This window comes from Francisella-like endosymbiont, assembly GCF_003069505.1.
In the GTDB taxonomy this organism is placed as follows: domain Bacteria; phylum Pseudomonadota; class Gammaproteobacteria; order Francisellales; family Francisellaceae; genus Francisella.
Genome location: NZ_QAPC01000001.1, coordinates 1 through 57,671 on the forward strand (window position 1 = coordinate 1; position 57,671 = coordinate 57,671).

The window sequence follows — 57,671 nt, forward strand, 5'->3', positions numbered from 1 at the left end:
TTGGCATTTATAAACTTATACATATTGCTAATTTTTCTTCCTATGTAACTTTAAGAATTTTGTATCAATATTTTAGGTTATCGATATAATTGGATTATCGAAAGAGTATGAGAGATGTTTTGTCACAAAGAGATGTGATTATATGTTAGAGAATGCTAAGTACTTTGAATATATAAGCTGCGAATATTAAAATGCTGACTATCTTAAGCCCAGTATTTTGTGAATAACCAGCAGCAGACTATTTGTACCTTGAATTTGAGTAGTCGACTTCAAACAAATTATCAAGATACATCTCCAGTATGCTTAGTTAGTTTTATAAACTTAAAAAAATCAATTGTGTAGTTATTTATGAGATAAGTAGTAGGATTATCTGGACACTCATGTAAACCACACTCAAAGAATGTGGAAGCTACATTAGCAAAGATAACTAAAAGAAAAATTATAAATATAACTTTATTGAAAATACGTATAATGTTGTTTTTTGCTTGGGATATTTCTTGAGGCCGTGTACGTAATTCATATTGTCTAGAGTATGACGTAACTATAGCAATATAAATTATAGCGATCATTGAGGTTACAAATATCCAGCTGTACATATGCATACCTAAAATTCTTGAACCGAATCCAACTGGATCTGTAACATGTAAGGCAATTTGTCTAAGAGAAACAAAAGATGTAAATACTGCAGCTAGTAGTGATAATGCATAATGGCTAGGACGTATATTAAAACGAATGTTAAGTAAAAAACCAAATCCAATTGCTAATAGCCCTAATCGCTGTAATAAGCATAAAGGACAAGGAAGTTCATCCATTGCAAACTGGAAATAGAAAGCAGCAATTATAATTACAGTTATTCCCATTAGTTCTATAGCACTTAAAGCTTTAATTAGGTCATTTTCAATAAACTTTTTCATAAGCAGTTCCTTTATAATTATAAGTAGATGGGTAAGTGATTTGTTGTGTGATGTAAAAATACAAGTCCAGCTACAATTAGGAAAATGCTGAATGTGATGACTCCCCAACGTCTATTGAACCAAGCAGTTAATATTGAAATGAAAAGTAACGTAAAACTTATTAGTATACCTGGCATATTTATTTACTCCTACATTTAACAATTACAATTAAATAATAGCAGTAAATATAAAATGTTGTACATAAAATTTTTTAATTATGTTATTCAAAAGTATATTTCATACCACTATCTAATACCATTATAAGGATGTTATAACTTTGATGTTGTGGTAATTTTTCAATTAGTTTTTTGGCAACAAAATAGTTAGCACCGCTACTATGTCCAGCATAAATACCTTGTTCATTAGCTAAATAATGACATCCTTGTATCGCTTGGTCATCAGTAAATTGTATTATTTCGTCAATATATGAAAGATCCATTGAATTGCAAAAAACTGGATTACCTGGACCTTCTACTTTATAGCTGTGGATGTTTTCTTGAATTGGAGCTCCATGATGAAAAATATCATAGTAAACCGAACCTTTAGGGTCTGGCATAATAACCTTAGTTTGAGGATAGATCTCTTTTATTCTTTTTGCGCATCCGGTAATTGTACCACCAGATCCACCAACAGTTATAAAGTAATCAATATTAAATAACTGAGTTAGAAAATAATTAACTATTTCTTGCCCTGTAGTTTTGTAATGGCATTCAGTATTTAGTTGATTATCATACTGGTTAATTAATATACCACTTATATCTTTAGCTATTTGTTTAGCTTTATTGACATAAAAATCTTTATCCTTATAATCAGCAGTATTTTTACAAATAGTCAAATTGGCACCAAAACTTCTTATCATTGTTCTTTTAATTTTCCCAGTTTTGGCAGGGCAAGTTATATATACTGGATGGTCATATAATTTACCGATCGCAGCAAGAGAGGTGCCCATGTTACCAGAACTAGCTTCAACAATAGCTTGTTTCGATGATATTTTTTTATTGATAATTAAATCTTCTAAAATATATTTTGCAACACGGTCTTTGATACTACCAGTAGGGTTTAACCATTCACATTTAGCATAAAGATTATGATTGTTTATTGTGTTTTTAAGTTTTATTATAGGAGTTTTTCCTATTAGAGATAGCATTAGTTTAGTCTGTGTGTTTTAAAACTTAGAGTATTTTAACAAAATGTTTGCTATAGAAATTGATTTAAGAGTTTATTATACTAATAAGATGATAAATAACCATCGAGTAAGAATAAGCTTGATGTATTATTGCTGCTTAAGAAGCAATTACTATAGTGTATAATATTAATATTATTTTCTTATTGGATTTTTCCTAGTTTTAAGTTTTAACTTATTCTGTATCTTTTATAGGGATCATATCATTAGTGATATCTCCAGTTAAGCTATCATTCATTAGCGAGATCGTCCTAACAGCTTGACCTTTGTCTAGGTTTAATTCATTTAAATCAACATACACTCTACTACCTATTAGAGTATCTACTACATATAATTTATTTTGTGATAATGATGTTATTGATTTCCATTATGTTGACCATTTATCTTCTAAAAGCTTGGATTATTTAGACTTTCATTCCTATAGCCATTTTATAAATGGTACGGAAACTGAGTCAGCACCGGAAAACATAATAATTAAAAGCTTAATCCATAGATTTTGCCTCTGGCTCTGGAATGTTTTCACTTATAAAAGTTATTCTGACAAATCTATAGGCAGAATTTGCTCCACCAGGTAGTTTATCAACATTATAAAAACCAAGTTCTTTAGCTTATTTAAGAATTTTTTGTTGTTGATCGTAACTTGGCTCATTACTGATTGCTTTAACATTGTGATGTACAGTTAATTTACAATTTATATACTCTATTAGTACGTTATCTCCTGTTTTATCTTCAACCATATAATGAACAGGAATGTTACTCTCTTCACCATTAATTTTAGCGGAGGGTTGTATATTTGATAATTATCAAGGTTATTAAGAACTTCCTCAACGGTAGCAAAATTACTTAATACATATTTACCCAATATAGTCCATTTACGCTGTTAGTATATTTATAGTAGTATTAATTTGTCTATAGCAAGAAATGCATAACTATTATGCGTAAATGGAGGGGTCTATGAATTTTGATGATATTTTTCTTTTTGTTAAGCTTATTAATATAGTAACATTTACTGAGTTAGCAAAACAGTTAAATGTTTCTCAGAGTGCAGTTTCACGTAGAGTTCAAAGTTTAGAGGAATCTATTAATACTAATCTACTAAAGAGGAATTCAAGAGATGTTATCGAAATGACAGCAGAAGGTGAGTGTCCACTATATAAACAACTTTAGTTAAATCGAAGAACAAGCTTATGATACTTCAAAAATGGGTTAATAATTCTAAACAAGTTAATGGTATTTTAAGAGTGGAGATACCAAAACTATTTTTTGATAATATTCTTGCTCCTAAGCTTGATACATTTTATACACGCTACTCTTACCCTTATGTGCAGCTAATATTTAGTTATACAGCAGTAGCTGTTGAATTTAGTAAAAGATAATATAGATATAGCAATTACGACAGAAAACCGACAGCCAATAATTGTACGCTAGGAATAAGCTTTATGTCTCTAAAAAATATATTCAAGAAAAGGGAATTCCTCAGATAATAAGGGAATTGGAAAACCATATTATTGTGGGCTTTATAGATAAAGATAAGTGTCAGAATATTTTGGTGGGTTTCTCAGAACAAGATAATATTCTAGTCAAGAAGTTAATATTAATGCTGATTTATTTCTTAATAATGCTATTTATAATATTAACTTAGCAACTAAATGTAACAGAATTATTAATGTTTTATATATTTTTGCTGATAGTAAAGCAAATATAGAACTAGTTTAAGTGAATATTATTTTGGTAAAACAAGTTTTTACTTGATATGTGCTACTGGTGTGCGTAGTAATTATATAAAGGGAGTTTGTTAAGTTTGTCGATGTATGCTTACAAGATAAATTGTTTTAAATAATTTGTAATATTTATAATAGTTTTCAAAAAATCATTACTAAGGAAATATTCTTTTAACCAATTAAATTTAATGTAATAATAAAAATCTAAACAACAACGAGTAACTAACTGCTATGAGAAAGGTATTAATAATTTTAGTTGTTATAATTATTTAACAAATTCCTATGCAATTGTAGCTGGATATTCATTTAATACTAGAGGAAATAAGTTTGTTAATAACAACTCAGTAGTTAATGGCAAAAACATGCAACAACAAGAACCATCTAGAGTTCAACAATTAGAGGATGAATAGCTATTACTAGTAAATAGCATAATAGATAAGTTACTTACCAATACAAAAACTTGAGAATATTTCGCCTAATAAATCATCTGAACTAAACTCACCAGTAATCGAATTAAGGTACTCTTGGACAATTAACAACTCTTCAGCTAAAAGCTCGCCATTACCAAGTTCTAATTGTTCTTTGGCAAGCTTAATATGTTCAAAAGCATTGTTTATCGCTGTAACATGTCTTTCGCGTGCGGTATAAATACTTTCATTTTGATTTGTATAGCCAATTTTATTTAGAATGTGTTGTTTTAATTTATCAATGCCAATGTTATTTTCAGCTGATATATATATATGATTGTCATGGTTTTGTGGAATTTCTTTGAGAAGATCTATCTTATTATGTACATATGTAATATCAATATATTTAGGAATTTGATCATAAAATTCAGGAATTATTTGTTTTATATCACTAAATTTAACTTGACTACTTGTATAGTCATCAGTTACAAATAGCACTTGATCAGCTTCTTGAATTTTATTGATAGCTCTTTTAATCCCTTCATTTTCAATGATATCATCACTGTTGCGTAACCCTGCAGTATCAATTATATGCATAGGGACGCCATTTATTTGAATATGTTCTTTGACAATATCTCTAGTTGTACCTGCGATTGATGTTACAATTGCTGATTCTTTGCCTGCAAGAGCATTTAATATGCTTGACTTACCTGCATTTGGTTTTCCAACTAATATTAATGTAACTCCTTCAGCAAGGATAACACCTTGTTTACAGCTATTTTTTACCGCTAAAATAACCTTGTATATTTCTTCTAGACTAGTGTGAATTTTCTGATCTTCTAAAAAGTTTATTTCTTCCTCTGGAAAATCAATAGATGACTCTACATACATTCTTAAGTAGATAAGTTTTTCTAGAAGATTGTTTATTTCTTTAGAAAAATCTCCTTGAAGTGATTTAGCTGCAGACTTAGCTGCTATTTCTGATGATGCATTAATAATATCAGCAACAGCTTCTGCTTGAGCCAGATCAACTTTATTATTGAGAAATGCTCTTTCAGTAAACTCTCCAGCCTTTGCCATCCTAGCACCACAATTAAGAGCCGCTTTGATAATCAAATTTAATATAAATGGATTACCATGAGACTGTATTTCTACAACATCTTCACCTGTATATGAAAAAGGCGCATTAAAGAATATTACTATACCATGGTCTATCATTTCACTATCATGATAAATATTACAGAATGTTGCATAACGAGGCTTTAGCTGTTTTTTAGTAAGTTTCTCAGCTATCGCTAGAGCATCTATCCCTGATATGCGAACTATACCTATACCACCATTACCTTGAGGAGTTGCTAATGCAACTATAGTATCCTTTGTATACATATTTATCTTAACTTTTGACTTGAATTATCAAAATTAACATCATCTTCTTGATCAAGAATTCTACCTTTTTTGCTTTTATATTGTCTGAAAAATTCCGGATTTTCTTTAATTATTTTTCTACGTATAAAAAACAAAGAAATCATCAGAAAGATTATTAAAAAAATAAATAAAGGGGCAAAAAGGATAAATGATAATACTGTAATTGCGATAAGAGTTAGTGAAGTTAAAATTTGTTTTACATTATTGTTCATTACTTTGCTTTATAATATTTAGCTTGTATAATATGATTACAAATATATCACTTAGGTGGTTATTAAAATAGAGCTCTATAAAGTTCTACAGGCTCGGTATTCAAATTCGGAGGTTTATATGAATATTCAAATTACTGGTAGAAATGTGGAAGTTACTGATTCAATTAAAAGCTATGTTAATGAAAAAGTAGGTAAAGTTGGACACTATTTTGATAATATTACTTCAACTAAAGTTATATTAGATGTTGAGAAAGATCAACAAGTAGCAGAAGCTATAGTTACAGTTCCTGGCAGTGAATTTGTTGCAAAAGCAGAAGACAAAGATTTATATGCAGCTATAGATATGCTTGAAGATAAGTTAGCGCGTCAGCTAAAAAAACACAAAGATAAAATGAGATGTAATCACGGCGAATAATATTTCTTCTTTACGCAAATCTATCAAATTTTTACCTATGAATTTAGAAGCTATTATTGATAAAAAGAATATCATATTAAATTTGAATATTGAGTCTAAAAAACGCTTAATTGAGTTTTTTGCAAATAGAATTGCAGATACTTACCCTAATGTAAGTGAAGATCTTGTACTTAGAAATATTTATAAGCGCGAAAGAATAGGTAATACTTATATTGGTAAAAATATTTATATTCCTCATTGTCGAGTTGAGAATCTTATGACTACTAGGTTAATTATTGTCACATTAAAAAATAGTTATTATGATAATTCTGTCAATGATAATATAAAAATAGCAGTAGGTGTTTTTCCCCCTGATAATATATCTCCAATTCATATGGAGCTGTTAAAACAATTAGCTTTATATCTAAAAGAAGATAAAACACAGCAGTATTTTCAGCAGGCAGAGAATTCCGAAGATTTGTATAATTTAATTATTAATACTAGTAATGAATAATCTATTTAATAATATACGTATAGTTCTAATTGAGCCATCTCATAGTGGTAATGTTGGCTCTACTGCTAGAGCAATGTTAAGTATGGGGCTGAAAACTTATGGCTTGTAAATCCTAAAAAAGGCATTGATAATGAAGCAATAGCACTATCTTGTCATGCTTATTGAGGTAGTAAAATGCAACTATAGTAACTAGCCTAGCAGATGCTCTTGAGGATATTGATTATATTGTTGGTACAAAGTGCCAGAGTACGCAGAGTATCTTTGCCTATAGAGCCTATCACTAAAGTTGCGACAAATATCCTTGCTAAAATTCAAAAGTCTAACCAAAAGATTGTGATATTATTTGGGAGTGATAGAATAGGATTGCTAAATGAAGAACTTTTGATGAGTAATGTCCATGCTTATATACCTCCAAATGAAGGCTATACTTCATTAAACCTAGCTCAAAATTAGTAGCCTATGAATTTATGAGCAAGCAAGTTGAGATTAGTAACCTAAAAGAAGTTCCTGAATATAATTATTTGCACAAAAAAGCTTCTGTCAAAGAGCTACAAGGTCTATATCAGCACTTTGAAGATAGTATGATAAAGGAGGGGTTTTTAGATAAAGATAAACTAGGACAGGACATGTGATGGACAAAATACGAAGACTTTTTCAAAGATCTGAGCTTGAGAGTCAAGAAGTGAATATTTTGAGAGGTTTTTTAACATCATTAGATAATTATAGGATAGGTAATATGATTATTACTAGATATAGATGAAGCAGGGCATGGATTATTATCAGGACCTGTAGTCGCTGCAGGTGTTATCTTAGATCTAATGTAAGTATAGATGGTCTTGCTGCTTCAAAAAAATAACTGAGAAAAAACGCGAATATCTATATCAGCAAATAATCACTCAAGTAAAGGCATATACGATAGTAGAAATTAGTCTATAGCAAATTGATGAGCTAAATTATTCTACAGGTAACACTCAAAGCTATGTATCAAGTTGCAGATAATATTAAAAGGGCAATTTGATAAAGTGCTAGTTGACGGTAATAAATTACCAAATTGGGATTATAATTCAGAAGCTATAGTAAAAGGTGACTCAAAAGTTATAGAAATATCAGTAGCTTCAATATTGGCAAAGTTACATAGAGATAGAATATGTCTTGAGCATGATAGATTATATCCAGAGTATAGCTTTGCTAAACATAAGGGCTATCCGACAAAAGAGCATTTAGAAAATATAGAAAAATATAGCATATTAGATATTCATAGAAAAAGCTATAAGTTAATACAGCCACTACTTTGAAATGAGTAAATCAGAAGATTATTATGCCGTTGGTAAAAGCTTAGGAATTTTTGCTCTGACAGAGACATTAGTGATGACAGAATTAAATATATCTACTTTAATAGCTTTTTTAAGCTTAGGTTATCTTTATGGTTTTTCGGCATTATCTTTAGGGATGATTTTTTTAATTAGTCTATTATTTTACTCTTTTGCTGCCGCGAAAAAATGGAAAAATTTTGATGTTATCTGTTTTTTCAGCGCTATAATACTGCATTTGGTCTATTAGTAGCGTTATGTTTGCTAATAGCAATGGGGTGGGTTTTTGGTGCTAATTTTATATATTCTACTACGATTTTTATTTAGAAGAACTTTTACCTAGCTATAATCATTGGCTAATAAGTGCTGTAGTGTGTGGTTTAATGCTATCATTACTATTATTTGTATACTTGGCATATTTGATTTATCAAACTGATACTTCGTCACTTAAAAATATTGATCGAACTCATATAACGAATTTGCCAATTTCTTTTTCAATTACTCTAACAATTCTTACTGCCTTTACATGTATTCTATCACCTTGGTACGGTCAAAAGATATAAAACTTTTTAGAACCTGTGTTGGTAATATTTTATATTGTGATATTTTAAATAGCACTGACAACTATCGCAGACCTTTGAAATACTATGTCATCAATTTATTTTGTCCATTTTCATAAGCATAAAACTGATAAAAATAACATCATTACTGTAGTGGTTATAATTATTTTAAGTTATATGGTTGCTAATACTTTTATTGATCGTGTTCTTGATAAGATGTTACTTTTTAATATTCCTAATAGCAGCATTAGCATTTAGTTTATTATATTGTTTTTATAGCAGTAAACCTAATTTATTAGGAGCTATCTTAAGCACAATAGTGGGAGTAGTAAGCGCTTTATACTGTTATTTGATTTTTAATCAAGAAGACTTTATTTTTTATTGGGCTTTTATATGTATACCTTTGAGTTTTGTAGTAGTTTATTTGCCTATAATTATAAAAATTACTTCGAAGAATTAAGAGTAAAAAACTAATCTAGCGAAAGAACATTTCCTGAATTTGTCTGACTTATTTTGTTGGGATTAGCAGTTTCGTCATCTTCACCTTCATTAATATTAATACCATAACCAAATTCACGAGCATACATTCCTTGTTCTGTTTCTTTAGAAAATACTTCTAAGACAGCTTCCATAGGAATGTTTATAGACATTGGCTCACCATCAAATGTTGCATCAAAACTAATATGGTTATCATCAATAGCTAAATCTTGTATTGCTTGAGGAGATAAATCTAAAAGTATTTTTTTATCCTCATCAATATACTTTGTAGGTACTACAACACCTTCATATTCAGTATCAACTAAAACATAAGGTGTAAATCCATGATCAACTAGCCAGTTGTATGTAGCTTTAACTACATATGCTCTAAGCATAGACATACTGAACTCCTTTTGCTTTGATGGTTTTTATAAAGTTAGGTTCACTAAGTAATTCTTTAATCTCTTTGATAATATTCTTATCTTTTGTAGGTATCGAGATCTTTAGCTTAATGAAATAATAAAAAACAAAAGTTATTATCAGAGTCAATACATTTATATTTTGCGCATCAGGATTACTTTCTGCGTTTATTTCTCTTTCGCTAACTATTGTTTTGTAGGTGCTAATTATATCCCTTTGCATCATCATTTTTATTTCGACGGCTTGTTTTTCATCAAAATCAGGGTTTTCTAACTTGAAAATGTTTTGTAGAAATGTTTTATTAACATATTCTAACAATATTCTTGCATTAGCACGCTGTTTTGGAAATACCGGAAACATTGGAGGAAACGGATATAAATCTTCTATAGCTTCTATAATCACACTAAGTCTATATACAGCAAAATCATCAGTACTAAGCGTAGGGATATTGCCATTAGGTGTGATGATATTTAGCTCCTCTAGATGTTTTGAATTTTCTTCTTTAGAAACATCTATAATTTTTGCATTAGCTCCTTTAATAAGAAGGATCACGCGGACTATATCGCTATAGATATCATCTTTTTTTGTGTATAAAAGCAAGACTGTATCCTCCTAGTAATAAAATAAAAAGAATAATATAAAGGTAATATAATAGATTAACGCTTAGAGAACTGTCTTCTTCTACGAGCTTTTCTAAGACCAAATTTCTTACGCTCAACTTTACGTGGGTCACGAGTAACAAAACCTGCTTCACGAAGAGCTGGTTTAAGAGTCTCATCATACTCAATTAAAGCTCTAGTGACACCAAGGCGGATAGCACCCGCTTGACCAGTAGTTCCACCACCTTTAACTGTTACTTTGAAATCAAAGTTATCAGTGTTGTTAGTTAGTTCTAAAGGTTGCTTTACAACCATGCAGTCTGTTTCACGACATAGGTATTGCTCTAATGGAAGACCATTAACAATAAACTGACCAGTACCTTTTTTCATAAATACACGAGCTACAGAACTTTTACGACGACCTGTACCATAATTATATTCTGACATTTTACTATCCTTTATTAAATATTGTGAGCTTTAGGTTGTTGAGCTGTATGTGGGTGAGTTTCACCTGCATAAACTTTTAACTTTTTAAACATAGTACGACCTAGTGGAGTTCTAGGAAGCATCCCTCTAACAGCTTTTTCAATAGCTCTTTCTGGATGAGTTGCTATTAGCTTCTCGAAAGATACTGATTTGATACCGCCAATATAACCAGTATGATGGTAATAAGTTTTTGCTTTTCTTTTGTTACCAGTTATAGCTATTTTTTCAGCATTTACGATAACAACATAATCACCAGTATCCATGTGAGGAGTATATTCTGGTTTGTTTTTTCCTCTTAGGATCATTGCTACTTCAGTAGCTAGACGACCTAAAGTTTTATCTGTAGCATCAATCAAAAGCCATTCTCTTTTGGTATTTGATGGTTTTGCAGTAAACGTTTTCATCTTTTTTCCTTTATTTATTGTTGTCAATTACTCAGTTTTTGCAAAAAATTCTTGACTTGCAAGCTAGTTTTAGCTTATTTGACTTTAAAATTTTAAGCAGACTACATGATACATTTTTCACGCGAAATAATCAAATCATTAAGGCTTTTTATTTTGAATAATTTTATCTGCTTGATTATTTGACCTTAGAATACAGTTCTCAATTGCTAATCTGTCAAAAAAGTTACCACTTATAAAAAGATTAGGGTGTTTTTGTAACTCTTTATCTAGATCTTCTAGAAATTGGCTATGATTGTGGTGATAGCATGGCAGGGCGTTATTTTTGATATATGTATACAGAATCTCTTCTTTTTTTATGTTTAACAGTTTTGTGATTTTATCTAATAACTCATTTTCAGAAAAATAATTACAACAATGGAAAACAATTGCTCTATAGTTTGGATTATCGACAACATCTCGTGAAACTGCAGAATAAAAGAATTGTTGTTTACCAATTAAGCCGGCTAAGTTTTTAATATGTTTTAAACTTGTTTTACTAGTAACAATTCCTACACTTATTAGTTTCGATATTGTAGGCCTGTATTGATGTTTTGTTAAGTTTGGTAATATCTTTTCTAATAAAGATTCGGTCACATCCCATGGTGTTGCAAAACAGAGATTTTCACAAGTATATTCGGCATGGTTTGTGTGTATATGCCATTTTTGGTGTTTTGTTACACTTATGACAGCTTCTTTTATAACATTTTGGTTATGTTTTTTAAAAAGCTCAGCTAAACCATTCTTTAGAGTAAAACTTCGCGGTAATGTCGTATCTCTATCATATTTTTTAAATAAATATTCCATTGGGAAGTTTTCACTATTTTGAGATAATACAGCATCAAAACAATACTTCAAAGTTTGATTATAATTTCTTTTACCAAATAGCTTTGTAGCATATTCACTAACAGTCTTATTTTCTTTTGAGGCTTTTCTATTTCTTAAAAAACTAAGAGCTGCTGTAAACGGATTAATATTTGTAAAAATACTTTGAATTTTATTACTTGGTTGAACTAATAAGAATGGTGCTTTTTTTCTTGATTGGATATCTTTTTCAAGAGAGTTATTGCGAATATATTCTATAGTTTCATTGTAAGAGTTGTATATGGTATGAGCTCCCATCTCAAACCAAAAATCATTGTATGAAATTGAGTCAATACAACCACCGACCTTATTAGCCTCAAATATACAGTTTTTTATTAATGCATCAGTTAATCGTTTGGCTAAAGAGATACCAGAGATTCCGGCACCAATTATTATAGTGTCAAAATATTTTGTATCAGTCATTTGGCAAAAGTATCCATAGTTTGCCGCGGTTATTCATGTGACCGGCGTTAAATTCTGCTTGTTTACCATGTCCCCAAAATACATCACCCCTAATTGCACCTTTTATAGCTCCACCTGTATCTTGAGCTATCATTAGCCTATCAAGAGGCTTAGTATTATGCTGATTATCAGCAAAGTAATCTGTCTCTAACCATAAAGGTACACCATACAGGTAGTATTTATTATCAACGGCAAGAGAATATCCAGGTGTTAGTTCAACTTCTTGTGCGCCTACAGCATTTTTACGATCAATATATCTAAAAAATACAAAAGAAGGATCATAATTTAGAACATCATCAATCTTATCTTTATTATCATCAAGCCATGCTTTTATAGCTTGCATAGATATTTGCTCAGCATTCATATAACCATGGTCAATCAAATATCTACCGATAGGTCTATACTCATGGCCATTTTGGCTATCATAACCTATAAGAATATCACCACTGTCAGTTTGGATGCGACCAGAGCCCTGAATTTGTAAAAATGTCCGGTCAACTTTTGATTCTACCCATACTAAAACATCTTTTTTCGGAAGTAGATCACCCTTTGATATTTCTTCACGTGAGTAATAAGGAACAAATTTACCATTTTGATACATCCCGAAAGAAAAGCCATCATTGCCTTTAGGTTTTTTTACTAAATTATCAGGAGTACAATAGATAGGTACAGTATATTGTAGAGTTTTAACTAAACTACCTTTCATCAAAGGCTCATAATAGCCTGTAAATAAACCAGTATCTTTTCCTTTGTATATTATTTGATATGGAGTGAAATTCAGCTCAAAAAATATTTTAGCTTGTTGTTTAGTGTTTAAATCTGTAGTTACTACCTTATGGCAGATATTTATCCAGTTTGAATATTCGGGTTTATTTTCCTCTAATATCTTTTCACATGATCTTTTAAAAGTATTAAAAGATTCAAGTTGATCAGAACTATCCCAGTTGCTTAAATCTTCGAAGCTCGATTTTTTATAATCTATGTTTTTTGAGTATTTTTTTGTTAAGTAGTGCTGAGCAGTAAGATTATTACACCCAGTTATAAGTATAAAACTAACTATAATAATTACTTTTTTTAAAGTTTCCTTTACTTTTTTAATATTCATATAAAATAAATACCAATAATTTCTTGAAAATATAGAGTTAACCACTATCTAACAAAGTATCTAACAAATTGTAGTATTAACATAACTAAAATAAAAGGTTATTTTATGAGTAAGCAAGAAAAAAGTAAAGTAGAAGATAAAAGTCTTGATATTGAAACAGAAGCACAAGTAGGAACTGAGCGAGGATGTGCTAATAGAGCTATAGAAGAATTATCTGTAGAAGAACAACTAGAAAGAACAAAGGATACTATAAAAGAGCTCGAAGAGAGTTGTGATCGATTTAAAGATGATGCTTTAAGAGCGAATGCTGAAATGGAAAACATTCGTAAAAGAGCTGAAAGAGATGTATCTAATGCTCGTAAATTTGGCATAGAGAAGTTTGCCAAAGAACTTTTACCTGTAATTGATAGTATTGAACAAGCATTAAAGCATGAGGTTAAGTTTGAAGAAACTATTGCAATGAAAGATGGTATTGAGTTAACAGCAAAAATGCTAGTTGATATACTCAAGAAAAATGGTGTAGAAGAGCTAGATCCAAAGGGTGAGAAATTTGACCCTAATCTACATGAAGCTATGGCGATGATTCCTAATCCTGAATTTGAAGATAATACTATCTTTGATGTGTTTCAAAAGGGTTATATGTTAAATGGTCGTGTTGTTAGAGCTGCAAAAGTTGTCATAGTAAAAAATTAAAAAACCACTTGAAAAGATTATAAAATATGCCCATCTAATGGCTAGATGGATTTGAAATTTAAAAAATTACATAATAAAAACAGGAGAATCAAATGGGAAAAATAATAGGTATAGATTTAGGAACTACTAACTCTTGTCTTGCTATTATGGACGGCAAGACTGCTAAAGTTATTGAAAACGCTGAAGGACATAGAACAACTCCTTCAGTAGTTGCATATACTGATAATGGTGAAATACTAGTAGGTCAAGCTGCTAAAAGACAAGCAGTGACAAACCCTGATAACACATTCTTTGCTATCAAGAGACTTATAGGTCGTAAGTATGACGATAAGGCTGTACAAGAAGATATTAAAAAGAAAGTACCTTATGCAGTAGTTAAAGCTGATAATGGTGATGCTTGGGTTGCTACTAAAGATGGCAAAAAAATGGCTCCTCCACAAGTTTCGGCTGAAGTTTTAAGAAAAATGAAAAAAACAGCAGAAGATTATTTAGGTGAGAAAGTTACAGAGGCTGTAATTACAGTACCTGCATACTTTAACGATAGCCAAAGACAAGCAACAAAAGACGCTGGTAAAATTGCAGGTCTTGATGTTAAAAGAATCATTAATGAGCCTACAGCAGCAGCTCTAGCTTATGGTGTTGACTCTAAAAAAGGTGAGCAAACCATAGCTGTATATGATTTAGGGGGCGGTACTTTTGATATCTCAATTATTGAAATTGCTGATGTTGATGGCGACAACCAGATCGAAGTATTATCAACAAATGGTGATACTTTCTTAGGTGGTGAAGATTTTGACTTAGCTTTGATGAATTATCTAATCGATGAGTTCAAAAAAGAGCAAGGTGTAGATCTGCATAATGACAAACTAGCTTTACAAAGAGTTAGAGAAGCTGCTGAAAAAGCAAAAGTAGAGTTATCATCAGCACAACAAACTGATGTTAACCTGCCATATATTACAGCTGATGCAACAGGACCTAAGCACTTAAATATCAAAGTAACTAGAGCTAAATTTGAATCTTTAGTTTCTGACTTGGTAATGAGATCTCTTGATCCTTGTAAGAAAGCTTTAGAAGATGCTGGTTTAAGCAAGTCTGATATTACAGAAGTATTACTAGTAGGTGGGCAAACTCGTATGCCTCTAGTACAAGAGAAAGTAAAAGAGTTCTTTGGTAAGGAGCCGCGTAAAGATGTCAACCCTGATGAAGCTGTAGCAGTCGGTGCGGCTATTCAAGGTGGTGTATTAGCTGGTGATGTTAAAGATGTACTTTTACTAGATGTAACTCCACTTTCTCTAGGTATTGAGACTATGGGCGGTGTTATGACTAAGCTTATCGAGAGAAATACTACTATCCCTACTAAAAAGTCACAAGTTTTCTCTACAGCTGAAGATAACCAATCTGCAGTAACAATTCATGTACTTCAAGGTGAGCGTGAGATGGCATCTGCAAACAAATCTCTAGGTAGATTTGATTTAGCAGATATCCCACCAGCACCACGTGGTATGCCACAAATTGAAGTAACTTTTGATATAGATGCTAACGGTATATTAAATGTATCTGCAAAAGATAAAGCTACTGGTAAAGAGCAAAATATAGTAATTAAATCTTCAAGTGGTTTATCTGAAGAAGATATCGAAAAAATGGTACAAGATGCTGAGGCTAACGCTGAAGCAGATAAGAAATTCCATGATCTTGTAACTGTTAGAAATACTGCTGATAATCTAATCCATAGCTCAAGAAAAGCAATTCAAGAGCTAGGTGATAAAGTAACAGCAGAAGAAAAAGATAAGATCGAAGAAGCTTGTAAAGAGCTTGAAGCATCAACTAAAGGTGATGATAAACAAGCAATTGAAGCTAAAACTAAAGCTCTAGAAGAAACATTTGCACCTATAGCTCAGAAAGCTTATGCTGAGCAAGCTCAAGCTGCTGGTGCTCAAGGTGGTGCTAAAGCTGAAGAATCTAAAAAAGATGAAGATGTTGTTGATGCTGACTTTGAGGATGTTGAAGACGAAAAAAATAAGTAATCTTTTAATAATCAATAAAGTGTGATTTATCCAAACTTTTCTTTTTATTATAATAATCTGTCCAAAATTTTTAGGTTAAGTAAAATGCAACAGAAATGCTACTATGAAATTCTAAATGTATCAAAAACTGCCTCAAGTGTTGAAATCAAAAGAGCTTATAGAAAGCTTGCGATGAAATATCATCCAGATCGTAATCCTGGTGATAAAGAGTCAGAGATTAAATTTAAAGAAATATCTGAAGCCTATGAAATCTTAAGTGATGATGGTAAAAAAGCTCGATATGATCAATTCGGCCATGCTGGGGTAAATCAACAAGCAAGTGCTGGAGCTGGTGGATTTGGTGGTTTTGAAGATATTTTTGATACTTTCTTTGGTGGAGGAGCTTCGCGTGGTTCTGCTAAGTCTAGAGCATCTCGAGGTAGCGATTTAGAGTACACTTTAGAAATAACTTTAGAAGAAGCTTTCTTTGGTGTTGAGAAAAATATAACTATACCTAGGATGGAGTCGTGTGATAGTTGTGATGGTATAAGTTCTAAATCTAGAACAAAAACTACTTGCCATGCTTGTCATGGTCATGGGAATATCCGTAGACAACAAGGTTTCTTCGCTTTTGAACAAACATGTCCAGTATGTAATGGTACTGGCTATAGTATTACTGATCCTTGTGATGCTTGTTATGGTAGCGGTAAAGTCAAGAAGCAAAAGACTCTTAAAATTAAAATACCAGAGGGCGTTGATAGTGGTGATAGAGTCAGGCTTCAAGGCGAGGGTGATTCTGGTTTGAATGGTGCTATGAACGGTGATCTGTATGTTCAAATCATAATTAAAGAGCATAAGATTTTTGAAAGAAGAGATATTAATCTTTATTGTGAAATGCCGATTAGCTTTACCAAAGCTTGTCTAGGTGGCGATATCAAAGTTCCGACACTTGATGGCGAAGTTAGCTTAAAAGTTGTTCCTGAAACTCAAACAGGCAAAGTTTTTCGTCTACGTGAAAAAGGTATGAAATCTTTGAGAGGGCACAGAAGAGGTGACTTATTATGTAAGATTGTAGTAGAGACACCGGTAAACTTAAATGCTGAGCAAAAGGAATTATTGGAAAAATTTGCTGATAGCTTAGGAGAAGATTATCAAAACAAACATGCTCCAAAGAGTAAAACATGGTTTGATAATGTTAAAGACTACGCTAAGAAATTTTTTGAGTAATATTTACAGTAAAATAATCTTTTATAATTCAATTTTTGGTAAATTTTTTTCTATATAATCGCTTTAATAACCTAACTTCTAGGAAAAGGTTATGATAAAAACTATAAAATACGCTGATTTAGGTATAAGTTCATTTTATTGGTTAGATACTAAGCATCATTTTAGTTTTGATGGTTATTATGATCCAGAATAGGTTTTGGTATTTGAAAGTGATAAATTATGACATTGTAATGCCTCACTATGGATTTGTTACCCATCCACATAGAAATATAGAAATAATAATTTATGTTACTAAGGGGTTATTACATATAGAGACTCATATGGAAACTATGGCAAAATTACACCTGGTAATATTCAAGTAATGTGGCAGGTAAGAGGATATTTCATTCTGAATATAATTTAGAAAATGAAGTACTTTTGTTTTATCAAATATGGATTGAGCCAAGACAAAAATATTATCAGACAACTTTTACCACAGTAGTGTCTAGTCAAATAAAAATAGGATTAAATATCGCTAAAACTGGAGATGCAATGAAGGTAGTTAATGAAAATGAGATAATTATAGAGTTTATAGAGGATTCTGAAGTTATATTAATTAGATGTTGCAAAAAAGTAAAATAGGAGATAATTATGAAAAAATTAGCAAAAGTTTATTATAGTGTTTATGGACATACAAAAGTTTTAGCTGAAGAGATTAAAAGAGTTCATGGAGAAAAGCTCTAGAAAATGGTACGAGCAAAAGTGGAAAAATAAAATTACTGCTGGCTTTACAAACTCTCATAACCTCAGTGGTGATAAGTTAAATTATTTGATGCAGTTAGTAGTTTTTGCTGCACAGCATGGGATGATTTGGGTTGGTTAAGCAGAGCATAATCAATCATCTGAAGGTTCTGCGGGTAAAGAAGATGTTGTTAATGGAATCGGCTTCTATCTTGGTGTGATGGCTCAATCTGAGAATAATACTCCGGATATTAATCCACCTTCTGGAGATAGAATGATAGCATTAAAATTTGGACAAAGAATTGTTGAAGTTACTAAGACATTTCCTTTCTAGAATAGAATATCCTTTTCTACTTATAATTCTTTAGCTAGAGGTACTTTAGCTTTTCTATCGTAAAACCTTAATCAAAACCAAATTACTTGTTTAATCTTATCCATGTTCTACTTCTGTTTTTGTATGATAAGTTTTCTCATTAGAAAATACTTTAATTTCTAAATCATGTTTTTCACCATTTTTTCCATTGTCTATACCTTGACGACAATCTATTCTAACAATATCCCAGTCACGTGAAAATCGCCAATAAATATTTTATTCATTCCTGAGCGTTTGATTTTAACGTCACCATAGTCGATTACATCACAATTTTCTAGTGCTGATCCAGAAACTTCAACATTGTAATATTTTTGATTTTTTATATCTTTGGGTAATTCTCCTTTTTTATTAAAGTTTACATTTTTGGTATGAGGAGATGTGATATTGATATATAGCTCTTCTTGTGGCTTACTTATAATCTTCAATATAAGCACAAAAAGTAAGTGTTGAAAATATAGGTAATACTAAGAGTAATTTTTTCATTTTTAGATTCTAATAGGTGGTTATTTTTGATTATTTTACTGCAAAAAATAAGAGCTAACCAATATCTATGTTTCGTTTTGTAGAAGAAAATTAGTTAAGTATATTTAGAAATTAGCAGTAAAAGCTGGTTTTCTCTTATGATGACTACGATTATGCCAGAAATTTATTCTTTCTAGAGGTTTTGCTGAAATTGCTTACCATCTAAGAAATCGTTGATTTCTTGATAAGTTACTCCCATTTCATCTTCATCAGTTTGTCCTTGCCATAGTCCAGCAGATGGAGCTTTATCAAGTATATTTTTAGGAACATCTAAGTATTTACCTAATTCAAAAATGTGAGATTTTTTGAGATTAACTAGTGGAAGAATATCAGTAGCTTCATTACCAAACTTTATAAAATATCTCATATACCATTCACAAGCATTATCAGTACCAATAACCACTCTATTATATTGTTTAGCACAGGCATATAAATACATCATCCTCAAACGAGCTTGAGTATTTCCTTTAATTATAAGTTATCTATCATGTTTGGTATTGGTAAATTTTTGTGTTGACGCAAGAAAAGTTTCGTATGCTGTTTGAATTGCAATAATATGATGTTCAATATTAATTTTCTCTGCAAGTTCTAGAACATCTTGTATATATTGGTGTTGATTGTTTTTTGATGGTAGTATTAAAGCTGTAGTTAATAATTCAGTTTTGACAGCTAAAGAAGCTGCAACTGCTGAATCTATACCAACCGGGCTAAGACCAATGACAAATCCTTCAGCAAGCTAATTCATACAAGTATCACTTAGCCAATCAATTAACTTTTGTGAATATTCTTTGATGTTGAAATCTTTAACTATTTTCATTTTGAACCTTATTAATAGAATTAATATGAGTTTAAACCAATCTTAGTTAGCTGATTTTATCATAATCATATAGCTTATTTTAGAGTAATTTTTTAGAGCTTTTACTAAAGAAGATTAATTGTTTTAAACTATTTATCAAAAGCTGGGTTATCATAATGATGGTCAGAGTAGTTATCAACATTATAACCACTGCCTAGAGCTTGATATAAGTTAACTACACTATTAAGAGATTTCAATTTAGCTTGATTAACTTACATTTGTTGGTATAGAACATTCAAGGTAATACCTGTATATTATGCTTTACTTATAGCTCCAGAACTGTACTTTTAAAAGAATATTTTATCTTGTCTTTGAGTTTACTCTAAAGATATAGTTTGTTTTTTGAGATTTTTGCATTAGCAGCTCTTTTAGAAAGGCTATCATCAACATCTTGGAAGGCTTGTTGTAGGGTGTTAATATAATCATAATATGCTTAGTAAAACTCTCTGTGCCTTACTTAGCCTTGTCACTATAAGCTAGAATACTTAAATTAAATACTAGTACAGCAAGCAACAGCTTTAGCATCCCAAGCCAAAGCATTCATCGTAGCAAGTTCTCCAAGTGCAATTATAGCATTTCCGAAAGTTCCAGTAAGGTCAATACTTGGGAAAAATTGTGATTTAGCTAAGCCAATATTAGCATTTGCTGGTTTCTAGTTTATACTTAGCAATAGTAATAGTAATAGTAATAGCAATATCTGGTTGATTCTCTAAAACTTGAGAAGGCATATTTACCGGCACTTTTATATTAGCATTAATTTCACTTAGAATCCTGCTCGTGACAATTTTACCAAGTTTTCTTCCAATCAAGATTGTAAGAGTATTTTGGAAATGATATGTCATTTTTGATCATAGCTACTTTGCCTTTTTGTACTTCAAGTTGCTGACGAATAACTTCCTCTAGCATTGGCGAAGTTGCCCCCTAACTTATGCTGATTTTGAGCATAGTATATTAATAGCTGTATTTGATTGACCATTAGCGTTTGTAATTTTAACTATTCTTTTGCTGTAATCAGTGAAAAATATGCAGCACTAACTTGACTTATGATGGATAGTCTTGTGGTGTCTTTAAGATTAGTTCGCATTTTTTTACTAAGACGTGAAATCTCATCTAGTTTAAACTGCCTAGCAATGTTGATTGTATAGCTAGGTATAATACCAACCAAAGATCCTGTGGTAGTTTGAGTTCCAATATTATTAAGCTGGGGATATTTGAGCTAGAATTTACATCGAATGCTTGTGCGACAAAAACACCACCAACCTTTGCTGTAGGTAACCAGCTATAATTAGCTTTATTTATTTCAGCATTAGCTTGTAAGATATTACCAATAGAAACTTGTAGTTTGTTATTATCCTTTAATGCTGTAGTTATTAGATTATTTAATACTGGATCATTAAACTCTCTTCACCTCGCAACTTTTATAAGGTCCCAATTTTTCGTAACTTCGATGTTTTTATCTTGGTCATTCCACAAAGCTGGAGCTTTGATTTTAGGTCTTTTATACTCAGGACTAAGAAGCTACAACTAGATCTTAAGAAGGTTGCAGATATTAACGCTAAAGGGAGTATTTTATTTCGTATAATTGTTGTGACCTATAATGTATCTACTTTTACTGTTGTACTTGCTCCAACTCTGAGTTGGTATTTATGATCATTGTTTAGGATTATTTTTACTGGGAAGCGTTGAGTGACTTTTATCCAGTTTCCGGTAGCATTTTCAGGTGGTAGTAATGAGAAAACTGACCCAGTAGCATAACTGATATTATCAACTTTCACAGTGTAAGTATGACTATACATATCTAGCTCAATTTTAACTTGTTATCCTGGCTTGATTCTATAAAGATCTATTTCTTTAAATTAGCATCTATCCACCATTTTTTATTATCAATAAAGCCAAATAGTGCTTGTCCTGAAGATACTAATTGTCTTTTGTGAGGTTTTAGGTTAGATACATAACCATCATCAGGAGCTGTCAATGTTATATAGCCTAGATAGGTTAGCGTTATCATAACCAAGTTTAGCTACACCAATTTGTGCTTTAGCGATTTCAATCTGTAACAAAGCTTGCTTAAGTGATGAGTAAGCTTCATCTTTTGCTTTCTGAACTTGAACTTTTTGGTTTATGTATTTTTGCGCATCTTGTAGAGAATCAGCATCATCTTTATAAAGTTTGATGTATCTGTTTGTTATGCTTGTTGAAGTGTCTAAAGATGACTGAGCTTTTGAACTATCGCTAATTGTCCCTTAGCTTGAATGACTTTTGAGTTTGCTTGAGCTACCTGTAGCTGATAATCTCTAGGATCAATTTGCACAAATTTATCGCCTTTGTGTATAAATTGGTGGTTTTGAATATAGACTTTTTCTATATAGCCACCAACTTTAGATGAAATACTAATTACATCAGCATTAACATAAGTATTATCGGTACTAGGAAAGATTTTGTTATATTTGTAATAGCCATAAATTCCTAATGCTGTCATCGTGATAATACTACAGCCAATGATGATTTTCTTAGGTAAAAATCTTGAGTCTTTTTTATTTCTTATGGTTGTTGAGTTTGTTGTATTTTTTCTTCTGACATTTTATTACCCTATAATAATTTAATGCATCGCTGCAACAGGAGCATCTTTAGGCGGTTCCTTTAATAAAAATGGTACTATAGCCAAGATTAGACTAAGTATACCCATTAAATAAAAAGAGTTAATATAGCTTAATAAGCTACTTTGGTGTAACACTTGTTGTTTTTGCAATAGGCTACTAGAGCACCAAATCAGGCATTGGCAAACTATGACTCCAAGTTTAAAAGTTATTATTTAATGATGATATATTTTGTGATAATTCCAGACAAGTAGTCTGTTGGTTTCTTGAGATAAATGTTACTACAAAAGTGGTATCAACAGAACTGCCAAAATTTCTAAAAAAGTTAAATGACCCAGACATATCACCCATATCTTTATCAGCTATACTAACTACTAATACGCTCACAAATGGAACAAAAAACATCATCATTCCTAATCCCTGAATAGCAGTTGTAAGTATAATATCAAATTCATTAGCAGTAGGAGGAAAGCCTGCATTCATTAAACAAGACACTCCAAAAGTATAACTATTCCAAGACTAATAGTTTTCCTTACCCATAGTTTTTTTACTGAAATAGATTGTGTTAGCATTACACCAATAATAGCGGCAACACCTCTAGGAACGGTTATATATCCTGCTAGATCAACAAGGATAGCCATATATTTACGGCAACATCGTGGGTAAATATGCCATAGCAGCAGAGAACAGTAGTACAAACATAAAATATAAAAGGCAAGCTAATGCAAAGTTAAAAATTTTAAATATTTTAAACTTAACTACCGAAGAGTAAATTAAACCTCTCCAAATAAAGAACCTAAGTGAAACTAGAAATATTACTAATAGTATGATCATTTTAATTGATGAAAACCAACCATTGGTATTATCGTTATCTATAAAAAGCTCTAAACAGCCAATACTGATAGCAATAAAACTAAAGCTGATATAATCATTTTGATTTTTTTATGTGTTGTTGCTTCCATCATAAAAGAAATAATTATAAAAGCTACGATAAAAAAAGACACATTGACATAGAAAATCCACACCCAAGACATATTCTCAGAAATTACTCCACCAAGTACTGGTCCAATAATTAGTCACATAACGATGACCATACTATATATAGTCATCATTTTACTATACTCTTCGTTTTTGAAACTAGTAGATATGTATGTCTATGCTACAGATGGTAAGAAAGCTCCTCTCATACTTAAAAGCCCTAAAAATAATCATTTCAGTTAAAGATGTTGAAAGGCCACACATTATTGACGATGCACCAAAAATTACAGATGAAACTAAAGCAACCCTTTTTATACCATATTTTTCAATAATTAATCCCGAAAGTAGTATAAAGATTGCTGCAGTGACAATACATACTGTAGTTATATAAGCAATAGTTTCAACATTATCCCGATAGCATCCATAGTCTGTGGTATTGCAATAGCTACACAATTGTCAAATCAACAATCTCAGCAAGTGCCAGTAAGCTTATTGCTAATACCCGTTCTTTTTTGGTTCCAAAAGCCAACAGTTTTTGTATTACTAGCTTGCATAAGTTTTAAACTTTTTGTGGTTAAAATATTACTAACATATTACATCACTTTGTGTAGTAAATAGGAAAACTACTTTATAGGTTTATTTTTGCATAAAATTATTGCACAATTTTAGCTATGTATTATAGCATAATATGGACATTAAATAGTAAAAAGTGGACAAAATATTACTGAGGAAGAGATTAAATATTTAATGATCGACTTGATGTACCAGCAATAATTGGAATAAAAGGTGAAAATGCATCTGATAGTGAAAATAGGATAAATAACCAAGAGTTAGATTGGCATTACCATTGTCATGGTAAAAATATTTTGTATCGAATCAGGTCTTGTTCATGTAAGTACTCCTAATGGCTTATGGGTGCTACCATCAAATAGAGCTGAGTGGATACCACCAAATATATCACATAAAATTCGTATAAGTGGTATTGTAGAAGGATGGGTTATTTTCATACTCCCAACTATGTGTCAAAATTTGCCTAAGAGCTCAAGAGTCATACCAATGAGCGAGGTGTTAAGAGTACTTGTACTAAGAGCAACAGAATGGGGCAAGCACGAAAATCTAAGCTTAGAGCAAGAGCATATTACCAAGATTATCTGTAATGAGATTAGGTTTGCTCCAGAAGAAGCATTGCATTTACCGATTCCAAAGACTGATAGAGTTACAAGTCGCTAATGCAATTATTGATAACCCTTAGATAAATAAAAGTTTAGAGGAGTGGACATCATTTACAGCTATGTCGCCACAGACATTGTGAAGAGCTTTTTTATCCGAAACAGGACTTAGTTTTTCACGTTGGCGACAACTAGCAAAAGATATTTCTGTTACTGAGGTTTCAGATTCTTTAGGGTATGCTTAACCGAGTAATTTTATAATAACGTTTCGTAAGGCATTTGGTAAGACACCAAAACAGTATTTTTCTAGTGAAAGGGCACAGTTGAAAATATTTATAAGAATTGATTTTTTAGTTTTTTAATATCTATTTTACCAGTATTATTTTTTGGTAAATTTTCTACAAATATACACGATTTAGGAACTTTATAACCCGCTAATTTATCTTTGCAGTATTTGATAATATCCTGCTCAGTTACATTAGAGCCTTTTTCCAATGAAATAAAAGCTATAGCTCTTTCACCAGATGTTTTTGAGTTAACTCCAGTGACAGCAACTTCTCGTACATAATCTAATTTAAGGATACATAACTCGATTTCCCTTGGATAAACATTAAAACCTGAGACAATAATCATATTTTTGATTCTATCGGATATAGTTAGGCGGCCTTTTTTGTCTATATAGCCGATATCACCAGTCTTTAGCCAACCATCTGCAGTAAAGTGAAGTCTATTATTTTCTTTATCATTCCAGAAACCTTGGCACTTTTGGGGACCTTTAAGCCAGATTTCACCTTCTTTGAAACATTCATTTATCTCTTGATGAGTGTGAATATCGCGAATACTAAGTTGTGTACTTGGAATAGGGTAGCCACAAGTACCAAAATAATCATCCTCAGACTCATTAAACTTATTTAAAGCAATTGCAGGGGACATTTCAGTCATACCATATCCTTCTTTGAGCTCTACTCCTGTTCTGTCTAGCCATTGTAAATATATTTTACGCGAAATTGGCATACCACCACTTAAAGAATACTGATATCTTGTTTTGTTAATTTTTTCAAAATCAGGATGCTCAAGCATTGCCATATAAAGAGTATTAAGACCATTAAAAATAGTGAACTCATTTTTTGACATAGTTTTAATGAGATTCTTAATATCCTTAGCGTTTGGAATTAAGACATTTTTTGCACCAGCAAAAAAGAAGCAAAGTAAATTAGCACTTAGTGAGAATATGTGGTAAAGAGGTAGGGAGGTTATGATTACTTGATTAGACATATCCATGTCATGCTTGATCCATGCCCAAACTTGCTGGATATTTGATGCAAGATTATTATGTGTTAGTATTGTTCCTTTAGGCTTACCTGTTGTCCCACTTGAATACTGTAAGCATAAGATATCATGTTTTGTCAAAACTGGGTTTTTATATAAATTTGCATTGGCTTTGATGGCTTTACTAAACGGGATAAAATTACTTTTTGTATATTTGGGTTTATTTTCAATTAGATATTTGGAGACAAAACCAATAATCTGTTTTTTAGGAAATGGATATAAATCAGCAATATTTGTAACAATTACATTCTCTAAAGAGTCGATATTTACACGGGCTTTTTGTATATTATGAGCAAACATATCCATTACAATTGCAGCTTTGACATTACAGTTATTGAATATCGCCTCAATCTCATCTGCAGTATAAAGAGGGTTAGTGTTGACAAATACAGCACCAATTTTAACACAGGCAAATAAACTAACAGTAAATTGTAAGCAGTTAGGTAGTACTATCGCTACTCTATCACCTTTGTTAATTCCAAGTTTATTTTGTAGAAAGCTAGCTATTTTAGTAGCTAGCTTATCAAGTTCAAGAAAAGTTAGATTTACATCGTGACATGATACAGCTTCTCTATAAGGAAATTGTATAATCGCTTTTTCATATAGATCTAAAATTGTATCGTGGTTTTCTGCAATATTCTCAGGAGTATAATCAGGATAATTAGCTAGCCAGGTTTTGTTAGAAAATGTACTCATATTAAATAAGGTTGTTAATTACTAGAAGTAATTCTAGCAAAAAAACAAACTATTGAAATAAATTTACAAGATTATTATATGGTAGAAACTATAAAATGATATTTTTTTAGTTCTCAGGATGGTATGTAACGTTATCAATATCTGCTTTATGATCATCAATAACTTGTATTCTATTTATATACTTATTTAATATAGGAGTCAAAATAACCATAATAATTGTTGTAACTAAATACCAATAGCGACATAACCAAATACGGCCTTATATCTTTCTAAGCTTTATTGTTTAGAGATTACATTACCATTTTGAGGTAGTACTATAAATGATACTATATAAGAAGCAATATATGATTCAATCATTGTAGCTAGAAAACAAAATCTCGTTACAAATCAGATATAAATGCTGGACATAGTTCAGCAACCATTGTTAGCCCAAGTCCTGATATTAGTAGCTTACCTAAAGAAGAACTGGCCTAAGATAGAATTAGCCAGTTACCTGAAACTATAGTGTCTGTTGCGAAGTATTTCGTAGAATATAAAGTTGCATATGAGACAAACATTAATGCTGTTCCAATATAGAATTTGGTAGCGTGTGTTAATTTACTTTTTTTGCATAGGCATTTTCTCCTAATATTAGAAGACTAAAAAATCATTAAAGTACTGAGAACAATCTTTTACAATAATTATTACTGAAATACTTGGCTATTTAGAAAGTTTATAATTGATAATATGTTTATTGGTGCAGTTTCAGCTTTGAGAATTCTCTTACCTAAATTAATTGTATAAAAATTATTGCTATGAAATTTAGTCATCTCTTTATCACTAAAGCCACCTTCTGGACCAATAAAAATATTAAAATTTGTACTAGATTTAACTCGTTGCTCAAAATCCTTTTTTGTCTGAGTATATGGACATAACACAAGATTTAAATCATTTTGAGGTATTTGTATATCATTAATATCGATAGGAGTATGAATTTTAGGGATAAAAACACGCCCACATTGCTCACTAGCTGCTATGGCAATTTTATGCCAGCGTTCTAACTTTTTATCAAACTTATGATTTGTAAACTCAGTAATAATAGGATGTATATTATTTACTCCTAGTTCGGTAGCCTTTTGAATCACCAACTCAAAATTTTCGTTTTTAATAATAGCTTGATAAATGTTTGTAATATAGTTATTTTCATTGTTGATATGTTTTTTATCGATTACTTCAAGAGTTATATTTTTATTGTCAATCGTGATAATTTTAGTCTTATATTGTAAGCCATCGTAATTATTGAATAATATCAGATTTTTTTAAGCGTAATACATTTTTGAAATAATTGTAGTATTCTCCTGAAATATTTAAGATTGTAGTCTTTGTCGAAATATCAGCAAAAAAACCTCGAATAGTTCTCATAAAGTTAAAATTTGATAAAATATTTATCTGTTATTATAAATTTTTAATTATTTAAAAAGTAGGAAAAATTTATGTGTATTTTCAATAAAAGTTTTATCACTAATTTAGTTGCTGTAATACTAGCAATACTTGGCTGGTATTTTGCTGAAGAACATATCAAAAATATTGGTTTTTATGCTTTGTCAGGAGCATTGACTAACTGGATAGTAATATATATTCTCTTTGAGAAAATTCCATTTCTCTACGGCTCAGGAATTATTCCTAACAAATTTGAAAGCTTTAAGCGAGCTATAAAAAAAATGATTATGGAGCAATTTTTTTCGCCGCAGAACTTAAATAATTTTCTTAAGAGCGATCATATCAAAAGGTATCTAGCTGATAATGTTGCAGCTAAAATTGATTATAATAAGATCTTTGATAGTTTTATTGATATGGTTATGAGTAGTAAATATGGCTCAATGATTGAAATATTTCTTGGCGGCATAGGGGCTTTAGAAGGATTAAGAGAACTATTTACTAAGCAATTAGATTCAAAAATAATCGAGCTACTATCATCAATAGATATCGATGCAAATAGTATTTCTCAAAAAGCTGCAGAAAAGATTGAGAGACTTTATAGATAGTCGTTTAGTTGAGCTAACTCCGCAAATGGTTAAAGAAATAATTCAAAAAATTATCCGTGAGCATCTAGGCTGGTTAGTCGTATGGGGTGGGGTGTTTGGTGGATTGATAGGTTTAGCAGTTAGCTTTATTGCTTAGCTAATAAAGGTTTGAGGAAATTGTGAGTATTTTTGTGTTTAGCTTGGATTTATTTATTTATATGTTTTTGGATTTTCAGATTTTTGATTAGCCAAGGATTTAATTGCGAGAATATATTTATCAATGCAGTATTAGTCATCTGAGAATATAAGTTTGCATCTACTTTATCATCTGGTATTTTTTGATGATATTTCATTGTTGTTATTTTTGTAAAACCTGTTTTTTCATTTTTTAGATAGAAGGTTATATAAAAGTAAAAACTGTTTATCATCTAAATCTAATATTGGTCCATAAGTAGTTGTTCCTGATAGAGTAAAATCTTGACGAATATTAATATCTTGGAAAGCAAGATTATTAACTATATTATGATCTAGTATATATTCAAAAGTTGCTACAGTAAGCATTTTTGATACCGGCATCGCCCAAGAGCTATTTTAAAATGTATAAAGACGATTACCTTTTAGGTAAAACATTTGCGTTGATGTTGAGGCTTGAGTTTGGATATTATATACTAGTAAAGTTGTACTAATATCAGCATTTTCAGTATCTGGTAATGGTTTTGATTCTATTTGTTTACTATAGATAACATATTCTTTTTGTTCTGGTACTTTTACGGGGCACCAAAAAACGAAAAAGCAGATGATTGCAAAGGTAAAAATAATATACTTAATAATAAATATTTTTTCATGGTTTTATTCCTCATGGTTTATGCCTCTGACAATAGTTGAAGGATCATACTCAAGTATTCTGATGACATTATTAAGTCGAGTAATGGCTTCTTGACTTTCAGTCATAGTCTCATTTATGTTCATCAGAGTTTTATTAAAGTAAATTGATGAGTTACTTAGGCTATATAGAAGTATGTTTACACTATCACTAAACTCATTAAATTTTTCTAAATTTTCAGGAGAGATCATTTTGTTAAATTTGCCATAAATCTTCTCAAGTGAGCTAGCTATTGCACCAACTCTATTCAAGATGCTTTCAAGCTGTGAAGGTTTTGATTTAATCTCGGGAATTTGTCCTTTTTTGTTAAGTAGTAGATCTAGACTAGTATTTTCTTCATCGATATCTAAAGAAAGCTCAACCTTTGACTGACCTGTAATTCCAATACTTTGTAATGTTGCTACAGTTTGTTTATATATTGGTATTTGACTATTTATTTTCACGTAAACACTAACAAGCTTAGGATTATTTTTATTTATCGATATATCAGATACTTTACCAATACTAAAACCTTTGTAAGAAACATCTGAACCAACATTAAATCCTGAAATACTTTTGAAATTTGTCACAAATGTTGTAGTATCTTGATCTTTAAAGCCTCCAGATAAAAAGAAGCCTATAAATATCATTACAAATACCATAAAAATCACAAATAGGCCGGCGATTAGATTTTTTATACTATTTTCGTTCATTATAAGCTCTTAATACTTACCATCATTACGTGAGTCAAAAAATTTTCTTATACTTTCATACTGTGTTTGCTAGGATACAAACTCAGCAGTATCATGAAGCATTATTCTCTTTTCATCCATATATATTATATCGTCAACAATATGCCAAATAGTATTAAGATCATGAGTAATCATTACTACTGACATTTTAAGCTCTTTTTTTAGATATAAAATAAGATTATCCATGGCTCTGGCAGAATATAGGTCTAAGCCAGCATTAGGCTCATCTAAAAAGACAACTTTAGGATCTAAAGCTATTGTTCTTGCTAGAGCTACTCTCTTTAACATTCCGCCACTTATCTCAGAAGGGTATTTATTAAATGCTTCTTCTTTAAAGCTCCACCATTTTTAGTTTTATAATTGCTATGTCAGTAAGTATGTCTATAGGTAGTTTTGTATGTTGCCTAAGAGGAAAGATGACGTTTTGTAGATTAGTTAAAGAAGAAAAAAGTGCACAATGTTGAAACATCATACTTATTTTACTTGATATTTCTTTACGCTTGATTGGGTTATCAGCAAGTTTTGATATCTCTTGGTTAAGCAAGAAGATTTTACTAGAGTAAATTGTTTGGAGCATAAGAATTTCACGCATTAATGTAGTTTTGCCACAACCACTAGCACCGATGATACAGCTTATTTTCTCAAAAGGTATATCAAGGTTTAGATCTTTATGAATCCATTCTTTACCAAGCTTTGTACTTAGGTCTCTTACTTGAATTAAACTCTGACTCATGGTTTGATTTCTCCCTAAGCAACACCATTTAATGCTACTACGAAAATAGTATCAACAACAATTATTAAAAAGCTCGAGTAGACTACACTAGTAGTTGTTGCTTTACCAACACTTTGCGAATCTCTTCTAACTGCTAAACCCTGATGACAACCTATTCCAGCTATAACTAGAGCAAAAAAAGGTGTTTTAAGTAAACCAATATAAAAATGGTTAACATTAACATTTGAAACAATCTTTGGATAAACTGTAAAGGTGTGATCCCTGCGATTATATCTACAATAATAATACCCCCGATAATGTTTGCAATCATCGCAATTACAGTTAGTACTGGTAAGCTTATTATCAAAGCAGTTATTCTTGGTAGTACTAGGCGCTATATTGGATCTTCACCAATAATTTGTAAAGCATCTATTTCTTCATTAACTTTCATAATACCAATTTCTGAGGTAAATGCGGAGCCACTCCTACCAGCAATAATAATCGCTGTAAATAAAGGAGCAAATTCTCTAAATGAAGATTATACCTAACATATCTACAACAAATATCTGTGTACCGTACTGCATTATTAAGTTAAGTGGCAAGTATGTTAAAACAAGCCCGATAATTAATGACAACAACATTACTATATTTAAGGCTTTAATAGTTGAGTCATAAGCAATATTTAGCACTATAGAAAAGAAAGACTTATATGGCTTACGAATAAGAGTTAGATAACCTAAAAAAATAGCTCCTAAAAAAATAATACTTGTTTTAACTTCTAGAAGAAGATTATTCGTACTTTTACTAAGGGTGTAAATGCTAATAAAAACTATATTAGATTTGTTTGAGTATTCTTTATCAATTTTAGTTGGATAGTTATTTGCAATAAACTCAATAAAATTTTTATCCTTACCATTATCCAAAACTAAATCTTTTTTAGTAAGTCCTAGATCTTTAAGAATTTTAAGAATAAAGTAAGCTCCAGCTGTATCAAGAATTTCAATCTTTGTAATATCAATTTGCTTTATAGTAACTTTTGCTCGAAAAATTTTTTTCTCAACTAGCTTGGGGTTAATTTGTTTGAGAGTTAACAAACCTGCAAAATAAATAGTGTTCTGATCGATATTTATTTTCATTTACTTTTTACATAACAACTACCCTATAATTAATATACAAGAAAAATAGCTTTAATACCAACTTGTAGTTAATATTAGCAGTATTTAATTGAATCATATTGCCTTAGATTGTTATGTTGAATTACTGAGATAAGTCTATCTCTATACTCACTACCATTAAGTTCAGAATAATTCTCTAGAGTATCAAGTAGAGCTTTTGTGGTAATTGATGGTTAATTATTTTATCCCTAGCTATCCTAAAATCTAAAAACTTTGAACCTGTATTAAGTCTATGATAATAGCCTAGAACACTTTCAGGAGCATTATTAAATATTTCAAGGTAAATATCAGAAGCTTGTGCTTTGACACCACATCCTTCATGAAAACAGTGTAACCCAAAATAATTATTATAATCTTTAGCAAATCTTGAAGTTCCCCAACCACTTTCTAGCGCAGCCTGAGCGAGTACGAAGCTTGTTGGGATCGTACCTGCTTTTATACTTAGGTAATCTAATTCTTCAGCTATGCTGTGATTTGTTTTAATTTTATAGTATTCAAGATAATAGCTAAGTTTTTTATTTTGTCTAGTACTTAATGAGCTTTTTTGTCTAAGGCATTTTTAAGCTTTTGAATTTGTTGCTGTTGTAAGCATATCTCTTTATTAGCAAACTCAATTGCTGCTAACATATATTTTTAAAAGCGTCTTTTTTTCTTTGAAATTTTTAATTTTAGAAAAATCGGGTTTTTTACTATCTTAGGGTCTCTAGATTCTAAAAAATAATTTGCCTTAATACGTTTTTTATCTTCATTTGAAGATAGAATAGCTGCTGATATGGATAATACTAGTAGGACAAAAAAATATTTTAACAATAACCTCTTATTAGTCATGCTCATAGTAGTCATAATAATCTTCTTTAAAATCCTCAAACATTTCAACTGTTTGCTCTAGCTGTACTTTTAAATTTAACATATCTTCAGGAAGTTTGCTTTTAAATTTAACCATCTTTGTAGTTGTTGGATGGATAAAAGAGAGCTTATATGCGTGCAAAGCTTGTCTAGTTGGTGCTGTTATAGCTAGTTTTTCTAGTTTTATTGAAGACTTGTTATATGTTTGGTCACCAACTAGCGGATGTTTGATACTTTTCATATGAATTCTAATCTGATGAGTTCTTCCTGTTTCAAGTTGACATTCTATAAGTGTAAAACCATCATAGACTTCGATAGGAGTATAATGTGTAATAGCTTGTTTACCTCTATGGTTGATAGCCATTTTTGTGCGATTAATAGGATCTCTGCCAATCGGTTGATTGATAGTGCCTTGTTGATATATTTCACCTTCAACTATTGCAAGATATTTACGCGAGATTTTTCTCTCAGCAAGTTGTTGGACAAGATTGTGATAAGCAATACTACTTTTGGCCACAACCATTAATCCTGAAGTATCTTTATCTAGACGATGAACTATACCAGCTCGTGGCAGTTTATCTTGATCTTTATAGCGATGTAGTAAAGCATTAGATACTGTTCCAGTAGGATTCCCAGCACCAGGATGCACTACCATATTAACTGGCTTATCAATGACAATAATATTATCATCCTCATAAATTATATTAAGTTTAATATCTTGGGCAATCCATTCATTAGTCGGTAGTAGTTCGACATTAATTTTAACTTCCTCATCACCTAAAATAATATATTTTGCTTTGGTAGCTTGACCATTAACTATGATTGAGCCTTCTTTTAGCCATTTTTGTATTTGAGTGCGAGAAAACTGTTCAAATTGTTCATTTATTGCTATATCAATTCTTTTTCCAGCATTTTTGGGATGCATTATAATATTTTGATGAAATCTATTAGATAGTGTATTATGTGCCATGTTATGTGCTTAATATAAGTATTTTTATATATAAAATATTAATTTTACATAGAATTATATAAGAAAATTCTAAGGATAGTTAATCAAATGAAAAGGTTTTTATATTTAATAATAACTACATTTATCTTGCTGCTACTGAGTTCATGTGGACCTAAGAAGGATAGTGAGTTGCTGCAAGTTTACACAGGTTATACTGCTAGCTTCATTTATGCTAAGGCTCATGAGCAAATGCAGAATGAAAAGTATTTTGATGCGATTAGATCGTATAAGTCTTTGGTAGCACAGTACCCGTTCACGCCATTAGCAGAGAAGGGTATGGTTGATTTGATATATGTTTATTACATGGATGATGAATTAACTATGGCGCTTGCGTTAGGGCAACAGTTTATTAAGATGTACCTATATAGTATATACAAAGGTTATGTTTACTATATGATAGGTGTTGTAGGCTTTGAAGATGGTAGAGGAATGTTACAGACTTATGCGCCATATGATATGAACTATCATGACCCTACCGGATATCAAGATGCATATACTAATTTTGAAAAAGCGATTCAATTAGATCCTAATGGTAGTTTTGTTCCGGATGCTAAACGTAGGATGGTATTTATAAATAATACTATCGCAGGGCACTATAATGATATAGCTCATTTTTATTTCAAAAGAGGTGCTTATAATACTGCTATCGACAGAGCTTCTCAGGTGATAAGAAGTTATCCACAAAGTACATCAACAGAGGATGCCTTAGTTTTAACTATCAGAGCATATAATAAACTTGGTTTGTATGATCAGGCTAAAGCAAATATTCGTGTACTTAAGAAAAACTATCCTAAAAATAAATTCCTTAAAAACCTTCGCCCAGATGGCACAGAAGAGCTGAGCTCGTATCAAAGGTGGTTTGGTTGGCTATAGGTTAACTCCAATTAAAAATTTATTATCTGTAAAATTCAATAAATTTTTGTTGAAATATAATCATCTAACATATTTACTAATAATGTGTAATTTTTGCTAAAAATGTACAAAAAATAATTACCGCTTGCATATTAGCTTCAACTTATATTTTAGCAAATAATCAAGTTTCATCAAAATTACTAATGATAATTTAAAATCTGAATCATAATGGCCAGGTAATCAGTATTGGGAGATCTAATATAAAAAATTATAAAGCTTATACTAACTCTTTTTGAATATAAAAAAATTCTGAAATTAAAGAGTGTAAATTGGTTTTGAAAAATATTAAAAATCCTTTTTATATGCAGTCAAGTTTAGGTAGAAATGAGTCAAAAGGCCAGTATGAAGAATGGCATAATCAGCCAAGTAGTTATGCTGTTGAGTCATTAGATGCTTAAAATATAGTAAATGCTATCAATTTTATAGTATATATAATTTACGTTTTGTCATAAAGGTAGCAGGGGGTGTTATGCAAAATGAAGTCATTATTACAGATGGTAAAGTAACACCGTAAATGAATGCCTAGATCAAGTTTTTTTTGAGCTTCAAATGGTGGTGGAGGCTCTTATGGGATGGTTACAAAACTAATATCTCAAGGACCACACAAGCTTACAAGCCATTTTAGTCTAATAAATGGATAAATAACAATAATGCTTATAAATCTTTAATTAAAAAATCTATTTTATTCTACTACTCAAAACTAAATAATTAACATTGAGGTGAGAGTTTGATTTTTGTCCTAAAATTAAAATGATAATAGCAATGATAACTTTTAGTTACTTGGCAAGCATTTTTTTAAAATAGCTAGAAAGTCAGTCAGATTTACACTATAAAACTAAGTATATAGATATCATACCAACACAAGTTAGGAACTATGATTTTTTAACATAGGAATTATCTTGATATGGTTGTGAAAATACAGGATCAGACTCTAGAGAATGAGAGTACTGGTAAACTTTAAATACTGGCGAAGTATCAGTATCCTAGTATATTTATCAGATTTAATATCTACCTGCGAACTAGTCGATCCTAAAAAATCATAGCCAAAACAGTACTTTTTACAAAGTTTCGAAACTTGCACACCAGTATCAATTCAGATTAAGCATGGCTTAGCAAGTGTTTCTAAACAAGTTATAGATTAACTAAGCAAATAGGATGTTAGTTTTTAATGCTGTAACACTGGCAATTATAATCTATATTAGTGATAAGTCACAATTTGGCGAATTAAGAATAAACATGATCCAGACGTTCTAATGTATTATCATCATTATGTTGATAGTAAAATTAGCAAGAATGAGACTTTATGGTGAAATAGTGTAAAACTATATTCTATATTTTGTTTCAGCCTTCTAATAATTTTTATCAAAAAATTGATTTTGATATATCGCTTACAAATAAATAACAATAAATAAATTGTTTAGATATAAAAACACTACACAAGGTGGATTATATATTTTAGAAATTTAATTTTAAGTTTATTATTTTTTAGGGAAAACCTTGCTTAAGTTTTCAAATATAGTTGCTTCTAAAGCTACATATACTTTCTCTTCGAAAGCAGGGTCAACAACTTTACCTTTAGATAGTTCTCCAGCTATTTGTTTAGAAGCTGCAACCATAGCTTTAGCTACAGGATTGTTACTATTTTTAGCTGCTGTAAAGTTACAAGCATTATTACCAAATAGGATATCCTCAGCATCACTTACTTGTTTGTAAATACCACTGTCATCAATAGCGTTAGCAACAGGACCAGCTACAGTATTTGCAGGTCTTAACATTAAAGTATGACCTTTCACATATATCACCCCTCCAGAACCTATTGCAGTACTGATTACGTTTACAGCAGCCTTGATAGCCCAGCTATTATCTAACTTATCTAGATCATAAACTGTAATATCACCAATACTAAACTTATCTAATAAGTAAGTAAGTACACTTTCCATAGTTTTTTGGTCTGATAGCTCATTAATAACGTTTCTAGCTGCACTAACATTGGCATTAGCCCTGATATTAAGTAGGCCAGCTTCACAGATCGATTGTGCCGTTTTTCTTGGTATAGTTATCTTCTTCTGAATACTACTTTCTAAGTCGCTTAGAGTAGTTACTGTATAAGCAAGTGTATTAGCATTAGCATATAGCGAAATAGCTTTTGTTGTATCATTACCTTGAATAGACTTGATAGCCTGGATAGTTAAGTAGTTTGTGATATCATTAAATGCAATAGCTGTAGCTGCATCTTTACTATCGACGTAGTATTGACCATTCCAAAGAGCTACTCTTGCATTCCAGAACATATCAATATTATTTCTATAGCTCGCATAATTAAGGCCAATAGCAGAGTCCCATGCTGCATTTAAATGTGACGATACTGGTTTAGCAATATCATTAAAATATGCTTTAGGACCATTTACAGTTATATTTTTCATAGCATTAAATTGAGTAATTTTTCCTTCAGCATATGCTTTATCACCGTTCTCAATAGCTTTTAAGATATTTATTTTAGTATTGATAGCTTTCAATTCAGCTTTTTTCTGAGTGATTTTTTGATCATAGTTTAATTGCTTAACTTTTTTACCTACTCCAGAAACATTATTTCTTTTTTCTATCCACTTTTCTATAGTATCGTTAATCTCATCTATTTCAGCGCTATATTTAGCAATACCTTTGGTAGCTGCAGCTTCATCTGTCATATACATGTCTTTAGGCTTAACTCAATTAGGAATTTTAACCTTACCATTATCAGTTAATACCAAGCCTTTTGCTAATCTTGCACCATTTGCTTGGATATCGCCAATATCAGATATGCTTTTAACAGCACAAATTGGTGAATTTATATCAGTATTAGCAGCTTTCTCAGCATCATTAGAATACTTAGTAATAGATTCACTTACGATTTTTGCATTTAAATCATCAGCATAAACAGAAGTTGCTGCGATAGTTCCTAAAAGAGCTATAGTTAATATCTTTTTCATTTTTATCTCATATACTTTATTAAAATATTATTACTAACTGTTTTAAATTTTAAGTAAATTGTACTTATAATTATATTTTGTGTCAATATATTTTATTTATTTTTTTAAATAAATTAATTTTTTTGTAGTCTTAATTTTAATTATAGATGTTAAAGCATTATAAATAAAAGGTTTATAAGTTTAATATTAAATTAAAAATCAAGAGTTGTGAATATCAATTAAGAATCATGGACTAAAAATTAAATTAATAATTTAAGGATTTAAGTTTTATTTATAAACAGGGAATTTATTACAAAGATTTAAAATTTTAGCTGCTGTTTGATGTTCTATTTGTTCATTACCGCAGTTAAACACTACATCTGCTAATAAGTTAGCGACTAATTCACATTCGTTCTCTTTAAAGCCTCTTGTCGTTATAGCAGGACTTCCAATTCTTAGACCACTAGTAACGAAAGGAGAGCGAGGATCATTTGGAATAGAGTTTTTATTAACAGTGATTTTTGCTCTACCTAAAGCTGCTTCAGCTTCTTTACCAGAGAAACCTGTATTTGTAATATCAAGTAAAAGTAGATGATTACTAGTTCCACCAGAGATTATATTGATGCCGCGCTCTTTTAAAACTTTTTCCATAGCTTTAGCATTTTTGAGTACTTGGTTTTGATAACAAACGAAACTAGGCTCTAATGCTTCTTTAAAAGCAACTGCTTTAGCTGCAATTACATGCATCAAAGGACCACCTTGAATGCCAGGGAAAATAGCGGCTTGGAATTTTTTTGCAAGTTCTGGATTTTTGTTACAAAGTATTAAACCACCTCTAGGTCCTCTTAATGTTTTATGTGTAGTTGTAGTTGCAACATCGACATATTGGAATGGGTTAGGGTATACTCCAGCTACCACTAGCCCTGCCACATGAGCTATATCTGCCATCAGTATGGCATCTAAAGAATCAGCTATTTCTCTAAACTTTTGCCAATTGATTATGCCAGAAAATGCTGAGAAGCCTGCTATTATCATTTTTGGGTTATGTTCTTTAGCTAATTGTGTTACTTGCTCGTAGTCTATATCGCCATTTTCATCTAAGCCGTATTGAATAGAGTTATAAATTTTCCCAGAGAAATTAACTTTACTACCATGTGTTAGGTGCCCACCTGCACCTAAATCCATACCAAGAACAGTATCACCTGGTTTTAAGACAGCATTATAAATAGCAGCATTTGCTTGAGAACCTGAGTGTGGTTGAACATTAGCATAATCAACGCCAAATAGTTTCTGTGCTCTCTCTATAGCAAGTTTCTCAGCGATATCAACAAATTCACAACCACCATAATACCTTTTGCCATGATAGCCCTCGGCGTATTTGTTTGTAAGTTGTGATCCTTGTGCCTCCATTACCGCAGGACTTGCATAGTTTTCTGATGCTATAAGCTCAACATGTTCATGCTGTCTTTTAATTTCAAGTTGTATAGCGTCAAAAATCTCTTTATCGGTATTTTTTAGGCTATTTTTTTCAAAGCTAAACATATTTGGTAGTCTCCTGATATTTTTTAGGTGGATAAAATAAATTTAATGTTTAAAATTATAACTTATATTTATATATAGAAACAAATTAAAAATAAAAGCTATAGGTAAAGTTATTAATCTTGATGAAATAGATCGTTTAGAAAGAGAAGAAGAAAATTCTCATTATAAACCGGTAAAGAGTAAGATATCTGTAAAAAAAGATGTATTAGAGATAGTAGATTTCGGTAGGTCTTTGACTATGCTAAGTAAAGAACAGTTAGAAAAATTACCAATCAATGATAATCTTAAAAATAATATTACTACTACTAAAAACTTACAAAAGATAGCTTTAAAAAGACAAACACAGTTTATTGGTAAACTTTTGCGTAAAACAGATAATCTTGATGAGATTCATAAGGCTTATGATGTACTTGTCAATAAAGATAAACAAGCAAATCTAATGTTTCAGCGTTTAGAAAATATTCGTAATAATCTTTTAGATCCATTTAAAATGAATGATACATTAGATAGATTGATACAAGAATTCCCAGATTTAGATATTCAAAAGTTAAGACAACTAATTAGAAATCATTATAGGGAAATAGAAAAAAATACTACAAATAAGTCATTGAAAGAGATTTTTAGATTGCTAAAAGAGTATGTAATATCAAGTAAATAAACATGGTTATGAGTATGAAGCAAAATATATTTCCTAAAATAGTTTTAGTAGCAGGTATTGTTATCTTTGCAAGTGTTTTCTTATTTGCTAGAGCATTAATATCAATAGCATTTTTTACAATAATAATTCTATTTTTTGTTAATCGTGATTTTTCTTTTGATAAGTCTAAATTTCAACGCTATATGCCTTTATTATTTTTATTAGCTGCTGGGGTGGTTATTAATGCTGCATATTTATATGGTTATGCTGTTTATGGTCAATCTATTACCCATAAGGAATTAGTAGCTTATGCTAATCCTGTTGTTATTGTAATTTATACTTATTCGCTTGGTTATTTTTTATCACAAAATAAAAAACTCGCAGACTATTTATTATGGTCGTATTTAACGGTAACAGTATTATTTTCTTTATTGTGTTTTATAAAATTTTTATATAGCTCAAATATAGATTTAATAGATGTATATGGTACTTTTGGCCATGGATCTGATGTACAAGGAGTAATTGCTTTTACTTTTCCTTTTGCTTCGGTCTGTTTTCTAAATTTAGCTCTAAAATCTAGTAAAATAAGAAATAAACTAATTTTTTTATTATCGGTTTTATTAGTGATTTTTACAGACTTATTTATCAATACTAGTAAAGTTGGCTATATTGTCGAGGTTTTTGTGTTAGTTTATTATGCTTTTGTATTTATAAAAATTTACAGCGTTCAAACTAATACCAATACATTAAGTATAAAAAAAATGCTGATAATGACTTTTCTATCTTTATTAGCTTTGACTTTTATTTTTAGTTTTGCATATCAAAAAAGTCAAATATTTCATGATAAAACATCTGAATTTACTAAAAGCATTGCTAGAATTTTTGAATCAAATGGTTACTCTAAAATAGAAAGAAGAAACTTAGAACAGCAGTCAACAGGTTTAAGGATGATTTATTATATTTCTTCTATAGAAATATTTAAAAAATATCCTAATGTTTTTATTTGGGGCTGTTCTTTTACTGGAAATACACCAGATTTAAATTATTGTACCCAAAACCTAGTAGAAAATAATCAGCAACTACAAGCTAATCCTATGGTTATTAAAAATCAACCTGTAGAACCTCATAATGAGTTTATAAATTATATTTTTAAAGGAGGTATATTTTCAGCATTGTTTTTATTAATGTTTTTTATAAGTTTATTCTTTATTACTAAAAATCTTCCTCTTCAAGATAGATTTGGTGTGAGAGTTTTTATATTAGGATATTTTATAGCATCATTGACAGGTTATTATCTATCAACACAATATGAAGTAAGTATGTTTTTTACGTTATTAGCAATACTTTTATCAAGGATTGAACAAAAATAGGTAGTCACTATGAAATATTTTAAATCTTATTTACCTCAGAGTAATGTGGCTATAGATAAACAATCTCATATACCTAAAAAGATATTTATGACTTGGCATTCTCATCAACTTAGTGATGATATGTATAATAATATCCAGTTATGGATAAAAAATAACTCTGACTGGGAGTTGCATTTATATGATGATCAACAAGTACTAGAGTTCCTTCAGGCAAATTTTGATAAAGATATAGTTGAAGCATACAACAATATATATCCTAAGGCTTATAAAGCTGATTTGTTTAGGTATTGTATCCTTTATATATATGGTGGAGTTTATTCAGATGTTAAGAATGTTCCGTTACAGCCAATATCTAATATTCTATCGGAAGATGTTGATTTTATATCTGTAAAAGATAGATCTTTAAAAGATTTTGAGTTTGATGGCTATATATTTCAAGCATTTTTATGTTCAAAGTCAAAACACCCATTTTTCAAAAAAGCTATTGAAATGATAGTTGAAAACTCACTCAATAGTTACTATGGTAATGATCCTCTAAGTCCAACAGGTCCCAATTTGCTTGGTAGAGCAGTTAATATCTGTCTAAACAAGCCTGATTTGTCAGATATTCAGCCAGGAAAGTATCGAATAAATGAATTTGTATTTGAAATACTAACTCTTAATAACCATGCTATCATAGACTCTATGGGTAAGCAATTCAGTTTAAATTCTTATCCTGGATATCGTAAGGAACTTTATGGAGGTTTTGATTTAGCTAAATGTTATGCAATATGTTGGTTTAATGATAAATGTTATATTAAAAACGATAAGCCTAGATTAAAATCAAAATATTTTTTAAAGAAAAAAGAGCTATATATCATAGATTATTTATATATTTCTAAGCAAACTAAAAAAGCTCGAATAAGGGCGTTAATTTATAGTATTTTAAAACCTATGTTAGCTGAAAGAATTTTTAAGAAAGTTATTGGTTATGAAAGAAAATAACAGAATTTTGTAGTATTTATTTAGTGTTTACTTAAAAGTTTTTTTCTTATATCTCTAAAAGTATACTTCTTGAGTTTTTTAGGGATTTTATTAATATATTCTAGATAATCTATATATGGTTTTTTCATTCACCATGGTTTACCAGGTTTACCTGCATAGTGGATAAATACAGTTTCTTTCTTAGCTTTTTCAATTTCTTTGATACTATAAATATCCTTTAAAAATGGATATTCTCTAGCCTTTGTAACATCTTCTTTATAGAAAATACTCTGAAAAGTACCGTATGAGAAAGGTAAATCATAAAATCTATCACAAGCAATATTTAATGTATCTAAGTCAAAAAACTTTAGTCTTTTGTTAAAAGAACTTATAACTTCTAGAAATTTTTGTACGGTTTTTTCTTCTCGCATTAATTTTAGATTCATAACTAAAAAACTTGAAATATAGATATATTTATTTTTATTTTCAGGAAAGTATTTATGGCAAATCATCTTATCACTGTTTAGTTCTACAGGGACAGCAGCACATTCATATCCTGATATGTCAATGTTGAAAACCTCACTTAAATCTTTTTTAAACAAAACATCTACATCAATATATATTGCTTTATCATATTGTGGTAATAGTTCAGGTGTTAGAAGTCTATAATATACTATCTCAGTCCAACTACCGCCCTTATTAATAGGAGCATCTTTAAATCTGGATTTATTGATATGGTAAAAGCTAATACTATGATTAGTATTAGATAACATTTCTTCAAAGTATTTAATAGTTTTATATGCAATATCTGGGTGGTAAACATAAATATCATAAGATGTAGTTTGTTTAGCATTATCAATTAAGCTTTTGATAGCTACAGCAGCACCTAAAATAATTCTTTTATCAAAAGTAAAAACTATAGGTATTTTATTCACAGATATTTTATTCATTTGTAATATATCCTTTGATTAATTTTTGTAAGTTAATTTTTGAATTTAAGTATAATTGATTAGTATATTGTTTTAGATTTAGTTGAATTTGTCTATATTCTTCGGATGGTATATTTATTGCTCTTATCATCGCATCACTGTATTGAGAATCTTGTGAATATAAAATAGCATTAGTTGGATTAAATCCATTTATAGCCGCAAAATTTTCTCTAATAATGATTGGCTTTAAAAAACCATAAACAAGTTGAAAAGTACCACTAGTTTTAGATGTGATGTATTTTCTATGCTGAGGATTATCTTCATAAGCAGAGAGAATGAAATCAGCTTTTTCAATTTCATCATACATTTGATTGAAGTCTAGGCGTCCCTTGATGTAAAAAAAACTTTGTAACTGAGCTGGCAAATCTTTTATATTTCCTTTACCAATGACTGTGATTTTAAAGTTTGTAATACCGTTATCTAAAAGTTCTTTTGCAGCATTTATGAGTAATTTAGTACTTTTTCTCTTTTCTGATAAAGCACCAATGGTTATAAATTTTGTAAGCTCATTTTTATAATTTAATTTAACTTTTCCAAAATAATGAGGATTAACTGGAACTGTGGTAGCATTTTTGTAATCCATAGACCTTAAGGTAATAATATCATTGCGTGGGTTAGAATTATTATCAATATAACTATCAATCTCATGCTCGATAAAAAAGAGTTTATGCTTATTAGCTTGCTTATTAAAAAATTCATATGCCTGATTTAAATCTTTACCATCATATAGCTTACTAATAGTTGTTATCAAGAGCCCTTCGACATTTTCAAGTGAGTCTTTTTTAAAATATTTACGAATCTGTTTTTTAGATAGTTTATTATAGGAAATATTTTGGTTATCAAATCTACAAAAAAGACCTTCTTTATATCTTTTAGGATTGATAAGTATTGAAACATAGTAGCCTAAATCAAGCAAATATTTTGTAAAGCCAGGGACAGTTTCTGCATGACTATGAGAACAAGGTTCCCAAAGTAAAAAAGTATTTTCTTTGATTATTGGTTTTTTGTAACTAAACAAATTTTTAAGTTTTTTAAAAGCTATCATAAAAAATTAATATATCTAAGTAAGTGATATGCTAGGTATTATAACATTTAAAATAGAGAATATTTATATAACTATTTTGTTTGAGTATTATCGTGATTTTAGCTATAAGTTTTGATTAGCTTGTAAATATTATAAGTTTGTTTTAGTATGAGTGTAATAAAATCTTATAATATAAAATAAACTATGGAAACTAAAAATATCAATGATGTTGAAGTTATAGCATTATCACTAGGGCGTAGATTTTCTGGAATTAATGCAAGTATGTTAGCTGTTATTCCAGTACAAGCTAAATTAGTAAATATAGTTGGCATGGGCTTTAATATTGACTCTAAAGACATTAAGAAAATTAGATTTAGAGATTTCTTATTTAAATGTTGGCGTAATAAATGGCGTATTTGGCATGCACGTAGAAATATAGATATGCTTGTTGGCATAATATTAAAATATCTTTTCAGATATAAGATAATAATAGTTTTCACATCTGTGGCACAACGTAATCATAAGAAGCTTACAAAGTTTTATATAAATAGAATGGCAGCAGTTATATGTCCATCTGAGATATCTGCAGGGTACTTAGAGAAAAAACCCTATATAGTGCCTCATGGGGTAAATACCCAAGTTTTTTATCCAACTGAAGTTAGGCAACAACAATGGCAAGAGAAAAAAATGCCTGGCAAACATGGTATAGGGATATTCGGTAGAATTAGAAAATCTAAAGGAACTCAAGAGTTTATTGAAGCAATGATAGCAACCTTAAAAAAATATCCTGATTGGACGGCAGTAGTTATTGGTGAGGCAACACCGAGAGATTTAAATTTTAAAAAAGAGCTAGAGCGAAAGGTCAAACAGGCTGGCTTAGACAAGCAGATAATTTTTACTGGTTTTATAGCTGATAGCAATGAGATACCTAGCTGGTATAGAGCCTTAGATATTGTCGTTTGTGCTAGTCACAAAGAGGGTTTTGGTTTACCAGCTCTTGAAGCAATGGCTTCAAAATGTGCTGTAATTGCAACTAAATTAGGTGCTTGGCCAGAGATTATCGCAAATAATGAAAATGCTTATTTAGTCGAACCTAAATCAAGCCAGCAAATTTCAGATAAATTAGATATTCTAATTTCTGATAGTCAACTAAGGTACAAAATAGCTCAAAATGGCTATGATTTGGTAACTACTAAGTATAAGATTCAAAATGAAGCTGAAGGAATTCAGCAAGTTTATGACAGTCTTTTAGCTAAAAAAAGCTTAGCTACTTGATAAGATTAGTTGATATGTTATTATTAGGTAGGGTAATTTGTCTATATCAATAGCAAACCGCTTAGATTATTTTGATCTAGTGTATTTAAATCAATTTCTACAGCATTATTAGGTGAGTTATAGCTTTTGATATAAAGTTTATTGTTGTTAAGGTCTTTTATTACTTTTAAATGCAGTATGATCAAACATTGTCTGATTTCCAAGTTTTTTAGTAACTGTTCCTTTAGCTATGTCAACATTATTAATGATATGAGTAACTTTAGTAATGAGATTTTCATTATTATCACCTTTATTGTTAGCATAATATCCAATATTACATTTTTGATAAATCTTGATGGTGGCGAGTAGTCTCTAGGTAAGCCTAACAAGCCATTACCTCGACCGAGTGAGTTTATATCTTAGATATCTTTACCTTGTGAGGAATCAATGGAATCACTTATTTTTACTCTAGTTGTTGTTTGGTTACTTAGATTTAAGTAATTTCTCAAGTTTATAAGGTGCCAATCATAAGTTGGGGCATTTGTCACTTTGACATTTGAATTGACATCATATAATCTTACTTTTACTTTTATGTATTTTACTGAATAGCTATTTACTGTGTTTGTTAGTTATTAAAAAGTGTAACTGTGGAGCAACACCATTAATAATGGTACTTTTATCTGACCAGACTTTGTATTGTTTTAAAGCTTGTTTAACTTGCTCTACATTGGCATACTCGCTTAAGAGTAATATACTAATTTGAGTTATAGAAGCATATTTTTTATCTGTATTTGTTACTTTTTGATATTCGGTAAAGCCTGGGATATAGTTTGCACTAATACTAAGGCTTTGATCATTTTGTCCATCAACTAAAAATTCTTGATTAGCATTGACAAGCCCAGTAGCAATTATTGAGTATTTAGAAGAGTAGCTAAGTTTAAATTCATTGGCGCATTTAGATAATGCTTACTTCTCTTAGGCACATAAATGAATTGCCAGTTCCAGGTAAGCCTCCACTCCATAGTTCTACCGGAAACGGTGTTGCTATTTTTAACTAATGTTAGAGCGCGGTGCATACTAGTGACTGTGAAAATAGCATCAACAAAGCAGTATAACAGACAAAAATCTTTTTTACTATAGGCTTCATAATTCTATCCTTTGGTATTAGTAGTATTAGCTACTTCTATACTAACATAGCTTGAATAACTAGATACTATTGGTATTTTAATAACACTTGAGAATATTTAATAGCTAGGGCTAAATTTACCTTAAAAAGCCACATATAACTTTTTACTAAAATGCTTGTTTATCTATAATTTATTTATCGTTAATTTTACTAGTTAATCAATGCAACAAAATTATTAATCAAAAAAACATCCTAAAGCTTTATGGTACATTATTGCAATATATATGTGGGAGTATTTAGCTTCTATGGTATGAGAGCTCTTTTGATATTATATATTTGGTATATCAACTTAAGCTCGATGATACTACATCGTATGCTATAGCAGAAGCTATATAACTTAGGTATATTTGTCACCATAGTTGGTTGGATTGTTGCAGATAGAGAGTAGTATTAGGTTATAAAAAAAACGGTGACTTATGGTGCAGTACTTATATCTGTTGGTCATATTACCCTTGGCTTTGATGGCGATAGCAAGTTATATTTTGGTATTGCATTTATAGTTTGTGGTTATGGTTTTTTCAAAAATAATGTATCTTGTTTGTTAGGGAAACAATATAATTCTTATGATCCAAACAAAGATTCAGCTTTCACATTACTATACTTAGGTGGAAATTTTGGTGGCATATTTGCACCTATTCTATGTGGTTTAGTAGCACATTATTATGGTTGGTATTATGGATTTGGTATTGCAGGTATTGGTATGATATTTGGTTTAGCTATATTTATGCTAGGTTCTAAATATATTCCAGATATTCTTCCACAAAAAACTTTATCTAAACAGCTAACTTAGTTGTAGTTTTTAGCATATTGTTAATACTGACTCTAAGTTACTTGGCTTTAGAATATCTTTTTGATGGTTATCTATTAGCAGTACATATATTACTGCAATAGCTTTTGTGGTCATTTTTATTAAAGCAGATGCTACTACATGTAAATCATTAATTACACTATTGCCTTTTTATATTTTTGGTATAGTTTTTTGGGTGTTTGATGAGCAGTTATACACGCACGTTAGTAGAAATTTTTGTACATAGAAATGTCGATACATACTTATAGTGTATTGATATTCCTGCGAGTACTTTTACTTCAATGAATTCACTTTCAATCTTGTTTGGTGGTCTAATTCTTCCATGGATTTGGAAGAGAGTAAAATTACTTGATGATGATTTTGGCAGAATGATAAAGTTCTCATTTGGTTTTATATTTCAGTTACTGTGTTTTCTTTTATTCTTTATAGTAGCTAAAAGCAAGTATAGATTTGACAACATAGCTTTACCTGTCATCATTGCTTTAGCTTTCTTAGGTGTGTCAGAATTATTTATAGATCCTATTGCACTTTTCGTAGGTTATATCTATAAAAATAAAAAAATACAGGTTTCTTAGCAGTATCATATATGTTTTTTACAGGAAGTGTCGCTGGATTTTGGCGCTAAGGTTGCTAATTTAGCAGCTTTTCAAGATACTCCTAATAATTTTGATCTAGTCAAAGGCACAATTATTTCAAGGGTTATTTACTATTATAGCTATCTTGGCAGTGACAATTATAATATGGTATATTGTTACCTTTGGTCATAAAGAAATTAAAGTAGTTAAAAAACTTACTCACAAACAAAAAAAGGATAAACGGCAATTATTTGCTGATCTTTTAGAATTATTTTTGCTTTTGATCTTTCAGTGGCAGGAATTTGTAGTTCTTGAAAGAGTTTTTTAAGTTTATTAGCCTTGTTTCTGCTATAATATTTGCATTTATCATCAGGTTTTTTATCACGGATTACTATCTCAGTTAGATCAATTTGTTTGTTAAGATTTTCATTAAGCCAACTTATGATAGCTTTTTTGCTTACATCCTTGGCAGTTGCTGTATACTTTATAATAAGCTGATTATATTGTATATGAATTTGACAGTTGTTATTTATATCGATTTTCCAACCTGTTGAGGGATTATTGACAGCTAGATATAACTCTTTTGTTTGCTTGCTTTTAAGACTTTGCTGTGTGTTTTGTTTAAACCAAAGATGCAGCAGACTTTTTTGAATATCATCATCTAACTTTATTAACTCACTAATTATTATTGTAGTATTTTGAGATATTGATTGTAATTTTTCTGCGAGTAGTTTCTGCAAAACATTATTACCTTCCGCACAAATATTTGCACTACGAGAGAGGGTTTGACTAATATTTGGATTTACTTGTTGTAATATTGGGATTATTTCATTACGAATTAGATTCCTGCGGTATTTTGTATCCTCGTTACTATCATCATATATATGTGCTATATTATTTAGTTTGGCAAACTCTTCAATTTCAATCTTGTTATAGTTTAGTAATGGGCGTAATACGTCTCCATGATGTAGTTTTTTATAATACGGTATACCAGCTAAGCCCGCTAATCCAGAGCCGCGTATTGCTTGAATCAAAAATGTCTCAGCTTGGTCATTTTGGTGGTGACCTAGTAAAAGTAATGGTTTAAGGTATTGCTGCATTATTTTTTGAAAAAATGCCATTCTTTGTTTACTTGCCCAAGCCTCAAAATTTTCTCCTTTAGGAGCTTTACCTAATGAGTGACTAATAAATTGTAGATTATATCTTTCACAAGTTTTTTGACAATGAATTTGCCATTTAAATGAGTCACGATGAAGATTATGATTAATATAAATTGCAATGAGTGGAATATCTAAGTCTTTGCTGATATTTAGTAAAACACTTGAGTCAATGCCGCCACTATAACCAATAATGATATGAGATGGAGAGAGTTTTTTTATTTCATTTAAAATAAGAGTTTTACTTATAGACATTTATACTAAATAGCGAGCATTTATTGTAGCTTTAACTTTTTTAAATTCATCAATGAGATCTTTAGCCTGATCTGAGCTTGATTTAATATCCATAACAACATAACCAATATTTTCTAATGTTCTTAGATATTGACCATCAACATTAATATTTTTAGACGCTAAAATTCTATTTAGCTCATTGATGATACCAGGGATATTTTGATGAATATGTAAGATTCGATGAGTTTCTGTATGACTAAGTAGAGATAATTCAGGGAAGTTTACCGCATTTAATGTTGAACCATTGTCTGAATATTTGATTAATTTAGCACTTACTTCAGTAACAATATTTTCTTGTGCTTCTATAGTGCTACCACCTATATGTGGTGTCAGAAAGACATTATCAAGGTCTCTCAAAGAACTTTCAAAAATCTCACCTTTTGATGATGGCTCTTTAGGGAAAACACCAATTGCTGCGCCTTTAAGCTTAGCGCTTTTTAGGGCATTAACCAAAGTATTGATATCTATTACATTACCTCTTGAAGCATTGATAAGAACTGAATTTTGCTTCATAAGCGCGAATTCTTTGGTTGATATCATATTTGCAGTACTTGGCAGTTGTGGCACATGTAGAGAAACGACATATGATTGTTGTAGTAGTGTTGCTAAGTTGTCAACTTGACAAGCATTACCTAAAAGTAGTTTCTCTTCAATATCATAAAATATCACATTTAAACCAATATTCTCTGTTAAAATTCCAAGCTGCATACCAATATGACCATAACCGACAATTCCTAAAGTCTTGCCTCTTACTTCATTAGCATTATTAGCTAATTTAAGCCATTCTCCTCTATGAGCTTTAGCATTCTTGTCGATTACATTACGTATTAGCAAAATAGCTTCTGCTAAGACAAGCTCAGCAACACTGCGAGTGTTTGAAAACGGAGTATTAAAAACTTGTATACCTAAGCTCTGCGCAGTTTTAAGATCTACTTGGTTAGTACTGATACAAAAGCAACCAATAGCTATAAGATGCTCAGATTGCTCAAGGACTTCTTTTGTCAATTGTGTACGTGAGCGTAAGCCGACAATTTTAAAATCTTTAAGTTTATCTACTAGTTCTTGTCCTTCAAGAGCTGTATTTAGTAATTTGATATTTTCGTATCCTGAAACCTTAAACAATTCAACAGTATTTGGATGGATACCTTCTAAGAGGAGAATGGAGATTTTCTTTTTATTAAGAGATAGCTGGCTCATTTTGATATTCTTATACAGATATTTTTGCTCTGATGGCAGGGTGATGGTTATAGTTTTCAAACTCAAAATCTTCGTATTTATAATCAAAGATAGAGTTTGGTTTTCTTAAAATCTTTAATATTGGTAGATTTAAAGGTTCACGACTAAGCTGTTCATTAACTTGCTCAATGTGGTTGTTGTAAATATGACAATCACCACCTGACCAGATGAACTTGTCAACATCAAGATTACATTGCTGTGCAACCATATACGTTAGTAGTGAATAGCTAGCAATATTAAATGGAACTCCAAGAAAAGCATCAGTACTTCTTTGCGTAAGCATACATGATAGTTTATTGTCCGCGACATAGAATTGAAACATTGCATGACAAGGCGGCAGGGCTGAATTACCTTTTGCAACATTTTCTTGTGGAGATATTTTTTCTGATGGTACAACACATGGGTTCCAAGCTGAAACTAGAATTCTACGTGAATTTGGGTTTGTTTTTAGCATCTCAATTACCTCAGCAATTTGATCTATACCCTGACCATTAAAATCACGCCATTGTTTGCCATAGATAGGACCAAGTTCGCCATCTACTGTTGCCCATTCATTCCAAATCCTAACCTTGTTATCATTAAGGTACTTAATATTTGTGCTACCACTTAAAAACCATAATAGCTCATGGACAACACTAGGAATATGAATTTTTTTTGTAGTTACTAGCGGGAAGCCTTTTTGAAGATCAAAATGCATCTGATAGCCAAAAATGCTTCTTGTTCCAGTGCCAGTTCTATCACCTTTTAAAACACCATCTTCTTTAATATACTTAAGAAAATTTAGATATTCTCGCATTTATTGTTTCCTTGTTTTGATAAATACCGCGATTAGGATTACAGCTCCTAGTAATATCATTGGAATTGATAGTATTTGCCCCATAGTCATCCAATTGAAAAATATGTAACCATATTGTGGATCTGGCTGCCTAAAAAATTCACAGATAAACCTAGCGCAACCATATAAAAGCATGAAAAGCCCAAGCACAAGATAACGCGGCCTTTGCTTGATAGTAACAAGCCACAGAACAGTAAATAGTACAACTCCCTCAAAGAAAAACTCAAATAGCTGTGATGGATACCTTGGTAGTGGCCCACCAGTTGGAAAAACCATGCTTATTAGTGAGTCTGTAACCTTGCCCCAAAGTTCATCATTGATAAAATTACCTATCCTACCAGCGCCTAAGCCAATTGGTACAACTGGTGCAACAAACTCACCTAAATCAAAGGAATTTACACCAATCTTACGCGCAAATAGTACAAATGCTATAAGTACACCAATAAATCCACCATGGAATGACATTCCACCATCCCATAAGAAAAACATTTGTGATGGGTTATGGAAATAATAAGGAAGATTATAGAAGATAATATAGCCAATCCTACCACCAAGAATGACACCTAGTGCCACATAAAATGTCAAATCGCCAACTTGTTCTGGTTTGATAGGAGCCCACGGTTTAACTTTTGCTCTATATCTAGTTAAGTACCAACCAACAAAGATACCAAATAGATACATCAAACCATACCAATGAATCTTTATAGGGCCAAGCTGCAATGCAACTGGATCGATATGAGGATATTGTAGCATTGTAAAACCTTATTCTATATTAGTGCTTGAGATTCAAAATCAATTGCAGGTGAATAATTTATATATTTAGGCTTAGCTTGATTTTGTTTAGTTCCTTTTTCAGCTGGTTTTTCTTTTTTATTATTTTTTGTAGTAGTTTGCTTTTCTTTTTTAGGTTTAGTTTGACTAGCTCGATTAGTTTCTCTAAGTACTTTTTCTGGCTTTTCTCGCTCTGCTACAACCTCTAGTATTATTGTATCATCTACTTTATCAACAACACTTAAAGATTCTTCAGCTGCTACAGCTGAGAATTGCTCAACTTCAATAGTTTGATTTGATTTAGCTACTTGGTTAAGTAGAGCTATTTCAGTATCTACAGATACAGTATCAAACTTTAAGTATTTGTTAGTTTTAATTTTCTCTTGGGTAGCTATCTTTGTAGCACCATCACCATTTAGACTATCATAGTTCTTTAAGACATCTTTAACCATTATAGAGATAAACTCATCAGGATTCTTAGAAATCACCTTTTTGACATTCTCAGTCTTTGTAACCGCTGTTTGATTTTGATACTTAAGTTGCGTAATATCAATAACTTCTTCAGCATTATTTAGATTTAGATTATTGCTTCTGTTGTTGTGGTTATTTGATTTTTTATCAAACTTATTATTGTTTGATTTATTTTTATTACGCTCGTTTTTATCATTACTATTATTGGTATTGTTACTGTTGTTATCATTACGCTGGTTATGATCTTTTTGCGACTTATTTTTTTGCTGCTTTTGGAAGTTTTGTTCTTTGTTTTGTTGTTTTTGAGCTGGATTATTAGCTTGTTCAGCAGCTTTAGAATCAGTTGCAAATATTCTACTAAATAGATTAGTAAAGAAGTCTTTTTTCTTAGCTTGTTGAGTTACAGCATCTTGTTTTTTATCATTTTGTATAGCTATATTTATTTGGGTGTCAGTTTGTGGCTTTTGCTCTTGAGTACTACTAGTAGTTTTATTTTCTATGGCTTTATTTAAATCAACAGCAGCAACTTTTTTCTTGCTAGCTTTAGGAATTTCAATATTATAAACATCTTCTATTAATTCTGAACTAGTACGATTTGATTTATAGCTAGTGCCCCAGATTCTCTGTATTTGAAACTTTGGTGACTCCATATTAAAGTTAGGGATAATCATAACCTTAACTTGAGAAATTCTCTCGATCTCAACGATACTGTCTCTTTTCTCATTTAAAATATATGCAGCAATATCTACAGGAACTTGGACACGAATTTCATTAGTATCTTCTTTGATAGCTTCTGCTCTGATTTTACGCAGGATGGTAAGTGCTGTAGCTTGAGTAGTTTTGATAAAACCATGACCTTCACAACGTGGACATTTTTGCATTACGCTTTCGTTAATTGAAGAACTTAAGCGTTGTCTTGATATTTCAATCAGGCCAAGTTTAGAAATGCGTGACATTTGGATACGCGCTCTATCTTGTTGTAGCGCTTCCATTAGTTTTTCTTCAACTTGTTTTCGATTTGGGTAGAAAGACATATCAATAAAGTCAACTATAACAAGACCACCTAAGTCTCTGATTCTAAGTTGACGAGCGACTTCTTCTGCAGCCTCTAGGTTAGTTTTAAACGCTGTAGTTTCTACATCTTCAGCTTTGTTAGCGCGAGATGAGTTTACATCTATTGCTACAAGTGCTTCTGTAGTATCTATTACGATAGAACCACCAGATGGTAGGCGAATTTCTCTTTTATAGGCATTTTCTATTTGTTGATCAATTCCAAACTGAGCAAATAATGGTAATTCTTCGTTGTATAGTTTTACTTTATTTATATCAAAGCTTTGTCTAAGTAAACTAAGTTGTCTTTTGACATCTTCAAAGCATTCTTTAGAATCAACAATAATTTCTTTTACCTCTTCTTTTAAATGATCTCTAATTGTTCTTACAATAATGTCACTTTCTTTATGTAATAGTGCGGGTTTTTTGATTCTATGGTAAGCTTGAGAAATAGATTCCCATAATTCAACTAGAGTATCAAAATCATGTTTTAATTCTTCAAAAGAGCATTCAACGCAGGCGGTTCTTGCTATTACGCTCATATTCTTTAGGATATTTAATTCCTTTAGATATTTTTTTAATCTTTCTCTATCTTCGCCTTCGACACGACGAGAAATACCGCCACCATCATGATTGTTTGGTAGTAACACCATATAGGAGCCAGCTAGGGTGATAAATGTAGTCAATGCCGCACCTTTATCGCCACGCTCTTCTTTATCTATTTGAACGATTAGTTCTTGTCCTTCTAAAAGCAAAGGGGCGATATTATCGCCATTTGGAACATCTTTTAGATAATATTCTGATACTTCTTTAAACGGTAAAAAACCATTTTTTTCTTCACCATAGTTAACAAATATAGCATTTAAGCTTGACTCAATTCTTGAAATGTAGCCTTTGTAAATATTTGCTTTCTTTTGTTCTCTATCAACATTCTCAATATTTAGATCTATTAGTTTACCATTATTTAATGTGGCAATTCTTGTTTCTTCACCACTTTTGCTGTTTATTAGTATTCTCTTCATTTGTTATTAATTCCTTCAATAAATATAACATCATAGCTGATTGTTTAACGAGTCAACTCGCTTTTTGACCATTAAGGTCTTTCTTAATAAACCGCGAGATTTTTAAGCTAATTTCTCAAAGAAATTGATTAGATTTACCATATCTAGTCAGTTGCTTAATTTTGTTGCGATTTTGTTAAAGTACTATGTACACAATTATTTGATATAATAGCAATATTAGCTATTAAATAAAAGAACTATTAATTTCTAATGAATCTTATTTACTTGGATTATGCTGCGACAACTCCACTTAGTCAAATTGTCAAAAATTCTATGTTAAATTCAATAACTAGTGATAATGATTTTTTTAATCCTGGGTCATCAACATACCAGCAAGCAGAAATTGTTAGTAATAAAATTGAGCAGGCAAGGGCTGAAATTGCTCAAACTTTAGCAGTGTTACCAAGGGAGATTATTTTTACTTCAGGAGCGACTGAGTCAAATAATCTTGCGATAAAAGGAGTGGCATATGCTTATAAAGATAAAGGTAGACATATAATAACCTCAAAAGCTGAGCATAAGACAGTATTGGATGTTTGTAAGTTTTTAGAGACACAGGGTTTTGAAGTTACATATCTTGATGTCAATCAGTTTGGTGAAGTTGATTTGAAGCAGCTTAAAAAATCTATCACACCACAAACAATACTTGTAAGCTTAATGGTTGTAAATAATGAGCTTGGGACACAAAATAACCTTGTGGAAATTGGGAAAATAACCAAGCAAAATGGAGCATTGCTGCATGTTGATGCCGCCCAAGGTTATGGTAAAGTTGATATAGATATCAAAACGATGAATATTGATTTGTTATCAGTGTCTGGACATAAGTTGTATGCACCAAAGGGTGTTGGTTTTCTTTATCTAAGATCAAAACGACCAAAAGTTAAGCTTATAAAGCAAATACATGGGGGGGCTCAAGAGTTTAATTTACGCGCAGGGACACTGGCAACTTATCAGATATTTGCACTAGCTACAGCTGCTAAAGAGATATTTGTAAAAAAAGAGCAAAACTTTGAATATGTGTCAAAAATGCAGCAGCTATTTTTAGGAATTATTCAGAAATTGGCTAATATAAGAATTAATACAGATCTTGAAAATAGTTATCCAGGTATTTTAAATATTACATTTTTAGGAGTAAAGGGTGAAACATTATTAGCGCTAGTTGATGAGATTTGTATGTCAATGGGCTCGGCATGTAATTCCCATACAGTTGAGCCTTCACATGTCTTAAGTGCTATAGGTTTGACAGCAGTTGAAGTAGAATCAACGCTTAGAATATCTTTTGGGCTACAAACAACGCAAGCACAAGTTATCCAAGCAGCTAATTTGCTAAAAGAAAAAGTACAACTTTTGCGAGCTTTATCACCACAAGGAGAAGTAGATGTATAATGATTTAGTAAAGGAGCTTTTAACACAAGTTAAGTTTGAAGATAGTATTATCTTAGCAGAGCAGGCTAAATATAGTATTAGCGATAATTTTTCAACAGTCGAGATTTATATTTGTGATAAAAGGGTATCATATAGGATTTATGGTGATGCGTATAGCTTAGCTATGCTCAAGTGGCTTCAGATTAGTTTGCAAAACAAACAAAATCTAAGCCAAATTTCTTTAGAAAAGCTAATAGCAGATTTTGGTTTACCACAAGTTAGGTATAGAGATGGACTACAAATAATTCAGCTTATTGAGAAAATAAATGCAGCAGCTGTATGACTTTTATATATTACATCAGCGTAAATATAGAGAAAATTCACTACTTGGGAGCGTATTTACGCGTGAGTTCGGCAAGCTCTCGGTATTAATAACAATTAATAAAAAAACTGCTAATTTATATCAGCCACTAGTTAAACTAAAAGGACAAATTAACCTCGCTAAAAAGGCCGATGGTCTAGGTAAAATTTATAATATTGAGTTTATTGAGTCATTTTACCAAAAATCATATATAAACTTATTATCACTGCAGTATATTAATGAGCTTATATATTTACTTTTAAATTATTCTCATGAAGAAGATGTTCTCTTTGATAAATATGATTTTATCTTAAGAAATATCGATGAAGCTAATTATAGATACTTATTGAGAATGTTTGAGCTTGAGTTATTAAATAGTCTTGGTCAGGGCATTTATGTTGATAATGATATTAATGGGATATCAATACAAAATAACTGTACCTACACTATACTTCCTAATGGGTTTAGAAAAGATCTTAACTCAGCTATAAATAGTATCTCTGGCAGAAGTCTTAAGAAAATAAATCAACCGCTAAGCTTGTGGTCAAATGATGATCTAAAAGCAATTTCTAGAGTTACTCGAGTATGTATTGATTATGTTTTAGCTGGTAAGCAGTTAAAAAGTAGGAAACTTCTTGTCGATTATTTAAACCTTAAAAAGTAGATTTTAGACTTAAGAATTATTTTAAACTCTATTAAAACTTTAGTTAAGTAACAAACTAAATCTTACTAACGGCTGAGAAATTGTTGATTTAAACAATAAAAATTTTACAACATAAGTTGGCTATGCTTATCGAAGTACTCAATG

44 protein-coding genes and 20 pseudogenes are annotated in these 57,671 nt (G+C 30.8%); 25 read left to right on the forward strand and 39 right to left on the reverse strand.

The window, feature by feature from the left end; translation table 11 throughout:
* Positions 1 to 350: 350 nt before the first annotated feature.
* From C9379_RS00005 to C9379_RS00025, 5 genes and pseudogenes are all read right to left on the reverse strand, one after another.
* Positions 351 to 914 (reverse strand): annotated as a pseudogene (locus C9379_RS00005) (disulfide bond formation protein B); the annotation flags it as partial.
* A 17-nt stretch (positions 915 to 931) separates the two neighbouring features.
* The gene (locus C9379_RS00010; RefSeq protein ID WP_318263419.1) at positions 932 to 1,090 is read right to left on the reverse strand and encodes a DUF5993 family protein; all 159 of its coding nucleotides are present in this window, start codon (positions 1,088 to 1,090) and stop codon (positions 932 to 934) included.
* An 83-nt stretch (positions 1,091 to 1,173) separates the two neighbouring features.
* Complete coding sequence (locus tag C9379_RS00015; protein WP_143385186.1) at positions 1,174 to 2,100, reverse strand: PLP-dependent cysteine synthase family protein; 927 nt, start codon at positions 2,098 to 2,100, stop codon at positions 1,174 to 1,176.
* Positions 2,101 to 2,311: 211 nt separating this feature from the next.
* A complete protein-coding gene (locus tag C9379_RS00020) occupies positions 2,312 to 2,437 on the reverse strand; it encodes a hypothetical protein (RefSeq protein WP_318263418.1) in 126 nt (41 codons plus the stop codon).
* A gap of 92 nt (positions 2,438 to 2,529) precedes the next feature.
* Positions 2,530 to 3,012: pseudogene (locus tag C9379_RS00025) on the reverse strand (linear amide C-N hydrolase); the annotation flags it as partial.
* Positions 3,013 to 3,090: 78 nt separating this feature from the next.
* Between C9379_RS00025 and C9379_RS00030 the strand changes: the two are divergent.
* A pseudogene (locus tag C9379_RS00030) lies at positions 3,091 to 3,972 on the forward strand (LysR family transcriptional regulator).
* A 325-nt stretch (positions 3,973 to 4,297) separates the two neighbouring features.
* Here C9379_RS00030 and mnmE read toward each other — a convergent pair.
* The gene (gene mnmE / locus C9379_RS00035; protein ID WP_143385185.1) at positions 4,298 to 5,650 is read right to left on the reverse strand and encodes a tRNA uridine-5-carboxymethylaminomethyl(34) synthesis GTPase MnmE; all 1,353 of its coding nucleotides are present in this window, start codon (positions 5,648 to 5,650) and stop codon (positions 4,298 to 4,300) included.
* Between the two features lie 2 nt (positions 5,651 to 5,652).
* Positions 5,653 to 5,901 carry a hypothetical protein gene (locus tag C9379_RS00040; RefSeq protein WP_143385184.1) on the reverse strand — a complete coding sequence of 83 codons (249 nt, stop codon included), beginning with the start codon at positions 5,899 to 5,901 and terminating at the stop codon, positions 5,653 to 5,655.
* Positions 5,902 to 6,019: 118 nt separating this feature from the next.
* Between C9379_RS00040 and hpf the strand changes: the two genes are divergently transcribed.
* From hpf to C9379_RS00065, 5 genes and pseudogenes are all read left to right on the forward strand, one after another.
* Complete coding sequence (gene hpf, locus C9379_RS00045; protein WP_143385183.1) at positions 6,020 to 6,316, forward strand: ribosome hibernation-promoting factor, HPF/YfiA family; 297 nt, start codon at positions 6,020 to 6,022, stop codon at positions 6,314 to 6,316.
* Between the two features lie 37 nt (positions 6,317 to 6,353).
* Complete coding sequence (locus C9379_RS00050) at positions 6,354 to 6,809, forward strand: PTS sugar transporter subunit IIA (protein ID WP_143385182.1); 456 nt, start codon at positions 6,354 to 6,356, stop codon at positions 6,807 to 6,809.
* Positions 6,802 to 7,569, forward strand: a pseudogene (locus C9379_RS00055) (RNA methyltransferase). The gene C9379_RS00050 and the pseudogene C9379_RS00055 overlap by 8 nt, the downstream one beginning before the upstream one ends.
* Positions 7,562 to 8,104: pseudogene (locus C9379_RS00060) on the forward strand (ribonuclease HII). The pseudogenes C9379_RS00055 and C9379_RS00060 overlap by 8 nt, the downstream one beginning before the upstream one ends.
* Before the next feature lies 1 nt (position 8,105).
* Positions 8,106 to 9,153 (forward strand): annotated as a pseudogene (locus C9379_RS00065) (SLC5/6 family protein).
* On the opposite strand, the gene mglB reads toward C9379_RS00065, so the two are convergent.
* The 6 genes from mglB to mltA all read right to left on the reverse strand — a co-directional run bounded on the left by mglB (position 9,150) and on the right by mltA (position 13,532).
* Entirely contained in the window at positions 9,150 to 9,557 is a 408-nt protein-coding gene (gene mglB / locus C9379_RS00070) for a transcriptional regulator MglB (RefSeq protein WP_143385181.1), read from the reverse strand. The pseudogene C9379_RS00065 and the gene mglB overlap by 4 nt on opposite strands.
* A complete protein-coding gene (gene mglA / locus C9379_RS00075; protein WP_143385180.1) occupies positions 9,544 to 10,176 on the reverse strand; it encodes a transcriptional regulator MglA in 633 nt (210 codons plus the stop codon). Before mglA ends, mglB begins: the two co-directional genes overlap by 14 nt.
* A gap of 56 nt (positions 10,177 to 10,232) precedes the next feature.
* Positions 10,233 to 10,622, reverse strand: a complete 390-nt coding sequence (gene rpsI / locus C9379_RS00080; RefSeq protein ID WP_143385179.1) for a 30S ribosomal protein S9 — start codon at positions 10,620 to 10,622, stop codon at positions 10,233 to 10,235.
* A 14-nt stretch (positions 10,623 to 10,636) separates the two neighbouring features.
* The gene (gene rplM / locus C9379_RS00085) at positions 10,637 to 11,065 is read right to left on the reverse strand and encodes a 50S ribosomal protein L13 (RefSeq protein WP_143385178.1); all 429 of its coding nucleotides are present in this window, start codon (positions 11,063 to 11,065) and stop codon (positions 10,637 to 10,639) included.
* A 138-nt stretch (positions 11,066 to 11,203) separates the two neighbouring features.
* Positions 11,204 to 12,388 carry an NAD(P)-binding protein gene (locus C9379_RS00090; protein WP_143385177.1) on the reverse strand — a complete coding sequence of 395 codons (1,185 nt, stop codon included), beginning with the start codon at positions 12,386 to 12,388 and terminating at the stop codon, positions 11,204 to 11,206.
* On the reverse strand, positions 12,381 to 13,532 hold the full coding sequence (gene mltA / locus C9379_RS00095) for a murein transglycosylase A (protein WP_143385176.1): 1,152 nt from the start codon (positions 13,530 to 13,532) through the stop codon (positions 12,381 to 12,383). The genes C9379_RS00090 and mltA overlap by 8 nt, the downstream gene beginning before the upstream one ends.
* A 105-nt stretch (positions 13,533 to 13,637) precedes the next feature.
* Between mltA and grpE the strand changes: the two genes are divergently transcribed.
* From grpE to C9379_RS00120, 5 genes are all read left to right on the forward strand, one after another.
* Positions 13,638 to 14,225, forward strand: a complete 588-nt coding sequence (grpE, locus tag C9379_RS00100; protein ID WP_143385175.1) for a nucleotide exchange factor GrpE — start codon at positions 13,638 to 13,640, stop codon at positions 14,223 to 14,225.
* Positions 14,226 to 14,317: 92 nt separating this feature from the next.
* Positions 14,318 to 16,249 (forward strand): molecular chaperone DnaK, encoded by a 1,932-nt coding sequence (gene dnaK, locus C9379_RS00105; protein WP_143385174.1) that lies wholly within the window; start codon positions 14,318 to 14,320, stop codon positions 16,247 to 16,249.
* A gap of 84 nt (positions 16,250 to 16,333) precedes the next feature.
* Entirely contained in the window at positions 16,334 to 17,455 is a 1,122-nt protein-coding gene (dnaJ, locus tag C9379_RS00110; protein ID WP_143385173.1) for a molecular chaperone DnaJ, read from the forward strand.
* A 363-nt stretch (positions 17,456 to 17,818) separates the two neighbouring features.
* Positions 17,819 to 18,076 carry a cupin domain-containing protein gene (locus C9379_RS00115; protein WP_318263417.1) on the forward strand — a complete coding sequence of 86 codons (258 nt, stop codon included), beginning with the start codon at positions 17,819 to 17,821 and terminating at the stop codon, positions 18,074 to 18,076.
* 85 nt (positions 18,077 to 18,161) lie between these two features.
* Entirely contained in the window at positions 18,162 to 18,317 is a 156-nt protein-coding gene (locus tag C9379_RS00120; protein WP_318263416.1) for a flavodoxin family protein, read from the forward strand.
* 288 nt (positions 18,318 to 18,605) lie between these two features.
* Here C9379_RS00120 and C9379_RS00125 read toward each other — a convergent pair.
* The 5 pseudogenes from C9379_RS00125 to C9379_RS00145 form a co-directional block, all read right to left on the reverse strand.
* A pseudogene (locus C9379_RS00125) lies at positions 18,606 to 19,031 on the reverse strand (hypothetical protein).
* 104 nt (positions 19,032 to 19,135) lie between these two features.
* Positions 19,136 to 19,887, reverse strand: a pseudogene (gene nadE / locus C9379_RS00130) (NAD(+) synthase).
* Between the two features lie 128 nt (positions 19,888 to 20,015).
* A pseudogene (locus tag C9379_RS00135) lies at positions 20,016 to 21,509 on the reverse strand (TolC family protein).
* Positions 21,510 to 21,518: 9 nt separating this feature from the next.
* Positions 21,519 to 22,506: pseudogene (locus C9379_RS00140) on the reverse strand (HlyD family secretion protein).
* A 19-nt stretch (positions 22,507 to 22,525) separates the two neighbouring features.
* A pseudogene (locus tag C9379_RS00145) lies at positions 22,526 to 24,055 on the reverse strand (DHA2 family efflux MFS transporter permease subunit).
* A 145-nt stretch (positions 24,056 to 24,200) separates the two neighbouring features.
* Between C9379_RS00145 and C9379_RS00150 the strand changes: the two are divergent.
* Positions 24,201 to 25,016: pseudogene (locus C9379_RS00150) on the forward strand (AraC family transcriptional regulator).
* Here C9379_RS00150 and C9379_RS00155 read toward each other — a convergent pair.
* From C9379_RS00155 to C9379_RS00165, 3 genes and pseudogenes are all read right to left on the reverse strand, one after another.
* Complete coding sequence (locus C9379_RS00155) at positions 25,004 to 26,695, reverse strand: long-chain-fatty-acid--CoA ligase (protein ID WP_143385172.1); 1,692 nt, start codon at positions 26,693 to 26,695, stop codon at positions 25,004 to 25,006. The pseudogene C9379_RS00150 and the gene C9379_RS00155 overlap by 13 nt on opposite strands.
* Before the next feature lie 106 nt (positions 26,696 to 26,801).
* Positions 26,802 to 27,303, reverse strand: a pseudogene (locus C9379_RS00160) (POT-type proton-dependent oligopeptide transporter); the annotation flags it as partial.
* Positions 27,304 to 27,378: 75 nt separating this feature from the next.
* Positions 27,379 to 28,096: pseudogene (locus tag C9379_RS00165) on the reverse strand (16S rRNA (uracil(1498)-N(3))-methyltransferase).
* A gap of 71 nt (positions 28,097 to 28,167) precedes the next feature.
* Here C9379_RS00165 and C9379_RS00170 point away from each other — a divergent pair.
* Together C9379_RS00170 and C9379_RS00175 are read left to right on the forward strand one after the other, a co-directional pair.
* Complete coding sequence (locus C9379_RS00170) at positions 28,168 to 28,719, forward strand: DUF445 family protein (RefSeq protein WP_318263415.1); 552 nt, start codon at positions 28,168 to 28,170, stop codon at positions 28,717 to 28,719.
* A complete protein-coding gene (locus tag C9379_RS00175) occupies positions 28,700 to 28,855 on the forward strand; it encodes a DUF445 domain-containing protein (protein ID WP_318263414.1) in 156 nt (51 codons plus the stop codon). Before C9379_RS00170 ends, C9379_RS00175 begins: the two co-directional genes overlap by 20 nt.
* A 49-nt stretch (positions 28,856 to 28,904) precedes the next feature.
* Here the strand turns inward: C9379_RS00175 and C9379_RS00180 are convergent.
* The 7 genes and pseudogenes from C9379_RS00180 to C9379_RS00205 all read right to left on the reverse strand — a co-directional run bounded on the left by C9379_RS00180 (position 28,905) and on the right by C9379_RS00205 (position 34,015).
* Positions 28,905 to 29,543: pseudogene (locus C9379_RS00180) on the reverse strand (hypothetical protein).
* A 4-nt stretch (positions 29,544 to 29,547) separates the two neighbouring features.
* Positions 29,548 to 30,273 (reverse strand): MlaD family protein, encoded by a 726-nt coding sequence (locus tag C9379_RS00185; protein WP_143385171.1) that lies wholly within the window; start codon positions 30,271 to 30,273, stop codon positions 29,548 to 29,550.
* A gap of 69 nt (positions 30,274 to 30,342) precedes the next feature.
* Positions 30,343 to 31,045, reverse strand: a pseudogene (locus C9379_RS00190) (ABC transporter ATP-binding protein).
* A 14-nt stretch (positions 31,046 to 31,059) separates the two neighbouring features.
* Positions 31,060 to 31,526 (reverse strand): annotated as a pseudogene (locus C9379_RS08585) (MlaE family ABC transporter permease).
* 25 nt (positions 31,527 to 31,551) lie between these two features.
* Complete coding sequence (locus tag C9379_RS08590) at positions 31,552 to 32,160, reverse strand: ABC transporter permease family protein (RefSeq protein ID WP_425536901.1); 609 nt, start codon at positions 32,158 to 32,160, stop codon at positions 31,552 to 31,554.
* Positions 32,161 to 32,234: 74 nt separating this feature from the next.
* Positions 32,235 to 33,042 (reverse strand): annotated as a pseudogene (locus C9379_RS00200) (glucosaminidase domain-containing protein).
* Positions 33,020 to 34,015, reverse strand: coding sequence for an RluA family pseudouridine synthase (locus C9379_RS00205; protein ID WP_143385170.1), 996 nt, complete (start codon positions 34,013 to 34,015; stop codon positions 33,020 to 33,022). Before C9379_RS00205 ends, C9379_RS00200 begins: the two are co-directional and overlap by 23 nt.
* Before the next feature lie 87 nt (positions 34,016 to 34,102).
* Between C9379_RS00205 and C9379_RS00210 the strand changes: the two genes are divergently transcribed.
* Both C9379_RS00210 and C9379_RS00215 read left to right on the forward strand, forming a co-directional pair.
* Complete coding sequence (locus tag C9379_RS00210; protein WP_143385169.1) at positions 34,103 to 34,927, forward strand: outer membrane protein assembly factor BamD; 825 nt, start codon at positions 34,103 to 34,105, stop codon at positions 34,925 to 34,927.
* A gap of 314 nt (positions 34,928 to 35,241) precedes the next feature.
* Positions 35,242 to 35,364: a hypothetical protein gene (locus C9379_RS00215; protein WP_318263413.1), complete on the forward strand. Its 123-nt coding sequence runs from the start codon at positions 35,242 to 35,244 to the stop codon at positions 35,362 to 35,364.
* A gap of 1,080 nt (positions 35,365 to 36,444) precedes the next feature.
* On the opposite strand, the gene C9379_RS00220 is transcribed toward C9379_RS00215, so the two are convergent.
* The 3 genes from C9379_RS00220 to glyA form a co-directional block, all read right to left on the reverse strand.
* Positions 36,445 to 37,653, reverse strand: a complete 1,209-nt coding sequence (locus C9379_RS00220; RefSeq protein ID WP_425536902.1) for a hypothetical protein — start codon at positions 37,651 to 37,653, stop codon at positions 36,445 to 36,447.
* 21 nt (positions 37,654 to 37,674) lie between these two features.
* On the reverse strand, positions 37,675 to 37,935 hold the full coding sequence (locus C9379_RS08595; RefSeq protein WP_425536903.1) for a hypothetical protein: 261 nt from the start codon (positions 37,933 to 37,935) through the stop codon (positions 37,675 to 37,677).
* Positions 37,936 to 38,202: 267 nt separating this feature from the next.
* Positions 38,203 to 39,456, reverse strand: a complete 1,254-nt coding sequence (glyA, locus tag C9379_RS00225; RefSeq protein WP_143385168.1) for a serine hydroxymethyltransferase — start codon at positions 39,454 to 39,456, stop codon at positions 38,203 to 38,205.
* Between the two features lie 100 nt (positions 39,457 to 39,556).
* Here glyA and yjgA point away from each other — a divergent pair, with 100 nt between their 5' ends.
* The 3 genes from yjgA to C9379_RS00240 are packed head-to-tail and all read left to right on the forward strand — an operon-like array spanning position 39,557 to position 42,447.
* The gene (yjgA, locus tag C9379_RS00230) at positions 39,557 to 40,114 is read left to right on the forward strand and encodes a ribosome biogenesis factor YjgA (protein WP_143385167.1); all 558 of its coding nucleotides are present in this window, start codon (positions 39,557 to 39,559) and stop codon (positions 40,112 to 40,114) included.
* A gap of 14 nt (positions 40,115 to 40,128) precedes the next feature.
* A complete protein-coding gene (locus C9379_RS00235; protein WP_143385166.1) occupies positions 40,129 to 41,463 on the forward strand; it encodes an O-antigen ligase family protein in 1,335 nt (444 codons plus the stop codon).
* Positions 41,464 to 41,472: 9 nt separating this feature from the next.
* The gene (locus C9379_RS00240) at positions 41,473 to 42,447 is read left to right on the forward strand and encodes a glycosyltransferase family 32 protein (protein WP_143385165.1); all 975 of its coding nucleotides are present in this window, start codon (positions 41,473 to 41,475) and stop codon (positions 42,445 to 42,447) included.
* A gap of 128 nt (positions 42,448 to 42,575) precedes the next feature.
* Here C9379_RS00240 and C9379_RS00245 read toward each other — a convergent pair whose 3' ends face one another.
* Positions 42,576 to 43,376 carry a glycosyltransferase family 8 protein gene (locus C9379_RS00245; protein WP_318263412.1) on the reverse strand — a complete coding sequence of 267 codons (801 nt, stop codon included), beginning with the start codon at positions 43,374 to 43,376 and terminating at the stop codon, positions 42,576 to 42,578.
* A complete protein-coding gene (locus C9379_RS00250; RefSeq protein ID WP_143385164.1) occupies positions 43,369 to 44,460 on the reverse strand; it encodes a glycosyltransferase family protein in 1,092 nt (363 codons plus the stop codon). Before C9379_RS00250 ends, C9379_RS00245 begins: the two co-directional genes overlap by 8 nt.
* Positions 44,461 to 44,643: 183 nt before the next feature.
* Here C9379_RS00250 and C9379_RS00255 point away from each other — a divergent pair, with 183 nt between their 5' ends.
* Positions 44,644 to 45,714, forward strand: coding sequence for a glycosyltransferase family 4 protein (locus C9379_RS00255; RefSeq protein WP_143385163.1), 1,071 nt, complete (start codon positions 44,644 to 44,646; stop codon positions 45,712 to 45,714).
* Here C9379_RS00255 and C9379_RS00260 read toward each other — a convergent pair.
* Positions 45,707 to 46,840, reverse strand: a pseudogene (locus C9379_RS00260) (linear amide C-N hydrolase). The gene C9379_RS00255 and the pseudogene C9379_RS00260 overlap by 8 nt on opposite strands.
* 448 nt (positions 46,841 to 47,288) lie before the next feature.
* Between C9379_RS00260 and C9379_RS00265 the strand changes: the two are divergent.
* Positions 47,289 to 47,669, forward strand: a complete 381-nt coding sequence (locus C9379_RS00265) for a POT-type proton-dependent oligopeptide transporter (RefSeq protein ID WP_318263411.1) — start codon at positions 47,289 to 47,291, stop codon at positions 47,667 to 47,669.
* A gap of 299 nt (positions 47,670 to 47,968) precedes the next feature.
* On the forward strand, positions 47,969 to 48,262 hold the full coding sequence (locus C9379_RS00270) for a hypothetical protein (RefSeq protein ID WP_143385162.1): 294 nt from the start codon (positions 47,969 to 47,971) through the stop codon (positions 48,260 to 48,262).
* Positions 48,263 to 48,477: 215 nt separating this feature from the next.
* Here C9379_RS00270 and tilS read toward each other — a convergent pair whose 3' ends face one another.
* The 5 genes and pseudogenes from tilS to C9379_RS00295 all read right to left on the reverse strand — a co-directional run bounded on the left by tilS (position 48,478) and on the right by C9379_RS00295 (position 55,098).
* Entirely contained in the window at positions 48,478 to 49,674 is a 1,197-nt protein-coding gene (gene tilS / locus C9379_RS00275) for a tRNA lysidine(34) synthetase TilS (RefSeq protein ID WP_143385161.1), read from the reverse strand.
* Complete coding sequence (gene serA / locus C9379_RS00280; protein WP_143385160.1) at positions 49,675 to 50,910, reverse strand: phosphoglycerate dehydrogenase; 1,236 nt, start codon at positions 50,908 to 50,910, stop codon at positions 49,675 to 49,677.
* 10 nt (positions 50,911 to 50,920) lie between these two features.
* Positions 50,921 to 51,745, reverse strand: a complete 825-nt coding sequence (locus C9379_RS00285) for a thymidylate synthase (protein WP_143385159.1) — start codon at positions 51,743 to 51,745, stop codon at positions 50,921 to 50,923.
* A pseudogene (lgt, locus tag C9379_RS00290) lies at positions 51,730 to 52,537 on the reverse strand (prolipoprotein diacylglyceryl transferase). Before lgt ends, C9379_RS00285 begins: the two are co-directional and overlap by 16 nt.
* 14 nt (positions 52,538 to 52,551) lie before the next feature.
* The gene (locus C9379_RS00295) at positions 52,552 to 55,098 is read right to left on the reverse strand and encodes an Rne/Rng family ribonuclease (RefSeq protein WP_143385158.1); all 2,547 of its coding nucleotides are present in this window, start codon (positions 55,096 to 55,098) and stop codon (positions 52,552 to 52,554) included.
* Between the two features lie 249 nt (positions 55,099 to 55,347).
* On the opposite strand from C9379_RS00295, the gene C9379_RS00300 reads away from it, so the two are divergent.
* Genes C9379_RS00300 through recO form a run of 3 tightly spaced genes read left to right on the forward strand, consistent with a single transcriptional unit; the run spans position 55,348 to position 57,527 of the window.
* Entirely contained in the window at positions 55,348 to 56,523 is a 1,176-nt protein-coding gene (locus tag C9379_RS00300; RefSeq protein WP_143385157.1) for a cysteine desulfurase family protein, read from the forward strand.
* Entirely contained in the window at positions 56,516 to 56,845 is a 330-nt protein-coding gene (locus C9379_RS00305; protein WP_143385156.1) for a hypothetical protein, read from the forward strand. Before C9379_RS00300 ends, C9379_RS00305 begins: the two co-directional genes overlap by 8 nt.
* Positions 56,829 to 57,527 carry a DNA repair protein RecO gene (recO, locus tag C9379_RS00310; RefSeq protein ID WP_143385155.1) on the forward strand — a complete coding sequence of 233 codons (699 nt, stop codon included), beginning with the start codon at positions 56,829 to 56,831 and terminating at the stop codon, positions 57,525 to 57,527. The genes C9379_RS00305 and recO overlap by 17 nt, the downstream gene beginning before the upstream one ends.
* Positions 57,528 to 57,671 lie beyond the last annotated feature (144 nt).

Bases quoted from the DNA above. Each gene is read 5' to 3' on its own strand.
- dnaK (WP_143385174.1), top strand. From the start codon at position 14,318: ATGGGAAAAATAATAGGTATAGATTTAGGAACTACTAACTCTTGTCTT.
- C9379_RS00305 (WP_143385156.1), top strand. From the start codon at position 56,516: ATGTATAATGATTTAGTAAAGGAGCTTTTAACACAAGTTAAGTTTGAA.
- C9379_RS00245 (WP_318263412.1), bottom strand. From the start codon at position 43,376: ATGAATAAAATATCTGTGAATAAAATACCTATAGTTTTTACTTTTGAT.
- C9379_RS00270 (WP_143385162.1), top strand. From the start codon at position 47,969: ATGAATTCACTTTCAATCTTGTTTGGTGGTCTAATTCTTCCATGGATT.
- C9379_RS00205 (WP_143385170.1), bottom strand. From the start codon at position 34,015: ATGGCACATAATACACTATCTAATAGATTTCATCAAAATATTATAATG.
- C9379_RS08595 (WP_425536903.1), bottom strand. From the start codon at position 37,935: ATGAAAAAGATATTAACTATAGCTCTTTTAGGAACTATCGCAGCAACT.
- C9379_RS00090 (WP_143385177.1), bottom strand. From the start codon at position 12,388: ATGACTGATACAAAATATTTTGACACTATAATAATTGGTGCCGGAATC.
- mnmE (WP_143385185.1), bottom strand. From the start codon at position 5,650: ATGTATACAAAGGATACTATAGTTGCATTAGCAACTCCTCAAGGTAAT.
- hpf (WP_143385183.1), top strand. From the start codon at position 6,020: ATGAATATTCAAATTACTGGTAGAAATGTGGAAGTTACTGATTCAATT.
- C9379_RS00285 (WP_143385159.1), bottom strand. From the start codon at position 51,745: ATGCGAGAATATCTAAATTTTCTTAAGTATATTAAAGAAGATGGTGTT.
- C9379_RS00155 (WP_143385172.1), bottom strand. From the start codon at position 26,695: ATGAGTACATTTTCTAACAAAACCTGGCTAGCTAATTATCCTGATTAT.
- C9379_RS00185 (WP_143385171.1), bottom strand. From the start codon at position 30,273: ATGAACGAAAATAGTATAAAAAATCTAATCGCCGGCCTATTTGTGATT.
- grpE (WP_143385175.1), top strand. From the start codon at position 13,638: ATGAGTAAGCAAGAAAAAAGTAAAGTAGAAGATAAAAGTCTTGATATT.
- mltA (WP_143385176.1), bottom strand. From the start codon at position 13,532: ATGAATATTAAAAAAGTAAAGGAAACTTTAAAAAAAGTAATTATTATA.
- C9379_RS00210 (WP_143385169.1), top strand. From the start codon at position 34,103: ATGAAAAGGTTTTTATATTTAATAATAACTACATTTATCTTGCTGCTA.
- C9379_RS00250 (WP_143385164.1), bottom strand. From the start codon at position 44,460: ATGATAGCTTTTAAAAAACTTAAAAATTTGTTTAGTTACAAAAAACCA.
- C9379_RS00120 (WP_318263416.1), top strand. From the start codon at position 18,162: ATGGAGAAAAGCTCTAGAAAATGGTACGAGCAAAAGTGGAAAAATAAA.
- C9379_RS00300 (WP_143385157.1), top strand. From the start codon at position 55,348: ATGAATCTTATTTACTTGGATTATGCTGCGACAACTCCACTTAGTCAA.
- mglB (WP_143385181.1), bottom strand. From the start codon at position 9,557: ATGTCTATGCTTAGAGCATATGTAGTTAAAGCTACATACAACTGGCTA.
- C9379_RS00015 (WP_143385186.1), bottom strand. From the start codon at position 2,100: ATGCTATCTCTAATAGGAAAAACTCCTATAATAAAACTTAAAAACACA.
- C9379_RS00170 (WP_318263415.1), top strand. From the start codon at position 28,168: ATGTGTATTTTCAATAAAAGTTTTATCACTAATTTAGTTGCTGTAATA.
- C9379_RS00235 (WP_143385166.1), top strand. From the start codon at position 40,129: ATGAAGCAAAATATATTTCCTAAAATAGTTTTAGTAGCAGGTATTGTT.
- glyA (WP_143385168.1), bottom strand. From the start codon at position 39,456: ATGTTTAGCTTTGAAAAAAATAGCCTAAAAAATACCGATAAAGAGATT.
- rplM (WP_143385178.1), bottom strand. From the start codon at position 11,065: ATGAAAACGTTTACTGCAAAACCATCAAATACCAAAAGAGAATGGCTT.
- C9379_RS00220 (WP_425536902.1), bottom strand. From the start codon at position 37,653: ATGACAGATGAAGCTGCAGCTACCAAAGGTATTGCTAAATATAGCGCT.
- dnaJ (WP_143385173.1), top strand. From the start codon at position 16,334: ATGCAACAGAAATGCTACTATGAAATTCTAAATGTATCAAAAACTGCC.
- C9379_RS00040 (WP_143385184.1), bottom strand. From the start codon at position 5,901: ATGAACAATAATGTAAAACAAATTTTAACTTCACTAACTCTTATCGCA.
- serA (WP_143385160.1), bottom strand. From the start codon at position 50,910: ATGAGCCAGCTATCTCTTAATAAAAAGAAAATCTCCATTCTCCTCTTA.
- tilS (WP_143385161.1), bottom strand. From the start codon at position 49,674: ATGTCTATAAGTAAAACTCTTATTTTAAATGAAATAAAAAAACTCTCT.
- C9379_RS00295 (WP_143385158.1), bottom strand. From the start codon at position 55,098: ATGAAGAGAATACTAATAAACAGCAAAAGTGGTGAAGAAACAAGAATT.
- rpsI (WP_143385179.1), bottom strand. From the start codon at position 10,622: ATGTCAGAATATAATTATGGTACAGGTCGTCGTAAAAGTTCTGTAGCT.
- recO (WP_143385155.1), top strand. From the start codon at position 56,829: ATGCAGCAGCTGTATGACTTTTATATATTACATCAGCGTAAATATAGA.
- C9379_RS00255 (WP_143385163.1), top strand. From the start codon at position 44,644: ATGGAAACTAAAAATATCAATGATGTTGAAGTTATAGCATTATCACTA.
- C9379_RS08590 (WP_425536901.1), bottom strand. From the start codon at position 32,160: ATGAAAATAAATATCGATCAGAACACTATTTATTTTGCAGGTTTGTTA.
- C9379_RS00050 (WP_143385182.1), top strand. From the start codon at position 6,354: ATGAATTTAGAAGCTATTATTGATAAAAAGAATATCATATTAAATTTG.
- C9379_RS00010 (WP_318263419.1), bottom strand. From the start codon at position 1,090: ATGCCAGGTATACTAATAAGTTTTACGTTACTTTTCATTTCAATATTA.
- C9379_RS00240 (WP_143385165.1), top strand. From the start codon at position 41,473: ATGAAATATTTTAAATCTTATTTACCTCAGAGTAATGTGGCTATAGAT.